The following is a 56,617-nucleotide window of genomic DNA, read 5'->3' on the forward strand; positions in this document are numbered from 1 at the left end:
TGCTGACGCTGGACCTCGCCGTTTCTCTCGGCGGAGTGGTCGCGGACTCCGCCATCAGCTTCGTCGTTGGCGGCTCACAGCGCGCGGACAGCGTTGCGATGATCAGCGCCACCGAACGCGCGCTCGGGGCCGGGATCGCTGCCGCCGGCCCCGGTGCACGCATCGGCGACATCTCGCACGCCATCGGTTCGGTGCTCAGCGGGGCGGGCTATCCGATCAACACCGAATTCGGCGGCCACGGCGTCGGGTCGACGATGCACCAGGACCCGCACATTCCGAACACCGGGCGCCCCGGCCGTGGATATCGGCTGCGATCCGGGCTGCTGCTAGCGCTCGAGCCGTGGGTGATGGCGGACACCGCTGATCTCGTCACCGACGCCGATGGGTGGACGTTGCGCAGCGCGACCGGCTCCCGGACAGCGCACAGTGAACACACCATCGCCGTCACCGACCACGGAGCCGAGATCCTCACCGTCCCGAGGTAGCCCGTCCGTCGCACCGGCAGACGGGCTGATCAGGCGCCGAAGCCCGGATCGGCGACGTCCTCCGCGGCCTGCAGGACGCGGAGGATGTTGCCGCCGGTCAACGCCATCAGGTCGTCGTCGGACCAGCCGCGGTCGGCCAGTTCGGCGAGCAGCGCGGGATAGGTCGACACGTCCTGCAGCCCGGCAGGCAGGCTGTCCGTCCCGTCGAAGTCCCCGCCGAGTCCGATGTGCGCCGCACCCGCCACGTCCCGCGCATGCTCGACGTGGTCGGCGACCTGGCCGAGCGTCGCGGTCGGGGCGGGATTGCGACGCCGCCAGTCGGCCAGTGCCGCGGCGGCCTCCGGCTCGTGATCTTCGCCGGAGCTCTCGGTGTAGTTGGTGACCTTGTCCAGGCCCAGGGCGTGCCGCTCAGCATCGTCCGCGGCCGAATGATCGGCGCAGGCCTGCGAGACGAAATCGGCAACGAAGGTGATCATCACGACGCCGCCGTTGCCGGCGAGCCGCTCCAGCACGGCGTCCGGCGCGTTCCGCACGTGCTCCGTGACGGCCCGGCAGGAGGAGTGCGAGAAGATCACCGGTGCGCGCGAGACATCCAGGGCCGCATGCATTGTCGTCGGTGCGACGTGCGAGAGATCGACGAGCATGCCGATCCGGTTCATCTCCCGCACGACCTCGGTGCCGAAGTCGGTGAGGCCGCCGACGGCCGGTGTATCGGTGGCCGCGTCCGCCCACGGCACGTTTTGGTTGTGGGTCAGTGTCATGTAGGCGACGCCGAGCCGACGCAGCACCCGGAGCGCCCCCAACGAGCAGTCGATGCTGTGCCCGCCCTCGGCGCCGAGGAGCGCGGCGATCCCGCCGTCGGAGGTGATCCGGCGGACGTCCCCCGCGGTCCTGGCGGCCTCGAAGGTGTCCGGGTAGGCGGCGAGAATCCTTTGCACGCAATCGATCTGCTCGAGCGTCGCGGTCACCGCCCGGCCGGCTTCCAGTGTGCCGGGCACGTAGACCGAGAAGAACTGCGCGCCCACCCCGCCGGCTCGGAGTCGGGGGATATCGGTCTGCAAAGTCGGCTGGTGCACAGCGATGTCGCGCTGGGAGAGGTCATACATGACCTGCTGCCGCAGCGCCCAGGCCAGGTCGTTGTGACCGTCGATGACGGGGGAGCGGTCCAGCACGTGGGCCACTCGGTCGGTGGTCGACTCAGTGATTTCTGCGTCGGTCATCGCAGGGCCGCCAGTCGGCGCACGGCGTCGTCGATGACCTCGTCGCGCTTGCAGAAGGCGAACCTGACGAACGGTTTGCCGTCCGCCGGGTCGTCGTGGAACACCTCGTCCGGAACGGCGACCACCCCGGCACTGGCCGGCAGGTCAAGGCAGAACTGCATACCGTCCGAGGCGCCGAGCGGCCGGATGTCGGTCATCACGAAGTACGTGCCCTGCGGCCGGAGGACGCCGAAACCTGCCGTCTCGAGGCCTGCGCAGAGCCGATCGCGCTTGTCCTGCAGGCTGTCCCGCAGACCCGCGACCCAGCCCATCTCGGTGCGCAGCGCCCCGGCGATCGCCGGCTGGAACGGTGCGCCACCGACGTAGGTCAGGAACTGCTTGGCCGCCCGGACGGCAGCGATCAGTGGCGCGGGACCGCAGGCCCAGCCGATCTTCCAGCCGGTGGTGTTGAACGTCTTGCCGGCGCTGGAGATGGTGACGGTGCGCTCCGCCATCCCGTCGAAGGTGCCCAATGGCAGGTGCCGGACGCCGTCGTACACCAGGTACTCGTAGACCTCGTCGGTGACGACGATCAGATCCCGGGCCACAGCCACGGCCGCGATGCCCGCCAGTTCCACGCTGCTGAGCACCGTCCCGGTCGGGTTGTGCGGGCTGTTCAGGATGAGCATCCGGGTCCGCGGGCCGACCGCATCGGCGAGCTCTTGCACATCCAGCGCGAACCTGCCGGACGCGTCCGGCCGCAGCGGGACCGACCGGTGCGTGCCGCCGGCCATCGCGACGATCGGCGGATAGGAGTCGTAGTGCGGCTCCAGCATCAGCACCTCGTCACCTGGCTCACACAGCCCGATGACGGCGGCGGCCAGCGCCTCGGTCGCTCCGACGGTGACCAGCACTTCACTGTCCGGATCGAAGCGCTGCTGGTGATCGGCGAGTCGGCGCTCGGCGATCGCGCGCCGGAGCTCCGGGATGCCCGGTCCTGGCGGGTACTGGTTGACGCCGTCGGAGATGGCCTGCCTGGCCGCCTCGAGCAGCGACGCGGGCCCATCGGTGTCCGGGAATCCCTGACCCAGGTTGATCGAGCCGGTGGCGGTCGCGAGCGCGGACATCTCGGCGAAGATCGTCGTCGTATACGGCCGTAACCGGCGCACCAGCGGGTTCGCCGACCGGGCCGTCGGGTGATCCGAAGCCAGCGTCATGGGCTATTCCTACCGTGCCCCGCCGCCCGACGTTCACCCCGGATGCGGCCACTGCGCTGTTCGGAGCGGCACGCTGCACCCGTCGGGGTGGGGGTGGGCCGCCGTGACCGGGGGAACAATGACGCCATGAGCACCACAGAATCCGAATCCGCCGCCTCGCCGCCAGAGCAGCCGCAACTGCTGGGCGGCCGCGCGCCACAGACGAAGGGCGCCCCCATCGGCGGCCCGACCCCGGCACCGTCGCGGGAACGGCAGTCCTTCGGCGCCGGGCTCGCGGCCGGTGAGGTGCTCACCCCGGCCGATCAGGAACGCAAGCGCCGGCTGAACCGGATGAAGGCTGTCGCGACCGGCGCCCTGGTGCTGATGGCGATCATCTTCGTCATCGCGTTCTCGCTCGAAGACGAGTACCCGTGGCTGGGCTACGTCCGGGCGATGGCAGAGGCAGGCATGGTCGGCGCAATCGCCGACTGGTTCGCCGTCACGGCGCTGTTCAAGCGGCCGCTGGGGCTGCCGATCCCGCACACCGCGATCATCCCGAACCGCAAGGACGCCATCGGATCGTCGCTGTCGGAGTTCGTCGCCACCAACTTCCTGTCCGAGGACGTCGTGCGGGAGAAGCTGGCCGGATTCTCGGTGGCGCGGCGGATCGGGGAGTTCCTTTCCAAGCCGGAATCGGCGGAGCGGGTGACTGCGGAGCTGGCGACGGCGGTCCGCGGCATCAGCACGGTGCTCAGCGACGATCAGGTCGCCGACCTGCTCGAATCGATGGCCAGGCGCAAGATCGCAGAGACCAAACTGGGGCCGCCGCTGGGCCGGATCGCCGCCGAGGTGTTCGACCGCGGCGACCACCGACCGCTGGTCGATTTCGTCGTCGAACGCTGCTACGAGTGGATCAGGGACAACTACACGGCCGTGTCCAGGGTGGTGTCGCAGCGCGCGCCGTCCTGGTCGCCGCGTTTCCTCGACGGGATCGTCGCGGACCGCATCTACAACGAGGTGCTCGCCTTCGCCCGCGCCGTCAAGACCGATCCCGACCATCAACTGCGCGGCGCCCTGGACCGCTTCCTCAAGGAGTTCGCCCGCGATCTGCAGACCGACCCGGCAACCATCGAGCGGGTCGAGGTGATCAAGGACCAGATCGTCGGCAACACCGAGGTCCGGGCCCTCGCGGCCAGCGCCTGGACATCGATGAAGGACGCGCTGCTGCAGGCGGCCGAGGACCCGTCGTCCCCGCTACGCCGGTCGGTGACGAATGCGCTGGTCGATTTCGGTCGCAAGCTGACCGAGGACGGGCCGATGGCCACCAAGGTCGACGGCTGGGTCGCCGATGCGGCCGGTTACCTGGCCCGTCATCACGCCCGGAGCATCACCGGGATCATTGACGAGACCATCGCCCGCTGGGACGGCGAGGCGACAAGCCGCAAGATCGAACTGCAGGTCGGGCGCGATCTCCAGTTCATCAGGATCAACGGCACCGTCGTCGGCGCGTTGGCCGGCCTGGTGATCTACACCGTCGCCCAACTGTTGCTGCGCTGACCCGCTTCCCGGCTCGGGAAAGCGGCTGGAGGGCTGTCGTACCCGGATGCTGAGATGGTCGCCATGACGACACCCACCCCTGCCCCAGCCTCCGCCGCATCGTCCCAGCAGGACGTCGAGGCTCCGATCGCGACCTTCGGAGTGGTCGTGCTGGACACCCCGGAGCTTAGGGCGCTCGCCGAGTTCTACCTCGCCATTCTCGGCGGGCAGATCCTCCGGGATGACGCCGACTGGGTGTCGATCCGGGGCGACTCGGGCCCGGAGATCGCCTTCCAGCTCGCGCCGGACCATGTTCCGCCGACCTGGCCGGACAACTCCATCCCGCAGCAGTTCCATCTCGATGTGGACGTGCCTGACCTCGACGCCGCCGAGGCACGGGTGCTGGCCATCGGCGCCCGGCCCACCGGTGAGCCACAGCCGCCCAGCACCTTCCGCGCCTACCTGGACCCGTCGGGTCATCCGTTCTGCCTGTGCCTGGCCGGCGCCTGACCCCAGGAGCGCACCCGCTGGCACTGTGGTGCGGTGCGTTTCATCCCGCTGACCCCTGAGCGCCTGCAGGCCGATCTGGCCGACTGGATCTCCGGCCTCCCACAGGACCATCCGAGGATCGGCATCGACGGGGCCACCGAAACCGGCAGCGGTGAGCTCGCCGATGCCGTTGCCGAGCGGGTGCGGGCGTCCGGCCGACCGGTCATCCGGGTCACCACCGACTGGTGGTGGCGACCGGCCTCGTTGAGACTCGAGTTGGGCCGCACCGATGTCGACATGCTGCTCGGCGGTTGGCTGGACACAGATGCGCTGCAGCGGGAGCTGCTGGACCCTCTGTCTCCCGGCGGCAGCGGGACCGTTCTGCGTCGATTTCGCGATCCGGCGACCGATCGCTCGGTTCGTGACCGTCCCGGGCCCGCCGGCGAGCGGGCCGTCGCGATCATCGACGGGCCTTTCCTCGACGCCGCCCGGCTGCCGCTCGAGGCCACCGTCCATCTGCAGGTCTCACCGGGTGCCCTCGCTCGTGCGCTGCCGGCCGATCGGCAATGGTGGCTCGACGCCTTCGCCCGGTACCGCAAGGAGTACCACCCGGAGCTGTCCGCATCAGCCGTGGTGTCCTACGACCACCCCTCGGCCCCGGCCGTCGCCTGGCTCGCCGACCGCTGAAGATCACGGCCCAATCCCTGCTAGCATCGTGCTTGCAATAGCAAGCAACGGGGGTATGATGGGAAGTGTCCGGTTCGCGGAGATGTGTTCGGCTGCGGCGGAGGGGGTGCGTCCATGGTGGATCTCGACCCCGTCATCACGCCCGTCCGCGATCTCGGAGAGTTCATCCGCGAGCAGCGGACCGCAGCCCAGATCTCGCTGCGGGCCCTTGCCGCGAAGGCGGGAGTGTCCAACCCGTACCTGTCACAGGTCGAGCGCGGCCTGCGGCGGCCGAGCGCAGACATCCTCGCGCAGATCGCGCACGGGCTGTCGATCTCGGTCGAATCGCTGCTGGTCATGGCAGGAATTCTGGAGACCGCCGACGCGCCCGAGGTCGTTGTCGCGATCCGCGGCGACGACGTCCTGACCGAGCGACACAAGGCCGCTCTGATCGACATCTATTCCGCCTTCCGCAAGGAGGCGCTCGCGGCCGGGGTGACGGCACCAGATGAGTCGCCCGAGGCCGCCGGCGCTGCCGAACCGGTCGGCAAGCCCTAGGAGAAATGGCATCGAAGTGATGCCGAAAGGAGCAGTCATGTCCGCCGTCACCGACATCCGTGCAGCCTCGGAGAGCGCCCTCGAGCAGCTCGCCGATCGTTTCAACGAACTTCCGCGGCCTGTCCTCGCCGCCATCGGCGCCGGGGACCTGGCCGTGGAGCAACTGGCCGCGCTGCGAGCTGCGGTCATGGAGATGCTCGCCGCCAACGCCGAAGCGGCCCGATCGGCCGATGTCCGGACGCTCACCACCGAGCTCCCGACGAAGGCCCAGCACCTCGCCACCGACTACGCGTCGAAGGTCCAGCACGTGGCGACCGACTACACGGCCAAGGTCCAACACGTGGCCACCGACTACGTCAGCAAGGCGCAGGACCGGGCGACCGGCTACGCCAGCAGGGTTCAGGAGAACGCAACCGGGTACGCCGGCAAGGCCCAAGAGGCCGCTCAGGAGTACGTCGGCAAGGCCCAGGAAGCGGTGACCGACTTCCCTGACCGCGCGCAGAAGATCGTCGGAGAACTGCGGAAGACACCGATCACCCCGTCGGACCTGCCGGCCCGGGCACAGCATCTTGCTGCTGAGCTCGCGGACTCCGTCAAAGCATTCGCGGGCGAGCTCCCGGAGCGGACCCAGGAGCTGTTGACCGAACTGCCGGAGAAGGCAGCGGAGTTGGCCGGAGACGTCACGCGCGACAGCGTTCGCGACACCGTCGACGCCTACACCGAACTGGTGGGCCACATCTACGACAACCTTGCCGAACGTGGCGAACGCAGTTGGTCGAAGGTCCGCTCGGCGTCGCTGCGCCCGGGCGCCGTTGTCGACGCCGCAACGGAACCCCCGGTCCGTCCGGCCCAGCCGACGAAGCGGGCCGCGACGAAGGGTGCTGCGAAGTCCACAGCACCGAAGGCCACGGCAAAGACCGCGGCATCGAAGGCCACGGCAAAGAGCGCAGCATCGAAGACGGCGGCACCGAAGACCGCAGTACCGAAGAGCGCGGCACCGAAGAGCGCTGCCACCAGGCGGGCAGCCTCCAAGGCTTCGGCTTCCAGAGCCTCAGCCCCGAAGACATCAACCGCGAGGGCCGCATCCACGAGAACCGCGGCGCGGAAGAGTGCTGCGAAGGACACTGCGCCGAAGACAGCCGCCCACACCCCGGCAGCCGCGAAGGCCGCGGCGCACAATCCGACCGCACCCGGCACGGACGCCGGCTGAGATCTGAAAGGCCGGTGAATCGCCCGCAGCCGGGTGGCTCACCGGCCCACGCCGTGCACTCCCGGGCGTCCGGTCGGCGGAATGTCAGCGGAAGGGGAGGACCAAGCCGTCAGCGGCACGTACCCTGAGCGAGTGGCATTCGCTTTCGTGGACCCGATCATCTTCGTCGTGACCTGGGTGCTGGCTGCCGGAGGAGCGATCCTCGGGATTTTCGCCGCCGTCGATGCGGCCAGTCGCCGCTCGGACGCGTTCGCCGCCGCGGACAAGCAAACCAAGGGCACCTGGGCCGGTATCACCATCGCCTGCGCCGTGGTGTTGGGACTGTCCGTCTTCGGTGGCGCGTTCGCCCCGCAGAGCCTGCTGTGGCTGGCGGGACTGACGGGCAGCCTGGTCTACCTGCTGGATGTCCGGCCGCGGCTCCGCGAGGTGCAGCGCGGCGGTCGCTGGTAGTCGGTCACGCCGCTGCTCACCACCGGCCACCCGCGAGCTTGCTCGAACACCGCTGCGCGAACACTTTTGCTCGAACACAGCTGCTCGAACGACGTTGTCCGGACAATCCTTTTTCGGTTCCTGACCGTGTGAACGAGGTCAGGCTCTGGCACAGCTCAGACCGCTGAAGAGTGCGGCGGGACTCCGGATGCCCTCGTGCGACATCCGGTTCAAGCCGGTCAAAGGACCCGCTGACGTCAGCTGTGCGAGGTCTCCCGGCCGGGGCTCGGGGCCTCGACCGCGCCATCGTCGTGGCTCGGGTGGGTGTGGCCGTCGCCGCCGGCCATTGCGGCCTCGGCTGCGAGCCGCTTCTTCTCACGGTCGTAGGAGATGGCGATCTCGGTTTCGGCCGCGTCCCGGCCCACCCAGTTCGCGCCCTCGACGCTCTTGCCCGGCTCCAGGTCCTTGTAGACCTCGAAGAAGTGCTGGATCTCGAGTTTTTCGAAGACGTTCAAGTCGTCGATGTCCTGCAGGTGCGCCTGACGGGGATCGTTGGCGGACACGCACAGCACCTTGTCGTCGGGGCCGGCCTCGTCCGTCATCCGGAACATCCCGATCGCCCGTGCCTTCACCAGGCAGCCGGGGAAGGTGGATTCGGCGAGCAGGACCAGCGCGTCCAACGGGTCGCCGTCCTGGCCGAGGGTGTCGTCGATGAAGCCGTAGTCCGCCGGATACTGGGTGGCGGTGAACAGTGTCCGGTCGAGTCGGATCCGGCCGGAGTGATGATCGACCTCGTACTTGTTGCGACTCCCCTTGGGAATTTCGATGGTCACGTCGAAGTCCACGAGTGTCACCTTTCGTGTCGGCGATGCATTGGTCGACCACAACCGGAAGGCGCCCGCCGACCGGGACGAGGCATGATTCGCCGGATCCCCCCGGATCGGTGCGCCCTGCTCCAGGCTGCTCAGACTCTAGTCTGAAGCTGGTGGTCGGGTGCACCTACGTACCGTTCGAGGGGCGAAAGCGCTGTGGTAAAGGGGATCCTGGAACGGCCGTGGGTCCCGTGCGTCCGTTGACAGGCGGACGGCTGTCCGGCCGCTCGGCCGGCGTGTGGTGCGAGCAGGAGGAGATTTCGTGGCGGCGTTGAAGCGATCCCAGCGGGTGGGGATCATCATCACGACGATCGTCGTGGTTGCCATCGTCGCCATCGGTGCGGTGTTCCTGCTCCGGCCCGGAGACTCGACCAGCGCGTCGACCAGCACCGCGGCCGCACCCGCCGAGGTGGTCGACCCCCCTGTCGTCGAACCGCCGCCGAAGATCGTTCCGCTGGCCGCGTCCAAGAAGGTTCCCACCACCGCGGGCATCGAGAAGCAGCTCGCAGGGCAACTGGCGGACCCCGCCCTCGCCCAGTTCTCCGGGATCGTCATCGACCCGGCCACCGGCGACGTGGTCTGGAACAAGGACTCCAACTCGCCGCAGATCCCCGCGTCGACGGCCAAGCTGCTCACCGGGACCGCACTGCTCACCTCGGTCGACCCGACCAGCCGCTTCGTCACCAAGGTGGTCGCCGGCGACCAGGAGGGCGACATCGTGCTGGTCGGCGGCGGTGACGTCACACTGTCCGCACGCAATCAGGGAGTCGGCACCGTCTACGACGGCGCCCCGCTGATGGCCGATCTGGCCGCCCAGGTGAAGGCCAGCGGCATCGACGTCAAACGGATCGTGCTGGACACCGACTACTGGAGTGGGCCCGAACTCGCCGACGGCTGGCTGACCAGGGACATCCGTGGCACCGACTCCAGCGCCCAGGGCTACATCACCCGGATGTCGCCGTTGATGGTGGACGGCGACCGCGAGGATCCCGCCAACGAGAACTCGCGGCGGACCGGCGAACCCGCCAAGACAGCGGGCGCGGCCCTCGCCCGGTTGCTCGGCAACGCCGACATCCCGCTGATCGAGGGTCCGGCCCCGGAAAACGCCGAGGTGATCGGGCAGGTCTCCTCGCAGCCGATGTCGGTGCTGCTCGCCCAGGCGCTCGAGAAGTCCGACAACGTGCTCGCCGAGGCGCTCGCCCGCCAAGTGGCCATCGCCCGCGGCGCCCCGCCGAGCTTCGACGGTGCATCGGCGGCGATTCTCGAGTCGCTGGAGTCCCTCAAGATCGACACCATCGGTCTGGAGCTCTACGACGGCTCCGGTATCTCGACCAAGGACCGGGTACCGCCCGCCGTGCTCGCACAGGTGGTCGCACTTGCGGTGAAGGGGGACACCCCGGCGCTGCGAAATCTGCTGACCGGACTGCCGATCGCAGGTGTGTCCGGCAGCCTTGCCGACCGATTCCAGGACGCCGGATCCAAGGCCGGTGCGGGGTGGGTCAGGGCCAAGACGGGGTCACTCGAGGTGACGTACGCGCTCGCCGGTTACGTGCCCGACGTCGACGGCCGGATCCTGGTCTTCGCCTTCGTCTCCAACGGCGTCAGCGGCGGCACCCGGCCGGCCCTCGATGCGCTGGCGGCGGGGCTGCGCGGCTGCGGCTGTGCCTGAGCTGGGGGCCCGACCCGCGGGCCTGACCTGCGGCCTGATCCCTGGGCCTGATCCTGGGCATGAGGTGGGGGCCTGAGCAGCGGGCTCGACCTGGGGGGCTGACCGGTCGGCGGGTCGGCGTCGGCTCGGCCCGATTGGCCTTGCTCTACCGTTGCTGTCGTGGCGACAGACGGGGGCACCGCCCCAATCGACTGGGCGGCGGCCATCCGTGCCGGGCAGCGGCTTGCGCCGACCGGGCCGAGCATCAGCGCGGCCGATGCGGCGGGTGTCGTGGCCGACCTGCGGACGTTCTCGGCGCGGGCCGAACTCGCCGTGCGGGAAACCACCGGTCTCGGCCACGGGCTGCCGGTCGACGACGCCGACGTCGTCGACCGACCCGGCTGGGTGAAGGCGACCGCGGAGGGCATGGAACTGCTCGCCGCCCCTCTGGTGGCGAAACTTGCCGGATCGGGCGGCAAACAGGCAGGCGCCTGGACCCGGAACGTCGCCGGATCGCAGGTCGGGGTCATCCTCGGCTTCCTGTCCGGCAAAGTGCTCGGGCAGTTCGATCCGCTCGGTGGTGACCCGGCCCGACCCGGTCGGTTGCTGCTCGTCGCGCCCAACATCGTCAAGGTCGAACGCGAGCTGCACGCGAACCCCACCGACTTCAGGCTGTGGGTCTGCCTGCACGAGAGCACTCACCGGCTCCAGTTCACCGCCGTGCCGTGGTTGCGCGACTACTTCCGCGGGATGGTCGGCGAGTTCGCCGACAAGGCCGACACCGACCCGGCGCAGATGCTGCGCCGCGCGGTCGAGGCCATCAAGGGGGGCTCCGGCAAGGCCGCTTCGAAGGCGTTCGCGGCGCAGCGCTCCACCGACGAACCCGCCGGGAAGACCCGGGAGACGTCGTGGATCGAGGGCATGCAATCGCCCGAGCAGCGCGCCGTCTTCGACAAGTTGATGGCCCTGATGACCTTGCTGGAAGGGCACGCCGACCACGTCATGGACGCCGTCGGCCCCTCCGTCGTGCCGTCGGTTGCCGCCATCCGGACGTCCTTCACCCAGCGCCGGCAGCGGACGAAGGGCCCCATCGACCGGTTGCTGCGGGCGCTGCTCGGGATGGACATGAAGCTCGCCCAGTACGTGAAGGGAGGCGCCTTCGTTGGTGCGGTCGTCGAGCAGGTCGGGATGGACGGCTTCAACGCTGTCTGGACGTCGGCGGAGACGCTGCCCACCCGTGCGGAGATCACCGATCCGCAGGCCTGGGTGCGCCGGGTGCACGGCTGAGCGGCCCGGCGCGCTGCCTGTTGATGTGACCCCGTGACGTCGATCGCCGCCGATCCGGTCAGCAGGGCAGTTCGAGCCTGGCTGGACGAATTCGCCGGCGCAGCGACGCCGATCGTCGTCGCCTGTTCCGGCGGTGCCGACTCGCTCGCGTTGGCTGTTGCCGTGCAGCGCCACGCAGGTTCCCGCCGGCTCGTCGCCGCCACCGTCGACCACGGCCTGCAGCCGGGTTCCGCCGAGCGGGCCGCAGAAACCGCCGGGGTGCTGCTGAGCCTGGGATACCGGGACGCCCGGGTCCTCACGGTGACCGTCGGCGGGTCGGGAGGACCGGAGGCGGCCGCGCGGCGGGCCAGGTACACCGCCCTCCAGGCCTGTGCGGATTCCCTGCTGCCGTCCGCGGAGCCGCCCGCCGTGCTCCTCGCGCACACCGCGGACGACCAGGCCGAGACGGTGCTGCTCGGGCTCGCCCGCGGCTCCGGTCCCCGGTCGATCGCCGGCATGCGACCCTGGCGCCCGCCCTGGGGTCGGCCGTTGCTCGGGGTCCGCCGTGCCGACACCGAGAACGTCTGTCGCACAGCTCAGCTCGTGCCGTGGCAGGACCCGCACAACAGCGACCCGGCCTACACCAGGGTGCGGCTCCGCCGGGAGGTGCTGCCGTTGCTGGAGGACGTCCTCGGCGGCGGCGTCGCCGAGGCGCTCGCCCGGACGGCACGGCTGATGAGTCAGGATCTCGAGGCGTTGGACCAGATCGCCACCGTCGTCGGGGCAGCGGCGGGCCGGTCGGACGGGACGCTCGACATCTCCACGCTGGCCGCCCATCCGGAAGCTGTCATCGGGCGGGTGCTCCGGACCTGGGCCGCGAGCGATGGCGCGGGTCCGCTCACGTTCGACCAGCTCAACCGGATGGTCGCGCAGGTGACCGGCGGCGGCCCCGAGCAGGTGCGGTTGCCCGGAGGGAGAGACGTCATCCGGACCGGCGGTGTCCTGCGGCTGGTTGCGCACGGCGGGAAGACCCACTGACCAACGCGCCCATTCGGCCCGGCCCGCCCCGGCGTGACCGAAACGTGCCGGCAGTGGCAAGCTCAGTGCTGCGTGGGATCGGCATCGTTCACTCGATGGATACCCCGCCTGCGAGTTCAAGCCGTGACGTCAGCTCAGTCGGGAGAAACGGTGACCGGGAAATCCTCTTCGACGGACGGTGTGGCGCAGGCGCAGACCCGGGGTCCGGCCACCGCCACCACCCGGGTGACCAGCGCGGACGCCGTGACGACCACGGCGGATTGGGATCCCGGCGCGGGCCACGGCTACCACGGCGAGCTCTCCGCGGTGCTGATCCCGAGCGAGACGCTGCAGGCGAAGATCACCGAACTCGCGCAGGCGGTGGCCAACGACCACGACCATGTGCACGGACCGCCGCTGTTGATCTGCGTGCTCAAGGGCGCCGTCATGTTCCTCACCGACTTCGCCCGGGCGCTGCCCATCCCGTCCGAGCTGGAGTTCATGGCGGTCACCTCCTACGGGTCCGCGACCTCGTCATCGGGGGTGGTCCGCATCCTCAAGGATCTCGACCGCGACATCACCGGCCGCCGGGTGATCATCGTCGAGGACATCATCGACTCCGGGCTCACCCTGTCCTGGCTGCTGAAGAACCTGGCCACCAGGGGCCCCGCGGCGATCGAGGTCGTCGCGCTGCTGCGCAAACCGGAGGCGATCAAGGTGGAGGTCGACGTCCGGTACATCGGGTTCGACATTCCCACGGACTTCGTCGTCGGATACGGCCTCGACTACAACGAGCGCTACCGCGACCTGCCGTTCGTCGGTCTGCTCGGGGAGCACATGTACCGCTGACCCCCGTTGCTCGGCCGGCCGTCGCATGAGCCGCGTCTCGGACGGGCCCGGCGGGAACCAGCGGACGACGGTGGGCGTTGTGCTGTGTGCTGTCGCATTCGCAACCGGCCTTGCCGTCGGGGGTGCGCGGTAGTCTGAACCCACTGGTCGCGCCCCGCGCTGCCCGGATTCCGCGTGGCGTCCACTTCGGCCGCCCACCGGTTCCGGACTACGGGTCACCACACTCGAGAACGTCAGGGAGGGTCGAGGCCGCGAGCGGCCGAAAGCCACATGGATAAGAAACGCCTGCTCCGCTCACCGTTGGTGTGGATCGCGGTGGTGCTGGTGCTCTACCTGACCTACTCGTTCTTCGCCGACGAGACGCGCGGCTACGTCGCTCAGCCGACTTCGGTCGCGCTCGCCCAGCTCAAGGACGGCAACGTCAAGCAGGCGACCATCGACGACAAGGAACAGCGCCTCCGGCTGGACCTGAACAACCCGGTCGACGGCGCGTCGCAGATCTACACGTCCTACCCGGCACAGGCCGCGGACCAGATCTTCGACGACGTGCAGGCCGCGAACATCTCCGGCGGTTACAACACCACCGTCACCAGCGAGTCGACGCTGTTCTCGCTGCTCATCTACCTGATCCCGGTCGGCCTGATCATCCTGTTCCTGCTCTGGATGATGAACAACGCGCAGGGCGGCGGCAACAAGGTCCTCTCGTTCGGCAAGTCCAAGGCGAAGTTGCTGACCAAAGACATGCCGGTCACCAAGTTCTCCGATGTTGCCGGCGCCGACGAGGCGGTGCAGGAACTCGACGAGATTCGCGACTTCCTCGCCAATCCGACCCGGTACCAGGCCTTGGGCGCCAAGATCCCCAAGGGCGTTCTGCTCTACGGCCCGCCCGGCACCGGCAAGACCCTGCTCGCGCGCGCTGTCGCCGGTGAGGCCGGCGTGCCGTTCTACTCGATCTCCGGTTCTGACTTCGTCGAGATGTTCGTCGGTGTCGGCGCGAGCCGGGTGCGGGACCTGTTCGAGCAGGCCAAGGCGAATGCGCCGGCGATCATCTTCGTCGACGAGATCGACGCCGTCGGCCGACACCGTGGGGCCGGCATGGGCGGCGGTCATGACGAACGCGAGCAGACCCTGAACCAGTTGCTCGTCGAGATGGACGGGTTCGAGGCCAAGGGCGGCATCATCCTGATCGCCGCCACCAACCGGCCCGACATCCTGGATCCGGCGTTGCTGCGGCCCGGCCGCTTCGACCGGCAGATCCCCGTCGGACAGCCCGACCTGAAGGGTCGCCAGGCGATCCTCGCCGTCCACGCCAAGGGCAAGCCGTTCGCTCCGGACGTCGACTTCCTGCCGCTGGCCAAGCGCACCGTCGGCATGTCCGGCGCGGACCTGGCCAACGTCATCAACGAGGCGGCGCTGCTCACGGCCCGCGAGTACGGCACCGTCATCACCAACGTGGCGCTCGAGGAGTCGGTCGACCGGGTGGTCGGCGGGCCGGCCCGCCGCGGCAAGATCATCTCCGAGCGCGAGAAGAAGATCACCGCCTACCACGAGGGTGGCCACGCACTCGCCGCCTGGGCGATGCCCGGACTCGAGCCGGTGTACAAGGTCACGATCATGCCGAGAGGCCGGACCGGAGGCCACGCGCTCGTCGTTCCCGAGGACGACAAGTCCTTGATGACCAGGTCCGAGATGATCGCTCGCCTCGTCATGGCGATGGGCGGTAGGGCCGCCGAGGAACTGGTCTTCGCCGAGCCGACGACAGGTGCGTCCTCGGACATCGCGCAGGCCACCAAGATCGCCAGGGCGATGGTGACCGAGTACGGCATGTCCGCCAAGCTCGGCGCGGTCAAGTACGGGCACGGCGATGACGAACCGTTCCTCGGCCGCACCTACGGCAGCGGGCCGGAGTACTCGATAGAGGTCGGTAGCGAGATCGACGGCGAGGTGCGGGCACTCATCGAGGCCGCGCACACCGAGGCCTGGGCCGTGCTGAACACCTACCGCGACATCCTGGACAGCCTGGCTTCCGCCCTGCTGGAGAAGGAGACGCTGAACCGCAAGGACCTCGAGGTCATCTTCGCCGAGGTGGAGAAGCGTCCGCGGATCACCACGTTCGACGAGTTCGGTCCCCGGCTGCCGTCCGACCGGCCGCCGATCAAGACCCCCGGTGAACTCGCCATCGAGCGGGGCGAGCCCTGGCCGCCGCCGGAGCAGCTGACCGACGCCCGCAAGGAGGCGCCCGTTCCGATCGGCGCCTACCCGGCCGGCCAGAGTGGCTACAATACCGGTCCCGGATATCCCGACGGCAGTGGACCCCAGGAGATCTCCCACGGACCCGGACCCGGACCGGTCACCGCGCCTGGACCGGGAACGGGCGGTGCCCCGCAGAACTGGACCGGCGGGGTGCTGCCGGGGCCGCTCGGGCCGATGCCGGGCTGGCCGCAGGACGGTCAGGGCGCCGGCAGCACGCCGGCCCCGCAGGGCTCGGCCGGTCACCCGTCGGGTCTGACCAAGTCGTTCTCCGGCGGTCGCTCGAACGGTAACGGGACCAACGGAAGCAACGGCAATGGCCCGAGCAGCGCTGGCCCCAACGGAACTGCCCCCAACGGAACTGCCCCCGGTGGAGGTGGTCACGGCGGGAACGTAAACGGTGCGAACGGTGCCCCGTGGGGTCCGGTGAACGGCCACCCGGCCAACGGCCAGAACCCGGGTCAGCAGGGTTATCACCCGCAGGCATACGACTCCCAGGGCCATGGCCAGCAGGGCTATGACCAGCAGGGTTACGGCCAGCAGGGCTATGGCCAGCAGGGATACCGCTCGCCCGGCCCGGGCCAGTACGGGCAGCCCGGTCAGGGTGCGGACGGCCCGCGTCACCGTCAGGACGGTGATGAGCAGGGTCCGATCGACCCCTGGGCGCCGCCGAAGGACAACCGGTCGTGACGGAAGGGCTCGGGCTCGTCGACGGGGCGGCTGCCGCCGTCTCCGGAGTCAGGGCCGACGCGGTCGCCGGTGCGAGTGGTGGCTCTCGTGGCGATGCTCGCGGAGCCGGAGCCGGAGCCGGAGCCGGAGCCGGAGCCGGAGCCGGAGCCGGAGACAGGGCACGCCCGCTGGACGACGTCGAGGACGATGCCGTCGGTGTGCTGCCCGTGCCGAGCTTCGACTCGGCGCGCGCCGAAGCCGCGATCCGGGAGTTGTTGCTCGCAGTCGGTGAGAACCCGGACCGCGATGGTCTGGTCAACACACCGGCCCGGGTCGCCCGGGCGTTCGCCGAGCAGTTCGCGGGCCTGCACATCGACCCGAGCACGGTTCTCGCCACGTCGTTCGACGAGAACCACAACGAGATGATCCTGGTCCGCGACATCGACATGTACTCGACCTGCGAGCATCATCTCGTGCCGTTCTTCGGCAAGGCTCACGTCGGTTACATCCCCGGGCCCAACGGCCGCGTCACCGGCCTGTCGAAACTCGCCCGGCTGGTCGAGGGGTACTCGAAACGGCCCCAGGTTCAGGAGCGGTTGACCACCCAGATCGCCGATGCGCTCGTTCGCCGGTTGCAGCCGGCGGGGGCGATCGTGGTGATCGAGGCCGAGCACCTCTGCATGGCGATGCGGGGAATCCGCAAGCCCGGCGCGGTGACGACGACCTCGGCGGTACGCGGGATCTTCCAATCGCAGGACCGGACGCGCGCCGAGGCGATGAGCCTGATCACGGGTCGTTGAGCCGATGGCACCGACCCCCGCCGCAGCCGAGGCGGCCGCGATCCCGTTTGGAACGCACCGGGCCGTCGTGCTCGGCGTCCTCAACGTCACCGCGGATTCCTTCTCCGACGGCGGCCGGTATCTCGATCCCGGCGAAGCAATCGCCCGGGGGCGTCAGCTGGTCGCCGACGGGGCCGACATCATCGACATCGGGGGCGAGTCGACAAGGCCTGGTGCGCACCGGGTTTCCGTTGCCGCCGAGTCCGAACGGGTGCTGCCGGTGATCGAGGCACTGGCCTCGGAGGGGGTCATGTGCAGCGTCGACACCACCAGGGCCGAGGTGGCGGCCGCGGCCCTTCGGGCCGGTGCCCGCATCGTTAACGACGTGTCGGGCGGGCTCGCCGACCCGGAGATGGCGGCAGTCGTCGCGCAGACCGGCGTGCCATGGATCCTGATGCACTGGCGCGGCCACAGCGCCGACATGGATGCGCTCGCGCGGTACGACGACGTGGTCGCCGATGTCCGCGGCGAGCTGCTGGAACGGGTGTCCGCGGCGGTTGCGGCAGGCGTCGACGAATCCCGGATCGTGCTGGACCCGGGCCTCGGTTTCGCGAAGACAGCGGATCACAACTGGTCTCTGCTCCGCGCGCTGCCTGACATGACCGGCGCGCGGGGGACCGGGTGGGGGTTCCCGATTCTGATCGGCGCCTCGCGCAAGCGATTCCTCGGTGCCCTGCTCGCCGGTCCCGCCGGCCCCCGACCGCCGGACGGCAGGGAGGACGCGACGACCGCCATCTCCGCGCTGGCTGCTGCCGCCGGTGCGTGGGGTGTGCGCGTGCACGAGGCGTCGGCGTCGCTGGACGCCGTGCTGGTCGCTGCCGCTGCGACCGGTCGCGGACCCGTCCGGCAGCTGTCGATGCCCCGCCCCGTGGGAGCCAGCGGTGGCTGACCGCATCACGCTCACCGGACTCAGCGTCTTCGGCCGTCATGGGGTCTTCGAGCACGAAAGACGCGACGGTCAGGACTTTGTCGTCGACATCACCGTCTGGCTGAACCTGTCCGCGGCTGCCGCCACCGACGACCTGACGCGGACGGTGCACTACGGCGAACTCGCCGAACTCGCCGCGGAAATCATCGGCGGACCGCCGAGGGACCTCATCGAGGCGGTCGCGGGCGACATCGCGGATGCGGTACTCGCCCGGTTCCCGGTGCGGGACGTCGAGGTCACGATCCACAAGCCCGGGGCGCCGATCCCGCTGATGTTCCAGGACGTCAGCGTGACGATCCGCCGGTCGAAGGTGACGGGATGAGCAGCGCAGTGTTGTCACTCGGGTCCAACGTCGGCGACCGGAAGGGCCGGCTTCAAGCGGCTGTCACCGCGCTCGGCGGCGCGGTGCGCGCGGTGTCCTCGATCTACCGGACCCCGCCGTGGGGAGGCGTCGAGCAGGACGACTTCTACAACATCGTGGTGCTCGTCGAGGACCGGGCGATGGACGCCGCCGGCTGGCTGGGACGGTGCATGGCGCTGGAAGAGTCGGCCGGGCGGGAGAGGCTGATCCGCTGGGGACCCCGCACCCTGGACGCCGACGTCATCACGGTCGAGGTACACGGGCATCCGGTGATCAGTGACGACCCGAACTTGACTCTGCCGCACCCGCGGGCGGCCGAGCGGGCGTTCGTCCTGATGCCGTGGATGGAACTCGACCCGACCGCGGAGTTACCCGGTGCCGGACGGATCACCCACCTGCTCGACGCGGTGGACACGGCGGGCATCACGAAGGTCGGGCATGTGCACTGATGCTCGCGAACGGCCGGCGGATGGCTGAATCGGGACGAATGGGCTTCACCAGGGCACGCGATCTGCTCGTCGTCGCGGCTGTCGCGGCAATTCTCGGGTACCTGGTGGTCCGGCTGAGCTATCAGCGGCTTCCACCCCTACCGCGATTCGCCGGGGTGCCGGCCGCGTTGCTCGGTATGGGCGAGGCAGTCGCGGGCTACAACCTGCGCAAGCGGATCCGCCGGCGCGGAGGCAACGCCCAGGATGCGGTCACCGTGCGACCGGTGGAACCCCTCACCGCCGCGCGGGCGGTCATGACGGCGAAGGCGACCTCGCTCGCCGGTGCAGCGCTCGCCGGTTTGTGGATCGGGCTGCTGGTCTACGTCGTGCCGTCGTGGTCGACCTTGGTCGCGGCACGCGCCGACGGCATCACCGGCATCATCGGGCTGGTGGGCGCGGCGATCATGATCGGCGGGGCGCTGTTCCTCGAACACTGTCTCCGCGCGCCGGACGCCGATCGCACTCCCTGATTGGGGTGCGGCAGTTCTTGGGGTGCGACAGTGGCATCGCGGGTCGAGGCGCGACAAATGGTGTTCAGCCTGTCGGGATGGTCTCCGCGTCGACCGCCGTGATCACCCGCAGCAGGCGGCCGCGTAGCACCTGTGCGGCGTGGGCGAACTCCCGTTGCGCGGCAACGTATTCGGCCTTGCCGGCGGCCGTCTCGATGGCGACGGGCGGGTATCCGAGATCGGTGAGGTCGTACGGCGACGCACGCATGTCCATCTCCCTGATCGTCCGGGCCAGCCGGAAGCAGTCGAGCAGCAGCGTGCTCGGGACGATCGGCATCAGCTTGTAGGCCCACTTGTAGAGGTCCATGGACGCGTGCAGGCAACCGGGCTGTTCCAGCTGGACCCGGGATCCGAGGTCCGGCTGAAGTGGGTTCCGCGGCCGGGCCGCCGGGGTGAAGAAGCGGAAGGCGTCGTAGTGGGTGCACCTGATCTGGTGCTTCCGGACGACCTCGTCGGTGCCGGCCTGTCCCAGCCGGAGCGGCCACGCCTGGTGCCGCCGCTCATCGTCCTGCTCGAACACCATCGCCCACTCGTGCAGCCCGAAGCAGCCGTACTGAGCCGGCGCGGCGGCGGTGGCCGACAGGAGTCGGCGGGTGAAATCCAGCTGCGTGCGGCGGGTCCGGGCGAAGCCCGCGACATCGACGGTCACGGTGGGCCCGGCACCGTCGTGCGGTCGGCCGTCGATCTCGCGGCTGTTGATCCCGCGGCTGTTGATCCCGCGGCTGTCGATCGACGGGCTGGCGATCGAGGAGCCCTCGACCACCACGTGGAAGGGCCAGTCGGCCCGATCCCCGGCGTCGGCCAACGCGATACCGGCGCCCGGATACCAACGGCGCAGCTGTGCCGGGCGCAACGAGTAGTACGTGAAGAGGAAGTCCTCCACCGGATGCGGCACTCCGCGGCCGGCTCGTTCCTGCCGGTCCCTGGTCAGGGTTTCCACCTCGGACGCGTGCTCGGCCTCGGCCTTCCGCCACACCTGCGCCGGCAGTACCTCGAGGGACGCGAGCTTCTGTCCTGTCATCGACGTGCGGACCGCCACACCTGGCAAATCACGGGCACCGTGACCGTTGCGGCCGGGCCGACGTGCTGGCGGACAATCAGCGGAAGTTCGCTGTCGAGTTGCGCCTGCAGTGCGGCTGAGGCGCGGATCACGTAGGAGTAGGTGTGCTGCAGGGCGATGAAGTCCTCGACGCTCATCCGGCGCCCCCACCTGATGACACGGACCTCCGGGTCGGCGAACCAGCGATGGCCGCGGAACGGCGGCTCCGGCGGGATCGCAGCCGCGGGATCGATCTCCTGACCGCCAGCCCGGTCACCCAGCCCAGTACTCCCGCCGGCCGGCCGGCCGACCCGGTCGAGGGCTGCCTCGACATCGCGGACCAGCGGATCGGCCTCGTCGTCGTGGTTCCAGAGCAGGGCGATCGTGCCGCTGGGTCGAAGGACCCTGGCGACGCCGTCGAGCGCTCTGTCCTTGTCGAACCAATGGAACGCCTGACCTACAACGACCGCATCGACCGTGCCATCGGCCAGCGGCAGTTCTTCGGCCGTGCCTGCGACCGCATGCGCACCGGGATGCGTCCGGCGTAACTCGGCCAGCATGGACGGCAGCGGCTCGACGGCGATGACGTCGTACCCGCGGTCGATCAGCGGTGCGGTGAGCTTGCCCGTTCCCGCGGCGAGGTCGAGCACTGTTCCGGCAGCCTCGGGAACGGCCGCGTCGAGAGCGGCATCCGGGTAGTCGGGTCGGAGGCGGGCGTACTCCGCCGCACGCAGCTCGAAGGAGGTGGCAAGATCATCCACGGAACCCTGGCCGCCGCCGGCCGGCGTCCGCCGGATGGTCCATCCCCCCGCTGTCACGCGTCCATTGTGACCCGGCGCACGGGTGCTCCCCGACACGTCCGGGCGGTCTGTCCACGCTCGCCCGGCAAGTAGGCTTTCGGTCCGTGACCGAACCGAAGAATCCTGCCGTGGGTGATGGCGACGAACTGCCGGAGCAGATGCGGGTACGGCGGGAGAAACGGCAACGTCTTCTCGACGACGGCGTCGAGCCGTATCCCGTCGGCGTGCCGAGGACGACGACATTAGCGGCGCTAAGGCAGAAATATCTGGACCTCCCGCCGGACGTGGACACGGGTGAGGTCGTCGGAATCACCGGCCGCGTGTTGTTCCTGCGAAACTCCGGGAAATTGTGTTTCGCGTCGTTGCGCGAGGGTGGTGCCGGCGAGACCGGGACCGAATTGCAGGTGATGGTGTCACTGGCCAGTGTCGGTGCCGACTCGCTGGCGAAGTTCAAGTCGAGCGTCGACCTCGGCGATCACCTCTTCGTACACGGAACCGTGATCACTTCGCGGCGCGGTGAGCTTTCCGTCCTCGCAGATTCCTGGTCGATCACGTCCAAGGCGCTCCGGCCATTGCCGGTCACCTACAAACCACTCTCTGAGGAGAGCAGGGTACGGCAGCGCTACGTCGATTTGATCGTCCGACCGCAGGCGATGCGAACGGTGGAGATGCGCAGCGTGGTCAATCGCTCGCTGAGGGCCACCCTGCATGGGCGCGGATATATGGAAGTGGAAACGCCGATGCTCCAGGTGCTGCACGGCGGCGCGTCTGCGCGACCGTTCGTCACGCACATGAATGCGATGGACATCGACCTGTACCTCCGCATCGCCCCTGAGCTCTACCTCAAACGAGCAGTTGTCGGAGGAATCGAGAAGGTATTCGAGATCAACCGCAGCTTCCGTAACGAGGGAGTCGATTCATCCCATTCGCCGGAATTTGCGACGCTGGAGGCGTACGAGGCGTACAGCGACTACAACGGAATGGCGGAGCTGACGCAGACCCTCGTCCAGGAAGCGACCGTCGCCATCCACGGTTCGACCGTTGCGGTGCACGCGGACGGCACGGAGTTCGATCTCGGCGGAACGTGGCCCGCCATCACGTTGTACGGGGCCCTGTCCGAGGCGCTCGGCGAGGAGGTCACCGTCCAGACGCCGATGGAGACCCTGATCGGGTACGCGGACCGACTCGGCGTGCCCGTCGCACCGCACTACGGCCCCGGCAAGCTGGCCGAAGAATTGTTCGAGGAACTGGTCGTACCGTCATTGCGCGCGCCGACGTTCGTCCGCGATTTCCCGGCCGAAACGGCGCCCCTGACCCGGGGGCACCGGGAGATCCCCGGTCTCACCGAGAAATGGGATCTCTACATCCGCGGCATTGAAACGGCGACGGCCTACTCCGAACTCATCGATCCGGTCGTCCAACGGGCGCGTTTTCTCGACCAGGCTCGTTTTGCCGGGCTCGGCGACGCCGATGCGATGGTTCTCGACGAGGACTTCCTGCGGGCGATGGAGTACGGAATGCCACCCGCCGGAGGTATGGGTATGGGCGTCGACCGATTGCTGATGGCGTTGACCGGCCTCGGTATCAGGGAGACCATCCTGTTTCCGTTCGTCCGCCCCGGGGAATAGTCTCGCGGCTCTGCCCCAGCCATTGACCAGGATTTGACCCGGTGTTTGGCGACCCGCGGGGACCGGGGTCGGCGGGGCGCCGCGAATGAACCCTGGACAAGCCGGCAAAAGTCGGCGCGTGATCCGCGTGTGCGCCATCGAAAACGCAGTGCCCGACATCACGATTGGTCGGGGAACCCATTGATCGGACCGCCGTTCCGGACACGGTCGCGCCGCACCGCGGTTATGGTGGAATCGTCCAGGAATACGCACTACCATGGCGCCCAGACAAAACCAGGTGTTTCTAGGAGGAACAAGCATGGCAACCGAGACCACGACCAGACTCGTTGACGATCTTGATGGGTCGGACGCGGCGGAGTCCGTTTCCTTCGCCCTTGACGGGGCGTCGTACGAGATCGATCTCAGCGAGGACAACGCGGAGAAGTTGCGTGACGCGCTGGCTTCCTATGTCGCAAGTGCGCGGCGTGCCGACGGGTCTCGGCGCAGTGTCGGACGTCCCAAGGCGCCGCGTGCGGCCAAGTCGTCCCGGGGTGCCCGGACCGCTCCCGACCGTGAGCAGACCGCCGCCGTTCGCGAGTGGGCACGGGCCAACGGCTACGAGGTCTCCGAGCGCGGACGGTTGTCGGCCAACGTGCTCGCTGCCTTCGAGGCAGCGCACTGACCTCAGTTACTGACTCCACGGCGCCGTCATCGGTCTGACCACAGTTCTGACCGCCAGCACGGCGACATCACCACAGCTCCATCACCAGCGGCATCCGGCCCCTGTCCCCGAGCGGGACAGGGGCCGAGCCGTTCCCGGTGCTGTTTCCCGGTGCTGTTCCTGGCGCTGTTTCTGAGACCGCCCAAGGGCCGTTTCGAGGGTCGCAAAGCCCGTCCGGAGGCGGTAAGCCTGGGCTGTTCGCCCACGGCGTAGCCGTCGATATGGCGGAACGAGAACCGCTGGGGCAGCGTTGGAGAGCAGTGACGGCACAGTGCGCGGTGTCGTCCCGGTTCGGCTTCCGCACTGCTCACCCTGCGGGTCCGACTAGAGTTGTCCACAGTCAGCGAGTTGGTCGGCCCCTCAGTGATGAGGTCGCAGATCCGGCTCGATGATCGCAGGAAGTGGCAACAGCCGACCGCATAGCAGCGCACGCCCGTAAGGAGTGCAAATGTTCGAACGGTTTACCGACAGAGCGCGGCGCGTGGTTGTCCTGGCCCAGGAAGAGGCCAGGATGCTGAACCACAATTACATCGGCACGGAGCACATCCTGCTCGGCCTCATCCACGAGGGTGAGGGCGTTGCCGCCAAGGCCCTCGAGTCGTTGGGCATTGCGCTGGAGGGTGTGCGCGCTCAGGTCGAGGAGATCATCGGCCAGGGGCAGCAGTCCCCGTCCGGCCACATCCCCTTCACCCCGCGTGCCAAGAAGGTCCTCGAGCTCAGCCTTCGCGAGGCGCTGCAGCTCGGTCACAACTACATCGGCACCGAGCACATCCTGCTCGGCCTCATCCGCGAGGGTGAGGGCGTGGCCGCTCAGGTGCTGGTCAAGCTCGGCGCCGACCTCAACCGGGTCCGCCAGCAGGTCCTGCAGCTGCTCTCCGGCTACCAGGGCAAGGAGACCGCCGCCGCCGAAGGCGGGCGCTCCGAGGGGACCCCGTCCACCTCGCTGGTCCTCGATCAGTTCGGTCGCAATCTCACCCAGTCGGCCCGCGAAGGCAAGCTGGATCCGGTCATCGGCCGGGAGAAGGAGATCGAGCGGGTGATGCAGGTGCTGTCCCGCCGCACCAAGAACAACCCCGTGCTGATCGGCGAGCCTGGCGTCGGCAAGACCGCGGTCGTCGAGGGCCTTGCCCAGGCGATCATCCGCGGCGACGTGCCGCAGACCCTCAAGGACAAGCACCTCTACACGCTCGACCTCGGTTCCCTCGTTGCCGGTTCCCGGTACCGCGGCGACTTCGAGGAACGGCTGAAGAAGGTCCTCAAGGAGATCCGCACGCGCGGCGACATCATCATGTTCATCGACGAGATCCACACCCTGGTGGGTGCGGGTGCCGCCGAGGGCGCGATCGACGCCGCCTCGATCCTCAAGCCGATGCTGGCCCGCGGCGAGCTGCAGACCATCGGTGCGACCACCCTCGACGAGTACCGCAAGTACGTCGAGAAGGACGCCGCGCTTGAGCGCCGCTTCCAGCCGATCCAGGTGGGTGAGCCGACCGTGGCGCACACCATCGAGATCCTCAAGGGACTGCGCGACCGGTACGAGGCGCATCACCGGATCACCATCACCGACGACGCGCTGGTGTCCGCGGCCACCCTGGCCGACCGGTACATCAGCGACCGGTACCTGCCGGACAAGGCGATCGACCTGATCGACGAGGCCGGCGCCCGGATGCGTATCCGCCGGATGACGGCGCCGCCGGACCTGCGCGACTTCGACGAGAAGCTCGCCGCGGTCCGCCGGGACAAGGAGTCGGCCATCGACTCGCAGGACTTCGAGAAGGCCGCCGCCCTCCGCGATTCGGAGAAGCAGCTGCTCGCCCGCAAGTCCGAGCGCGAGAAGGCTTGGAAAGATGGGGATTTGGACGTCGTCAGTGAGGTCGACGACGAGCAGATCGCAGAAGTGCTGGCGAACTGGACGGGCATCCCGGTCTTCAAGCTGACCGAGGAGGAGACCACCCGGCTGCTCAAGATGGAAGACGAACTGCACAAGCGGATCATCGGCCAGGACCAGGCGGTCAAGGCGGTCTCGCAGGCCATCCGGCGTACCCGGGCCGGCCTGAAGGACCCAAAGCGTCCGTCGGGCTCGTTCATCTTCGCCGGCCCGTCCGGTGTCGGTAAGACCGAGCTGACCAAGGCGCTCGCCGAGTTCCTGTTCGGTGACGAGGACGCGCTGATCCAGGTCGACATGGGCGAGTTCCACGACCGGTACACCGCTTCCCGGCTGTTCGGTGCCCCTCCCGGGTACGTCGGCTACGAAGAGGGTGGGCAGCTCACCGAGAAAGTGCGCCGCAAGCCGTTCTCCGTGGTGCTGTTCGACGAGATCGAGAAGGCCCACCAGGACATCTACAACACGCTGCTGCAGGTGCTGGAAGATGGCCGACTGACCGACGGTCAGGGCCGGACGGTCGACTTCAAGAACACCGTCATCGTCTTCACCTCCAACCTGGGTACGCAGGACATCTCCAAGGCAGTGGGGATGGGCTTCAACCAGGGCAACGAGGAGTCGACCTACGAACGGATGAAGCAGAAGGTCAACGACGAGCTCAAGCGTCACTTCCGTCCTGAGTTCCTCAATCGGATCGACGACGTGGTGGTCTTCCACCAGCTGACCCCGGTGGAGATCAACAAGATGGTCGACCTGATGCTCAAGCGGGTCGAGGGCGCGCTCCGCAACAAGGACATGTCCCTCGAGGTCACCGAGGCCGCGAAGACGCTGCTCGGCGAGCGCGGGTTCGACCCGGTGCTCGGCGCGCGGCCGCTGCGTCGGACGATCCAGCGGGAGATCGAGGACAAGCTCTCGGAGAAGATCCTCTTCGACGAGATCCGGCCCGGTCAGATCATCCTCGTGGACGTCCAGGGTGAGGGTAAGGACCAGGAGTTCACCTTCCGCGGTGAGCCCAGGCCCTCCGCCGTCCCCGAGGTCGTCCCCGCGGGACTCGCCATCGACGCCGGCGAGGCATCTGCCTGACCTGCGCCTGACGTACGCCTACCGGCCCACTCTCCTTCGGGAGGTGGGCCGGTTCGCGTTTGCGGATGAGGCGGCAGCTCGTCAGTCGGGCAGGCCGATCAGGTCGTCGCCGGCTCGGGCGACGAGCCCGTCCGTCACGAGCGACGCCAGGCAGCGCTCGCCCTGAACCTCGTCATCAGCGAGCCGGACCAGGGCGGCCCCGGGAACGGGGCCGACACTGTCTCGCAGGGCCGCGACGATCCGGCCGCGCACCTGCCGGTCGGTGCCGTGCCAGGTCTGCACCGGTCGCCGAGCGATACCGGCCGGGGATCCAGCGAGCCGCCACCGGCAACCGTCGGCCAGTAAACACGAGCCGCAGGCCGGCGTCCGTGCCGTGCAGACGAGGGCTCCCAGTTCCATCACGGCGGCCGAGAAACGTGCCGCCACCGCCGGTTCGGCCGGCAGCAGCGCGGCGAGCTGTTCCCGGTCGGCTCTCGTCGCGGGCTCGCGGGGCTCGTCGACGCCGCGGATCACTCTGGACAGCACCCGGCGGACGTTGGTGTCCACGACCGGCGTTCGCGCCCCGAACGCGAAGGCGGCGACCGCTCGTGCGGTGTACTCGCCGATGCCAGGCAGCGTCAGGAGCGCATCCACCGAGTCCGGCACGTTCCCGCCGTGGTGGGTGGTGATCGCCGTCGCCGCCGCATGCAGCCGGAGCGCCCGCCGCGGATAGCCGAGCCTTCCCCACGCCCGGATGGCGTCGGCGGGGGAGTCGGCGGCCAGACCTGCCGGAGCCGGCCAGCGACGGAGCCACTCGTCGAAGACCGGAAGCACCCTGACGACCGGTGTCTGCTGCAGCATCACCTCGCTGACCAGCACCGCCCAGGGCGTCGCCGATGGCCTTCGCCAGGGGAGATCACGGCCGGCGGTGTCGAAGAACGCGAGCAGCCGGTCGGCGTCCAGGGCAGAACCGAGGGCAGTGCCGGGTGGATCCGACGTCAGTGCCGGTCACCGTCGGACGCAACGGTGGCGGCGGCGCCGGCGTCTCCGGAACCCGGCGGCTGCGCAGTGCCGGCCGCAGTCAAATGGCGGGTCGGCTCCTCGCCGTCGGTGAAGACCTCTTCGAGCAACCCGGTGTTGACGTCGAAGATGAAGCCGCGGACGGCGTCGTGGTGCAGCAGGAACGGTGAATCGCGGATCCTGCGCAGTGATTCCCGCACGGAATCGTGCGGATCCTTGAACGCCTGGACCGACCAGGTCGGCCGGTAGCCGGCGAAGGTCGCGAGGTGCGCCCGGAAGACGTCCTCCTCGAGACGTGCGAGGCCGCAATCGGTGTGGTGAATGATCATGATCTCGCGGGTGCCGAGGGCGTGCTGCGAGATGGACAGCGAGCGGATGACGTCGTCGGTCACCACCCCGCCGGCATTGCGCAGCAGATGCACCTCGCCCGGGCTCAACCGGAATGCGGCGTGCCCGTCGATCCGGGCGTCCATGCACATCAGCAGGGCGATCTGCAGCGTCGGCATCGGGCCCATACCCACCGGGTGGTACTCGGCGGCAGCAAGGTTACGGGCCAGCAGGTCGTCGATAGCGGTCACAGTTCCCCCGTCGGCGTTGCATCCTCGAATGGCGGTCATCCGAGACTACCGTCGGCCCGGTGATGCACCCCGTTGGCCCTCTGAATCCGAAGGTGTACTGGATCCGTCGCGTCTCGATCGTGGTGCTCGCCGTCGCGCTGCTGATCGGCGTGGTGTGGTTCCTGGCAAGCCGGACATCCCGGTCGTCGTCGGCTCAGCCGCAGGCCCCGGTCGCTGCCACGGCGTCGGCCGCGCCGACGCTCACCGGGGTGCTGGCGGCGTCCACCGCCCCGACCGCGGGTTCCTCTGGCGCCCCCGGCGCCAGCGCCATTGGTGGTACCGCGACCCCGCCGGCGTCCGGTTCTGCTGCCGCGTCTGCTCAGGCCGGGTCCTCTGGTCCGGCCGCGTCGTCTGCTCCGGCTGCGTCCTCCGCTGCCGCGTCGGCGGCCACGGCACCCGCGCCCGCCGCCGCCGCAGCCGCCACCCCGAAGGCTGCACCGACTGCCAAGTCGACCGCCAAACCCACCCCCACGCCGGCCGCGAAGCCGGCCCCCACACCGGCACCGACACCGGCACCGAAGCCCGCCGCCACGACGGCCGCATCGAAACCGCCTGCGGCTCCTGCCCCGTCGTTCGCCGAGGACGGCATGTTGCTGTGCCCGGACAGTGCCGTGAGCATCACCGCCATCAGCACCGCCCCGTCCTTCGCGTCGGGCGCCCAGCCCACGCTCGGCATGGTGGTGACCAACACCGGCACCGTCGAATGCCGACGTGACGTCTCGGGCACCCTCCAGACCTACACGGTGCTGGGTGCGGGCGGCAGCAGGATCTGGTCGACCGCCGACTGCTTCCCGGGCGAGGGCACCGAGCTCAGGGACCTCGCGCCCGGCCAGACGCTGAAGTACACGATCAAGTGGTCGGGGACCACCTCGGCGCCGGGTTGCACCGGCGAGCGGGCCGCGGTACCGGCCGGCAAGTACACGGTCGTCGCGCAGCTGGGCAAACTGTCGAGCAAGCCGGCGGCCTTCTCCATCGGCTGACAGCGGCGCAAGTGCGGGCGGCTGATCGCTCGCTGCATCCGGTCGCTCCGCCTGCCCGACCGCCAGCAATACCGCCCGCAGCGAGGCTGCATGGCCGCGCGGCTGCGCCAGCCCATCGCCGTGAGCGGCTTCCGGTTCGGCCATCGCGGGTGGCAAGTTCGCGTGCGGGGCGCGGCCCCACGAGCCTGGTGTCAGCCCGGCTACAGAGCTGAGCCGTAGCGGTCCACGATGGACGACTCGGCCAGCCGGGAGAGCCCTTCCCGTACCACCCGGGCCCGGGCCTCGCCGACACCTTCGACGGCCTGCAGGTCGGCGGCCGTGGCGGCGAGCAGGCCCTGCAGGTTGCCGAAATGCTGGATGAGCCGATCCAGCACGGCGGGCGGCACCCGCGGAATGCCGGCCAGCAGCCGGTAGCCGCGCGGGCTGACGCCGGTGTCCAGCGCGTCCCCGTAGGTGGACAGCCCGAGCACCCTGGCGACCACGGTCAGGTCGAGGAGTGCGACCTCGTCGAGATCGTCGAGCGCGGCGACGATCTCGTCGACCTTGTCCGGACCCTCGTCGGCGGGCAGGTAGTCGCGGATCAGCAGTTCCTGGAGACCCTGGGTGCCGCTGAGCATCTCGTCGAGCTGCAGACCGAGCAGGCGACCGTCGGTGCCGAGCTCGACCACGTTGCTGGTCAACTCATCGGCGATGCGGCGCACCATGAGAAGCCGCTGCAGCACCGTCATCGCGTCCCGCAGGGTGGCGAAGTCCTCGATCTCCAATGCGGACAGCGCCCGGGCGACCTCGTCGAGCCGGAACTTGTACCGCTGCAGCGTCGCCAGAGCCTGGTTCGCCCTGCCCAGGATCGTCGGCGGGTCAGCGACGACATGCCGGCGGCCGCCGAAGTACAGGTTGATGATCGACATGGAGTGGCTCACCGCGATCACCGGGTGGCCCGTTTGCAGTCCGGTGCGCTCCGCGGTGCGGTGCCGGGTCCCGGACTCGACCGTGGGGATCGTGGAGTCGGGGGTCAGCTGGACGTTGGCCCGCAGGATCCGGGTGGCATCGTCGTTCAGCACGACCGCGCCGTCCATCTTGCACAGCTCACGCAGCCTGGTCGACGAGAACTCGACATCGAGCCGGAAGCCGCCGTCGCACAGGTCGTCGACCGCCTGGTCGAAGCCCAGCACGATCAGCGCCCCGGTGCGGCCGCGCAGGATCCGCTCGAGACCGTCACGCAGAGGGGTGCCAGGTGCGACCCGTGCGAGCACAGCGCGATGCGCTGCGACCGTCAGGCGATCCTCCACCCCTCCCCCTTCCGTGGCCCTACGTCGCCAGTTTAGGGCCCAGCCGAGGGTTCGTACGCGCGCCGTCACCACCGGTGAGCAGCGGCATCACCCCCGTCGCCGGCGTAGCCACTGAACGACACCATCATCGTTGCCCATGCACCGGAAGGCCTCGCCCAGGTCGGATGCCTCGTCGACGCGCATGCCGGGCGGTCGTTCGATCGCCCCGCCCGCGGGCACAACGGCGTGATCAAAACCGAGCCGTGCAGCCTCCGAAAGACGTCGCGCGATCCCGCCGACCGGGCGTATTTCCGCGGCCAGCCCGAGTTCGCCGATGACGACAAGACGTGGTGCGAGCGGGATGTCCCTGACCGACGACCAGATGGCCATCGCGAGCGGCAGGTCGGCGGCCGGCTCGAGCATCTTCACCCCGCCGACGGTGGCGGCGAGCACGTCCTGGTTGCCCACACTCACTCCTCCCCATCGCTGCAGGACCGCGATCACCATTGCCGTCCGGGAGGCATCCAGTCCAGAGACCGTGCGGCGGCTGGTCTCGCCGGAGGCCGGCGTGATGAGTGTCTGCAGCTCGGCCGGAATCGCCCGCCGGCCCTGCATGCTCACGGTCGCGCAGGTGCCCGGCACCGGCGTGCGGTGCTGGGTCAGGAACAGACCGGATGGGTCGGCGAGCCCGACGATGCCGTCCGCGACCATCTGGAAACAGCCGACCTCGTCGGAGGGGCCGTAACGGTTCTTCACCCCGCGGATGGTGCGCAGGGTGGAGTGCCGGTCGCCTTCGAACTGGAGGACGACGTCGACCAGGTGCTCGAGCACCCGTGGACCAGCGATTCCGCCGTCCTTCGTCACGTGCCCGACGAGAACGCAGGCCATGTTGCGTTCCTTGGCGACGGCGGACAGCGCGGCGGCGACCGCGCGCACCTGGCTGACCCCGCCTGGGCTGCCGTCCACCTCGGCGGTGGCGAAGGTCTGGACGGAGTCGACGATCAGCAGGCGCGGCCGTACCTGGTCGATGTGACCGAGAACCGCTGCGAGGTCGTTTTCGGCAGCGAGGTAGATGTCGGCGTGCAGCGCACCCATCCGGTCCGCCCGGAGCCGCACCTGTGCCGCGGACTCCTCACCGCTGACGATCAGCACGGGCCCCTGGTCCCGGCTGGCCCAGGCTTGGGCGGCGGATAACAGCAAAGTCGATTTGCCAACTCCGGGCTCGCCCGCGAGCAGCACCACCGCTCCGGGTGTGAGACCGCCGCCCAGCACCCGGTCGAGCTCACCGAGACCGCTCGGCTGCGGGCTCACCAGGTCCGCGGAGACCTGGTCGATCCGCTGTGCCGGGGTGCTGACCGGGCCTGGGACGGTCCGCGGCAGCAGCACCTTGGCGCTGCCGACCTCGTCAAGAGAGCCCCATGCCTGGCATTCGGGACACCGACCATGCCACTTGGCCGCGTCGAGGCCGCATTCGGTGCAGCGGTAGGCAGGCCTGATGACCGCTTTCGCCGACTTGGAGGTGCGGTCCATCGGGCTTGATCTCATGGGGCGAACCCTAGACGGAGGGTCCGACAGTTGTACGAAACGCGCCCTACCGCGTGCGGTAGAGCCCCTGGAGGGCCAGAGAATGCGGCTGCGCCCGAATGCGGCTGCGCCCGAAGCCTGCTGCGCCCGAAGGCAGCTGCCTGGGGAGGCGGTGGGATCAGCCGGTGGTGGTGGCCGCGCTGGAGACCGCTGGAGCGGCTGAACTGGAGACTGCGGGACTGGAGACCGCGGGGCTGGAGACCGCTGGAGCGCTGGATGCGGCCGGGCTCTCGGCGGACTCGGGCGCACTGCCCTCGGTCGAGGGGTCGACGCCCTCGATGTTGCCGCCCAGGTTGGCGTCCTTCTCTGCCGTGCTGCTGCTGCCCGATTCGTGTTGCCCGGCTTCGCCACCGGCCGCCTCCTCGTGCCCCTCTTCCCAGATGGGGGTCGGATGCGGCGGAAGGATCTCGAGGGTCTCCCGGTCGCGGGATCGTTCGGTCGGGTTGGCAATCGGGACGTTGAGGGTCAGCGAGCCGGCGTTCGCGAACGAGAACGTCATCGGGATCGAAACGCCGTCATACAGGTCGGCGGTGAAACCGTTGATCGTCATCTGCGCCCCGGTGTCGCCGCTGAGGTCGATCAGGGTCTGGCCGGGGATCACGCCGTCGCCGGTGAACTGCACGGACTCGGCCGCGGTCGTGCTCGCCCCGGTGAGGGTGTCCGGGTTGATACCGTCGTTCGAGAGCCAGAGGAGAACCCGCGCGTCGGATCCCGCCGGGAACTTCTCGCCCGTCGGACGCTCCAGTCGAACGTTCAGGGCGGAGAGGTCGCCGACTTCACCGTTGGCGCCCAGCATGGCGGCCTGCTCGTTGACGGACTGCGCATACTGGCCTGCCCCACAGCCCGTCAGGACCAGGGACGCCGCAGCGAACAGTCCAACGGTCGTCCGGACGAGCACGCGGCGCTGGGGGCGGGCGATGCGGAACACGGTGGTCCCCTCTTCTCGGCAGGTGCCGCAACTGCTCCCGGTGGCCACCGGCGTGAGCGCCGTCGGCCGCCGCTGACAGATTGCGACTGTCGTTGGTGTGCACTGTTCTCGTCCGCAGCCATGTCTCGCACGGGTGTGCCTCGCACGGGTGAGTGACGTCGCTGCGGTTGTCGATCAGGTGGTTCGGTCAGCTATTCGATTGTCGTCATCCGATTGTCACGGCTGATCCGGACTGTCGCCAGTACGGGTCCGTTCCCGGGTGCCCAGGTCTGTTGTCGATCATGGTGCTGTACACGGTCGACCGCCGCCGGCCTCGCGGAGACGGTGGGATGAGGTTAGCCGCCGCCCCCTGTGACCTGCGCGCCGGGCGTGGCGCAGCGCTCCCGGGAACGCGCTGACCGATTGGTTTCGCGCTGACGCGAGGCCCTGGATGCACGGATGTAAGGGATTTGTCAAGTAGAGCTATAGCCCCTGACCTGCGACAACACGAGATGGCCGGGCGTAGATCGTGCTAAACTGGTGTGAGCGAAAGGGGTCTTGAACGCTCATGGTTTTCAATGTTGGCGAAACCGTTGTCTACCCCCACCACGGGGCGGCACTCATCCAGGCCACCGAGACTCGAACCGTCAAGGGTGTCGAGAAGTTGTACCTGGTCCTCAAGGTCGCCCAGGGCGATCTCACTGTGAAGGTCCCCGCTGATAACGCCGAGATCGTCGGCGTTCGCGATGTCGTCGACCGGACCGGTCTCGATCACGTCTTCGAGGTGCTGCGCGCGCCGCACACCGAGGAGCCGACGAACTGGTCGCGCCGGTACAAGGCGAACCTCGAGAAGCTCGCATCGGGCGACGTCAACAAGGTTGCCGAGGTCGTCCGTGACCTGTGGCGCCGCGATCGCGAGCGCGGGTTGTCCGCCGGCGAGAAGCGGATGCTGGCAAAGGCCCGGCAGATCCTCGTTTCCGAGTTGGCGCTGGCTGAAGGCACCAATGAGCTGAAGGCCGAAGGCATCCTCGACGAGGTCCTGGCTTCCTGATCGCGTCGCCAAAGGCTCGCGACGTCTGATCGGTGAGTGCGTGTCGGTAGTTGCGTTGGTTCCGGCTGCCGGCAGCGGTCAGCGCCTGGGTGCTGAGGTACCCAAGGCGTTCGTGACCGTTGCCGGCATCCCCCTCCTCGTGCACGTGGTCGACCGGCTGTTATCGGCCGGTGTCGATCGCGTCATCGTCGCGGTTTCGGCCGATCAGCTGCCCGATGCCGGTAGCTTGCTCGGCGACCGGGCTGACGTCGTCGTCGGCGGCGCCGACCGCTCCGCATCCGTCGCAGCTGCGCTGTCAGCAGCCGATCAGCTGTCCCCGGACGCTGATGTCGACGTCGTCCTTGTGCATGACGCCGCCCGCGCATTCGCGCCGCCCTCGTTGATCAGGTCCGTCATCGCTGCTGTCCGCGAGGGGCATCCCGCCGTGGTGCCGGTGCTGCCCGTCGTCGACACGATTCGCGCCGCCGCCGATGACGGGACGCTCGCCGGCCCGGTCGACCGCAACTCGCTCCGGGTGGTCCAGACCCCGCAGGGATTCGACCCGGACGTCCTGCGTCGCGCGCATCGTGCGGTAGCCGGCACCGAGCCCGCAGGCGTCACCGACGACGCCGGTCTCGTCGAAGCACTCGGTATCGGCGTGACCGGAGTACCGGGCGACCGCGCGGCTTTCAAGATCACCACACCGTCCGACCTGCAGGAAGCCGAGCGACTGATGGCCGCAGACACCGCACCGCCCGTCGGTGCCCCGCCGGCGTTGCGGATCGGAACCGGCATCGACGTGCACCCGATAGAGGCCGGACGGGAGTGCTGGGTTGCCGGGTTGCTGTTCGCCGGAGTTGACGGCTGCTCCGGGCACTCCGACGGCGACGTCGCGGCCCACGCGTTGTGCGATGCCCTCCTCGGCGCCGCCGGGCTGGGCGATCTCGGTGCCGTCTTCGGTACCTCGGACCCGCGGTGGGCGGCCGCATCCGGAGCCAGGCTGCTCACCGAGGTGCTGCACCTGCTGCGTGCCGCCGGCTACACGGTCGTGAACGCATCGGTACAGGTGGTCGCCAACTCCCCGCGGCTCGCTCCCCGCCGCGCGGAAGCGGAAGCTGCGCTGTCCGCTGTGCTCGGAGCGCCGGTATCGGTGGCCGGAACGACCACCGACGGCCTCGGCCTCACCGGTCGGGGCGAGGGCCGCGCAGCTCTGGCCACGGCCTTGCTCAGCCGACCCTGATCCGCCGACCCGATCCGCCCGCCCTGACCCGCCGGCCGTGACCCGCCCGCCCCGACCCGCTGGCCCTGAGCCGCGCAGACTCTGATCCGCCGACCCTGATCAGTTGTCAGGAACGTGCCGGCAGCTCGTCCTCGACGTACCGCGGCCGGACCGCGAAGACGCCGGCGCCGGCTTGGACCAGCACCACACCGCACAGCACCAGCAACGGAACCGTCCAGCTGCCGCTGACGTCGAACAGGATTCCGAAACCCACCGGGCCGACGGACGCGATGAGGTAGCCGGTGCACTGCGTGAACGCCGACAACGACGTGGTGGCAAGCGATGTCCGCGATCGCAGCGCGATGAGCGTCAGCGCGAGCGGGAACGCCCCGGTGCCGATGCCGATCAGCACGGAGAACACCACCACTCCCGGACCGCTCGGGGCGAGGATCAGCCCGACGAAGGCCGCCAGGTAGCACGCGGACAGGGTGACGACCAGGATCGCGGGCCGGCGCAGTCGACCCAGCAGCGGCGGCACCAGCGCGGCCAGCGGGATGCCGACGGTGATGGCGATGGAAACCTGGAACGCGGCGGCGGTGTCGGTTCGGCCGGCGTCGGTCAGGATCTGCGCCAGCCAGCCGAACACCACGTACGCGACCATCGACTGGGTGCCGAAGTAGATCGTCAGCGCCCATGCCACCCGCGTTCGGGCGAGTTCCCGCAGCGGCAGGCGGCGCCCCGCCGTCGGGGCAGGTCTCCCTGCGCTGCCGCGGATCATCAGCAGCCACGGGACCAGCGCGATGACGGCGAGCAACGACCACATGCCCAGGCCCGTTCGCCAGTCCGCGCGGAGGCCCCGTTCGATCGGCAGCGTCACACCGGCCGCGGCGGCACCGCCGATCGTCAGCAGCGTCGTATAGGCGGCCGTCATCGCCGGGATGCGGTCCGGGAAATGCAGCCGCACCAGTCCGGGCAGCAGGACGTTGCCGACGGCGATGCCGGCCAAGGCCAGCACCGACCCGGCGAACAATGCCGCCGTGCCCGGGATGACCACCCGGCTGACCTGGCCGACGATCAGCGCCAACAGGCACAGCACCACCGTGCGATGCGAGCCGATCCGGGCGGCGAGGGCCGGCGCCGCCAGGCCGAGCACCGCGAACGACAGGGTCGGCAGGGAGAGCAGCAACCCGGTCGTGGAGGCAGGTAGTCCGGTGGACTCGCGCAGTTCGGGGATGACGGCGCCCACCGCGTTGACCACCGGTCGCAGGTTGATCGCGAGCAGCAGCACCGCGGTGGTCACCAACAGCCTTGACGGGGGAGCAGTCGGGCCGGTCACCCGGCGACAGTAGGCGCCGCCCTGGCCCTTTCAGTCGCCGGTGCCGATGCCGTCCATGATCGTGGCGACCGCGACATCGATCGGTCGGCCGTCGACGGTGTGCGCGTCACCGGCGGGCATCATCGCGATCCCGAACAGCACCACGAGCAGCAGCACCGCGACGTCGTCCGGATCCATCGTCGACCGGAGGCGTCCGATCGCCTGTTCCGCGGCGAGGTAGCCGGCGATGAACTGCGGGGGACCGGGCAGGGCTGACGGCGGTCGGTCGGTGGCGACGTCCTGCCCGGCGGACGCGGTCAGACCGGCGAAGGCAGCGCTCAGACCGTCGGCCAGTTCGGGGTCGGACCGCAACCACAACTCCAGCGGCAGCAGGTCGGCGCGGAGCTGGCCGAGCTTCATCAGCGCATCCCGCAGGTTTCCCCGGACGGTGCCGGTCCCGGCCCGCGCCGGCAGTCCGCTGACCCATTCGAGGACGGCGGCGTTGCGGTCGAAAACCGCCGCGAAGAACAGGTGTCGCTTGTCCGGATAGTGCCGGTAGATGGTTCCCTCGGCGACGCCCGCGGCATCGGCGATGGCTCTCGTGGTGGCCCGGGCGTACCCCACGTCGGCGACCACCTCCACCGTCGCCCGGATCAGTGCGGTACGGGTGCGTTCGCCGCGAGCGTTCACTTCAGGTCTCCGGTCAAGGTCTGCCGCTGCTGACGTGACCGGGACGCATCCCGGCCCCAAGGGTCAGTCGGTGACATCCCGCCGACGGACCACCAACCCTGCCACGACGAGCCCGGCGACCGCATACGCCAGGCCGAGACCGAGGGCGGTCCCGTACGGGATGGCCGCCGAGCCTCCACCGGCGATGGCGGTCAACGTCGCCCCCGGGAGCCAGTCGGCCGCGTCCGGGGCGACCAGTCGCAGCAGGCCCTCGATGACGAGCACATACCCCAGCCCGACACCGATGGCGACGGCGGAGCTCTTGGTCAGCACAGCGATGACCAGTCCCACCACTCCCCAGACGAGCAGCGCCAGGAACGTGTTCAGCCAGGCGCCCGCCACCTGTGACGCGATCGCCGACGCGCCGGACTCCCAGTTCGCGGTGGACAGCCCGGCGCCCGACGCCATCACCGGACTCGCAGCGACCACGATCAGGGTGGCGATGGCTGTCGACAGTGCGGTCCAGCCGGCGAGCGCGAGGATCTTGCCCGCCAGCAACCGGATCCGGTGCGGTTGGGCCTGCACCATCAGCCTGATCAGTCCGGTCGAGTAGTCGGTGGACGTCGCGACCGCCCAGAAGGACAGCGTGACGACACCGAGGATCGTCGAGACGGCACTGAGCCCGAGGACTCGGCCGTCCGGCCCCGCGAGGTCCGCGGCGGACGGGAACGATCCGCCCGGTGCGGCGGACGGGACCTCGGTGTCATCGCCCGCTGCCACGAAGATGAAAGTGGTGATCATGAATCCGAGCAGCACGGTGATGCCGAGCCAGCCGATGACGAAGCCGCGCCGGTTCAGCCTGGTCAGTTCGGATCGGGTTTCCGCGACGATCATGACGCCCTCCCGACCTGCTCGGCCCTCGCCTCGCGGAGCTCCCCGTCGGTGCCGCCGGTCAGGCGCAGGAAGATGTCCTCGAGGCTCTCCTGACGCGGGATCAGGCTCGCCAGGGTGACCCCAGCAGCCGTGGCCGCCCGGTTGACAGCCGCCGTCTGGGACACCGGCGCCTGCACCCGAATTGCCCCCGATGCGTTGCCTCCGGTCGCCACCCGCCAGCCCGCGACGGTGAGGACCTCGGTCAGCCGAGCGGTGTCGGCACCGTTCTCGGCGGCAACCTCGATGTACTCGTCGGTCCTGGCCAGCAGTTCGGCCATCGGCCCGGCGAAGATCAGCTCGCCGAAGCGGACCACCACGACGTGGTCGCAGATCGCCTGGATCTCGCTGAGCAGGTGCGACGAGACCACCACGGTGCGACCGTTGTCGGTGAGATCCCGCAGCAGCTGGCGGATCTCGACGATGCCCGCCGGGTCGAGCCCGTTCGTCGGCTCGTCGAGGAGCAGCAGTTCCGGGTCCGGCAGCAGGGCCGCGGCGATACCCAGACGCTGCTTCATCCCGAGCGAGTACCGCCGGACCGGCTCCCGGTCCCGGCCGGTCAGCCCCACAACCGCCAGGACGTCATCGACCCGGCCGATGGGTAATCGGCGTAACTGGGCGAGCGAGCGGAGGTTCGCGCGCGCCGACAGTCCCGGGATGAAGGCCGGATTCTCGATCAGCGCGCCCACCCGTCCGGCGAACGTCGCCGGCCGGTCAATGGAGTGCTCGAGGACGGCACCAGATCCTGCCGTCGGGCGGATCAGGCCGAGCAGCATCCGGATCAGCGTGCTCTTGCCGGAGCCGTTGGGGCCGACGAGGCCGATGACGCCGCCCTTGGGGAGGTCGACGGTGAGCCGGTCGACGGCCGTCAGTTCGCCGAACCTACGGGTCAGGTCGGTGGTGCTCAGCACGGTCATCGGAAGCCCTTCAGCCGAATGTGAGTGTGTACTCACATCTTGCGGACGCAGGATCGACGATGTCAAGGACGGGGCCGAGATCGGTGGTTCCTGGGTGGGTGAGGTGCCGGTGCGGCCTCGCCGGGCCGCGTTGGGGGTGCCGGGCCGCTCTGGGGGTGCGGCGGGCCGCATTCGGGGTGCGGCGCGGATGTGGCGGGCGGCGTTCGGGGTGCGGCGGGCGTCGTGAACCGGGTCGGTTCAGCTGCCCGGCCGGTGGTCCGGCGGTCCGACGTCGCCCAGCGAGTCGGCGAACCGCCCCAACAGCCCCGCCAGGGCCGCCAGGTCCTGGACCGGCCAGTCCTTCACGACCGTGCCGAGCCAACCCATCCTGGCGTCGAGCGACCGGGCCCTGAGCTGCCGGCCCGCGTCGGTCAACTGCAGCGTGATGCGACGTGCATCGCCGCCGGTCGCGGTGCGCCGCACCAGTTGGGCGCGCACGGCGCGATCCACCAGGCGACTGGCGGTGGACGGCGCCACATCCGCGAACTGGGCCACATCCCCTACGCCGACCGGCTCGCCCTGCTCGGCGCCGCGGGCACAGGCCTCCACCACGAGCACGCTGGACATCTCGACGTTCCGGCCGTCCTCGTCGGTGATCACCTGGCGCGGGCTCGACCACAGCCGGCGCAGCCGGACCAGCGCGTCATCCAGGCTCGCCAGAACTGCGGGTTGCACCGACTCCGACAACGCACCAGCCCTTCTCGTGGACCCCCGCCGACACACCTGCTGTTGATCATGCGGCCCAGCACACTTCTCGCGCGCGTCGACGGCTCGATGGGAGGGGTCACGCCAACACCTCGTCATGTGGAGGGTGCCGTAGCTGGTCGCTACCCGCGGTATGTCGGGTGCTCGGCCGCATGATCACCAGAGGACCCAACATGATCACCAGGGGTGACGGGGGACACACCAGCAGGACAGGCGGTCACGGACGATAGCTGTACGGTACATACATGTCCACCGTGCTGGTGACTGGCGCAACCGGCAATGTCGGTCGCCCAGTGGCCGTCGGACTGCTGGCGGCGGGCGTCCCGGTGCGAGCCGCTGTCCGGGATCCACGCACCGTCACCGACGACCCGCACCTCGCCGGGGCGACCGCGGTGGCGTTCGACTTCACAGCGCCGCAAACCTGGGCGGCAGCGTTCGCCGGTGTCGAAGTGATGTTCCTCGTCCGTCCGCCGCAGTTGTCGCGGGTGAAGCGGGACCTGCTGCCGGCGCTGCGTGCAGCGGAAAACGCCGGGGTCCGTCACGTGGTGTTCCTGTCCCTGCAGGGAGCGGAGCGGAATCAGGTGGTCCCGCACGCCGCCGTGGAGAAGTGGCTGCGGTCGTCGTCGGTGGCGTGGACCTTTCTTCGGCCCTCGTTCTTCTTCCAGAATCTGTCGACCACGCACCGCACCGACATCCGGGACAGGGACGAGATCTTCGTCCCGGCCGGTCGCGGCAGAACGGCGTTCGTCGACACCGATGACGTCGCCGCAGTCGCCGTCGAGGCACTCCTGCATCCCGCTGAGCATGCCGGGAAAGCCTGGACGCCTACGGGATCCGCGGCGTTGACCTATGACGAGGTTGCCCAGGCGCTGACCGCAACGCTGGACCGGCCGATTCGCTACGCGAGGCCGGGCGCCGTCCGCTACGCCTGGCATGCCCGCCGCACGCTCGGCATGCCGCTCGCCATGGTGCTGGTGACGACGGCGATCTATACCTCGGCCCGGTTGGGGCTGGCCGCGGGGCTGACGGACGACGTCCAGACCGTGCTGGGGAGGGAACCGCACGGCATAGACGAGTTCGCGAGTCGGGACCGGTCGGCGTGGACGGTCGCGGCGTCCACGCCGCCGGGGGCCTGAGTCCCCGGAGAGTGTGTCGCCCCGGGGCCTGCGTCGCCAGATCGGGTCGGCACATATCGGGTCGGCAGGTATCGGGTCGGCAGGTATCACGGTGCCAGGTATCGGGTCGGTGGGTATCGGGTCGGCAGGAATCGGGTCGGTGGGATACCCGGACGCGCAACCGGGAGGAGCGAGGAACCAGGAGGAGCGAGGAACGACGATGATCGTGGCAATTCTCGGAGCAACGGGCAGGACTGGCCAGCTTGTGGTGCAGGACCTGCTGGCGCGCGGACACCAGGCGCGGGTGCTCGTCCGGCGCGCCGTGTCTGCACCTGCCGACACCTGCGCCGTCGTCGGCGACGCCCGTGATCCCGCGGCGCTTCGCTCGCTCGTCGACGGGTGCGACGTGGTGATCAGTGCGCTCGGCCCGATCGGCGGCGATCGACGGCTTCATCGCGAGGTCGCTCCGCTGTTGATCGCGGCGATGACGGAGATGGGGGTCTCGCGGTTCATCGGCATCAGCGCGGCGGGCATCGATGTGCCCGGCGACTGCAAGTCACGCCGCGACCGGATCGTCTCGGCGATGATCAGGGCCTTCGGTGGGGACGCCGCCGCCGACAAGGTCATCGAATACTGGGCGTGGCGGGACAGCGGGCTCGACTGGACGCTCGTTCGCCCACCGAGATTGCAGGACGGTCCGGCGACGGGATGGATCGATCACGACGCACACATCTCGACGAGGTCGACGAAGATCACCCGGGCCGATCTCGCGGCGTTCATCGCCGGACTCGTCGACGGAAGCGCCTACCAGCGGCAGGCGCCGTTCGTCGCAACCTCGCGGCAGATGGTGCGCTGACGATCGCAGCTGCTGCGGTTTCTCAGCGTGACAGCTGGCCCAGCGGGAACGTCACCCCGGTGAGCTCCTCCGACAGCGTCCAGAGTCGCTGCGCCGCAACGGGATCGCTCGCCGCAGCGGTGCGTCCGACAAGGGTCGGGTAGCCGCGCATCTCTCCGCGGCCGTCCGGGCCGACGTAGCTGGCATCGGGCAGATCCTGGCTCGCCGCGAACAGCGTTGGCAGCGCGCCCTGCTCGTCGCTCTGGGCGACCAGCACATTCAGCACCTTCATCCCGGCGTTCATCAGCCCGCTGGAATGCGATTGCAGGTTGGTCGCCGAATACCCCGGATGCACGGCGTAGGCGCGGACGTCGGAGTCGGCGCCGGCCAGACGTCGCTGCAGCTCGAGGGTGAACAGCAGGTTCGCCAGCTTCGACTGGCTGTACGCCGCCCAGGAGCTGTACTTGCCGGTGTTCCAGTTGGGGTCGTCGAACCTGATCTTGCCGCCGCGGTGGGCGCCCGAGGCCACTGTCACGACCCTGTCGGTGACGTGCGGCAGCAGCAGGTTCGTCAGTGCGAAGTGACCGAGATGATTGGTGCCGAACTGCATCTCGAATCCTTCGGCGGTCCGGGAGAGGGGGATTGCCATCACCCCGGCGTTGTTCACGAGCACGTCGATGTCACCGTCCCACCCGTCGGCGAAGGCGCGGACCGACGACAGATCGGCCAGGTCCAGCTGCCGGACCTCGCGCTGCCCGGTCACCGTCGAGGCCGCCTGCTCGCCCTTGGTGGTGTTCCGCGCGGCCATCACCACCCGGGCACCGGCGCGGGCGAGTTCGCGGGATGCGACGAGACCGATGCCGCTGTTGGCGCCGGTCACCACCACGGTGCGACCGGAGAAGGAGGGAAGATCTGCGGCAGTCCAGCGAGAAGAGGTCATGGACGCCAAAGTAGGCATCGTCTACATTGTTGTCAACGCCAACATCGGTTGGTTCCGCGCAAGGGGGAGTGATGGTCACCGGGACGCTGCGGTATCACCACGGCGATCTCCGTGCTGCCCTCGTGGAACGGGCGACGGACGTCGTCGCGGCGGACGGGATCGACGCCCTGTCCATGCGTGAACTGGCCAGGGACCTCGGGGTGAGCCACGCTGCGCCGAGCCGGCACTTCGCCGATCGGCAGGCGCTGCTCGACGCGGTCGCCGTCAACGGATTCGACCGGCTGCGGGCGGCGCTCGATCTCACGCCGCCACCCACGGGCGCATCATTCGAAGCCCGGCTGGGTCCCCACGCGGCCTGTTACGTGCGGTTCGCCCTGCGGAACGCGCCGCTGCTGACCGTCATGTTCGCGGCGAAGCACCGGCGCGAGGCGCCTGCCGAGATCCGGAACTCCGCCGAGCGCGCGTTCGACGCGCCGCTGCGCCTCCTGCAGGAAGCGCAGCAGCGCGGCGAGGTGGTCGGCGGATCCGTCGACGAGATCAGCACCGCCATCCTCGCGACCATGCACGGCTTCGCGACGCTCGTCGCCGGCGGACTCCTCGAGGAACAAGGCTGGGAGCAGTCGCTTGCCGAGACGATGACGCTGCTCGTGCGGGGACTCCGACCGCGCTGAGTGCTGCGGGTCGCGCGGTCACGAACCGCAGGTGGTTCGCAACGCGGTGAACAGGTTCGAGGCCGCTGACCCGACGGATCCGATAGCGGTCCCGATCCCGACCAGACCCGTTGCGGCGTTGCCGTTTCCGACCTCACCCACGGCGGTCTGCACCTGATCGAGCGCGGTCTGCAGGGCATCGAGCTGGGGGCCGTAGTCGTCCTTGCCGGCCGCGACGAGTGCGGTCAGGCTGGTCTGTACCTCGCCGACCGCAGCCTGGATACCCGCGGCACCCCCCGTCAGCAGAGCCGAATCGGTGAGTGCGTTGATCGACGCCGAGAGCTGGTCCCGGGCCTGGCAGACGTCTTCCTTGCCGGCCGGGTACGTGCTCGCCCCGGACTCCGGCGCCGATGACGACGGTTGCGTGTCCGCCGAGTTGGAGGTCACGGTCGGCGAGTTGGAGCTGCTGCATGCTGTCAGAACCAGCGTGAGCACGATCATCGCCCCCGTGGCCACCGCCCGGATAGAGCGCTTGCGTGCCGGTGCGCGGCGCATCGCCTGCACTGGAGGTGTCGGATCCGATGATGTCGTCGCGGTCATGTGTCCACCTTCTGCTCTTGTGGGCCGTTCCCGAAGACTCTGACGTCCGACGGCTTCCCCTGGTTCCTCCACCCTGCCGATCGGTGACGCACAGCGGATCATCCCGCACGGGTGAACGGCGGCCGTGCGCGCGGAGCGCGTCCGGCCGCCGAACCTGCACCGTCGGGTCAGCCGCCGAGCCTGCGGTGCGCCCTGATGGCCAGCGGCGCGAAGACCGCGGTGATCACCACCGGCCAGCAGACGGCCAGCGCCAGCGCGTACTCCGCCATCCAGCTGCCGGCGTTCCAGCCGGGGTTGCCGAACAGCTCGCGGCTCGCGGAGGCAGTCGCCGACAGGGGATTCCAGGAGGCGATGGCTCCCAGCCAGCCGGGCATCGTCGCCGGATCGACGAACGCGTTGCTGAGCATGCTCACCGGCCACACCAGGATCTGGACTGCCGCGACGGACTCCGGTCCCTTGGCCTTGAGCCCCAGGAAGATGCCGACCCAGAGCAACGAGAAGCGCAGCAGCAACAGCAGGGCGAAGGCAGTGAGCGCGGCAGCGAGGCCGTTCGTCCACGACCAACCGAGCAGCAAGCCGGTTGCCACGAGCACGGCCAGACCCAGCACGCTGTTGATCATGTCGGCGATGCACCGGCCGAGCACCACGGCTGCCGGATTGATCGGCAGCGACCTGAACCTGTCGGTGACCCCCTTCGCGGCGTCGGCGTTCACCGCCGTCATCGTCGACTCGAGGCCGAAAAGCATCGCGACGGCGAAGATCCCCGGCATCAGGAAGTCGTAGTAGCTGCCCGCGTACTCGGTCGACGGACCGGCGATGGCCCCGCCGAACAGTGCGCCGAACATCAGGGTGACGAGCACCGGGAACAGCAGCCCGACGGCGAAGGCGCCCGGCTGGGCCCGCCAGTGCCAGAACTGCCTGCGGGTGATCGTCCATGCGTCGCCCAGTGCTGTGCCGTCCGGCCGTCCGGCGATCGCAATTGCGCTCGTCACGCCGTCACCTCTGGTGTGGTGTGGGGGAACTGCCGACCGTCGGCCATCATGTGCAGGAAGACCTCGTCGAGACTCGGCCGGCGGATGGTGATGTCGGTGGGCTCGACGGCGCCCTCGGCGAGTGCGGTGGACAGCCCGACGAGGGCACGGGTCCGATCGGTGACAGGGATGGTGACAGTCAGCGCACCGGCATCGAGGTGCACGTCGCCGGCGGCGAACGGTGCGGCGAGGTCGCGCAGCCGGTCGAAGTCGGACGGCTGCGCGACGGTGATCTCTAGCCGGTCCCCGCCGATCGACGCCTTCAGCTCGGCCGGGGTTCCGGTGCTCACCACCACGCCGTCCCGCAGCATGGATATCCGGTCGGCCAGTTGATCCGCCTCCTCGAGGTACTGCGTGGTGAGCAGGACCGTGGTCCCGTTGCTCACGAGATCCCTGACAGCGGCCCACACCTCGCGTCTGCCCTGCGGGTCAAGACCGGTGGTCGGCTCGTCGACGAACAACACCGCCGGTGTGACGACGAGGGCCGCCGCGAGGTCGAGCCGGCGGCGCATGCCGCCGGAGTAGGTGGCGACCTTTCGACGTGCGGCATCGGTCAGCCCGAAATGCTCGAGGAGTTCGTCGGCGCGATGCAGCGCGGCGGCGGCGGGCAGGTGGTTGAGCCTGCCCGCGAGGAGAAGGTTCTGCCGCCCGGTGAGCACCTCGTCGACGGCTGCGGATTGACCGACCAGGCCGATCTGCCTGCGGACCGCACGTCCGCTGGTCGTCACGTCGTGGCCGGCGACCGTTGCAGCGCCCGAGTCGAGTCGCAGCAGCGTGGTGAGGATCCGGATGGCTGTTGTCTTCCCGGCTCCGTTGGGGCCGAGCAGTCCGTGCACCGTGCCGGGATCGACCGCCAGATCGAGGCCGTTGAGGCCGGGGCCGCCCTGCGGGCCGCCGTAGTTCTTCCGCACATCGCGGGCATCGATCGCGAGTCCGTCTCCTGTCCTCGGTGGATGGTGGGTGCTGGTGCTTCCGGGGGTGCGCACGGGCTGCCTCCTCGAATCGGTACGCTGTACGGTACGGCGTACGGAAGCAGTTAACGAGAGTGGACGGGAGAATGTTCCCGTGCCCGCCACCGAATCCCCCCGAGAAGACGTCCAGGCGGAGGCAGCACCCGCCAGGGGCTCCTCTCGCAACGGCGCACCTCGAACCAGTGGCGACGTCGACCCGGGCCGGATGCTCGCGCTGCTCTGGGGTCCGCGTGACCGTCCGGGTCGGTCGGGGCTGACCGTCGCCTCCATCGTCGAATCCGCGATCCGGCTTGCCGACGCCGACGGGCTGGACGCGCTGTCCATGCGCGGCATCGCCGGTGACCTCGGCGTCGGCACCATGTCGCTGTACACGCATGTGCCCGGGAAGCCGGCGCTCATCGAGCTGATGGTCGACACCGTTGCCGGCCAGGTCTATGCCGGTTCCGATGAGCCGTCCGGCCGGCCGGGGGAGTGGCGCTCCGCGCTGGCCTTCATCGCCCGGCACAACTGGGACGGGTACCTCCGGCATCCGTGGTTGCTCGCCGTGCCGGCCGGTCGGCCCGTGCTGGGGCCGAACATCAGCCGGAAGTACGAGGTGGAGCTCCGCCCGCTCGATGGCATCGGGCTTTCCGACATCGAGATGGACAGCGTCCTGACGCTGCTCCTGGTGCATGCCGAGGGAATGGCGCGCTGGCAGGTGTCGCTCGACCAGGCCCGCCGGCAGAGCGGCGAATCGGACCTCGACTGGTGGACGACCATCTCGCCGACGCTGGCCACCCTGATGGACTCGTCGGCTTTCCCGCTCGGATCCCGGGTGGGCACGGCGGCCGGTGAGTATCACCAGAGCTCGGGCGATCCGGCGCACATCATGGAGTTCGGGCTCGAACGGATCCTGGACGGTGTGCAGAACTTGATCGCCCGGCATACCGGCGGTCCCGCGGCCATGGCACCCTGAGCGCCATGACGACGATTGCGATCCTGGGTGCGGGCAAGATCGGCGAGGCGCTGCTGTCCGGGCTGCTGTCGGCCGGCCGATCGCCGGAATCGCTGATGTTCACCGAGCGGTACCCGACGCGGGTGCAGGAACTCACCGACCGGTACGGCGTCCGCGGGGTGGACACGGACCAGGCGGCGAAGACCGCCGACGTGCTGGTGGTCGCGGTCAAGCCGCAGGACATCGATCCGTTGCTGCGTGCGCTGTCCTGGTCGATCAAGCCCGGGACCCTGGTGGTGTCGCTGTGTGCGGGGCTGCCGACGGCGCTGTACGAGCGTCACCTGCCCGACGGAACCCCCGTCGTGCGCGTCATGCCCAACACCCCGATGCTCGTCGGCGAGGCGATGAGCGCGATCTCGGCCGGTTCGCACGCCGGCCCCGAACACCTGCAACTCGTCGAGGATCTGCTGTCCACCGTCGGCAAGGTAGTACGGGTTCCGGAGGATCAGCAGGATGCGGTGACGGCGCTGTCCGGCTCGGGTCCGGCGTACTTCTTCTTCCTCGTCGAGGCGATGATCGACGCCGGCATCCTGCTCGGCCTGCCGCGGGCGGTGTCCACCGACCTGATCATCCAGTCGGCGATCGGCGCGGCCACGATGCTGCGGGACTCGGGGGAGCACCCCGTCTCGCTGCGGGAAGCGGTGACCTCACCCGGCGGGACCACCATCGCCGCGATCCGCGAGCTGGAGAATCACGGTGTGCGGGCCGCCCTGCTGTCGGCGATCGAAGCCGCGGCACTCCGCTCCGCCGAACTCGGCAAGGCGCACACGAGCTGAGGCGGGTTTCGGATCGGGCGGCACCGTCAGGCCGGTTGGCCGACCTTCTTCCTGCCCGCCTTCTTCTGGGCGCCCTGTGACCTCGCCCGCTGCTCCGCCATGTTCTCGTCGAATTCGGCCCGCCACTCCGGGCTGAGCGGAATGCCGGCTCTGGTGGCTTCCTCGGTGCTGAGCTCGACCGGGAACCCGAACGTGTCGTACAGCGTAAACAATTCATTTCCCGACACGCCCCGCGAGTAGCTGCTGAGCTGCTTGATGCCCTTTCGGAGCGTCTTCCGGAATGCCTTTTCCTCCTTGACCAGAACTGCGATCACCTGCTCGCCGCGCTCCTGTACCTCGGGGTAGTTGGCGTCATACATGCCCGCGATCGTCGGGATGATCTGCGGGAAGAAATTCTGCTCGAGCCCGAGATCGAACGCGTAGCGGATCGCCCGCCGAATCAGCCGCCGCATGACGTAGCCCTGCGCCTTGTTGCTCGGCCGCACCCCGTCCACGGCAAGGAATGTCGCGCCGCGGAGGTGATCGGCGATCACCCGCATCGCGACCGTGTCGGTGTCGTACGACCGCCCCGACAGCGTCTCCAGTTCCTGCACGATCGGCCAGAGCAGGCTGATCCGGTAGACGTCCGGACTGTCGATCGACGCCGCTGCGATCCGGGCCAGCCCGCCACCGTAATCCACATTGCGACGGGGGAGTTGGGCGAACCCGGTCGCCGTCCTGCGGTATTCCATGAACACCGAGTTGCCGAGCTCGATGAATCGTCCGCAATCGCAATTCTGGTGGCAGTGCGCACCGAAAGCGGGATCGTGCTTGATCTGTGGATAGAGGTAGAACATCTCAGAATCGGGTCCGCCCGGCTCTCCGACCGGCATGTCCTCGGCCTTTCCGCCGCGGCACCACCAGTTCTTCTTGCCGTAGAACGCGATACGCGCCCCTTGTGAACCGACTTCGGCACCGTGCTCCTCGCTGCCAAGCTCGACCTGGTCGGCGCTGATCCCGGCCGCGGTGAAGAGTTCGGTCCAGATCGCGGCGCTCTCGGTGTCCTTCGGGATCCCGTTGGCCTCGTCGCCGATGAAGCAGCTGACGTAGATCCGGTTGGGGTCCAGCCCGACCCGGCCGGTGAGGAACTCCCACACCTGGCTCAGCTGATCGCGCTTGAAATAGTCGCCCAGGCTCCAGTTCCCGAGCATCTCGAAGAACGTGGTGTGCCGGTTGTCGCCGACGTCCTCGATGTCCTGGGCGCGCAGGCAGGTCTGGCTGTCGGTCAACCGGTGGCCGGCGGGGTGGTCCTGGCCGAGCAGGTACGGCAGCAGCGGCTGCATCCCACTGCCGGTGAACAACGTCGTCGGGTCGTCGTGCGGGATCAGCGGGGCCCGCGGGATGACGACATGCCCCCGCTCGACCATGAAGTCCAGGTAGACCTTGCGCACCTCGTCGGCATCCATCGACGGATGATCACATATCGGTCATCGCTGTGCAGGGCTTTGTTCGTCAGGTCCGCCCGAAAGGCCGGGTCAACCCCAGCTCCGGCCCGTCCCAGCGCCGGCGAAGCCACCGGTCGTGGCTCGCGAGGATGACGGTGCCGGCCGATGTGCCCAGCGCCTCCTCGAGTTCGGTGGCCAGCGCGGGCGAGATGTGGTTGGTGGGCTCGTCGAGCAGCAGCAGGTCGGGCGAGACGGCGACCAGGATCGCGAGCGCCAACCGGCGTCGCTGGCCGACGCTCAGCGAACCGATCGGCGCGTCGATCGCCGCCGGAGGCAGTAGGCCGAACCCGGTGAGCGCCTCTCCGGCGCCGCTGCCCGCCCGCCGCTCCATGGTGGCTCGGGCGGTTTCGGCCGGATCCTTGAAGACGACGTCCTGCGCCAGCAAGCCGACCCGGCGGGCGGCGATCTGCACGGTCCCGCTCGACGGCCGCAGCCGGCCGGCGAGGACGGCCAGCAGGCTGGACTTCCCGGACCCGTTGGCACCGGTGAGCAGCAATCGTTCGCCGGCGGTGACGTCGAGCCGGTCCAGTGACACCCGGCCGGGCACCTCGAGATCTCCGACGTGCACTGCTGTGTCGCCACTACCGGCGGACCCCAGTGCGGCGCGGAACTGCAGGACGGCGGGCGGCCGTCTCAGCTGGTTCCGCTCGGCGATCGCAAGCCTGCGCTGCGCGTCGTGCACCCGGCGGGCCAGCGTCCGTTCCACCCGGGCGCCCTTGAACGCGAAGATGAACTTGTCGTTGTCCCGCGGACCACGGCCGTGCGCGATGCGGCTGGTGCCGATCGACGCGGTGGCCCGGAGTTCGGCGATCTCCCGCTGTTCTTCGGTGTACGTGCGTTCCCAACGGCGGCGGGCGTCCGCGCGGCGGGCAAGGTAGTCGGTGAAGCCCGCCCCGCCCAGCGAATGCCGCACGGAGCCGTCGCCGTCGGTGCCGAACCCGGTGGGGTCCAGATCGATGATCTGCGTGCACACCCGGTCGAGGAAGACCCGGTCGTGGCTCGCTGCGACGACAACGCCGGGCAGGCCGACCAGGAAGGACTCCAGCAGGTCGAGTGCCTCGTCGTCGAGATGGTTCGTCGGCTCGTCGAGCAGCACGCACAGCGGTCTGGTTGTGATCAACGCGGCCAGTGCGAGCCGGGTGCGCTGACCACCGGAGAGGGTGGCGACAGTGCGGCCCGGATCCAGGTCGGCCAGCCCGAGCCGGTGGGCGGCGAGCTTGGCCCTCCGGTCGGCGTCCCAGGCGTCGTGCTGTTCGGCCCACTCGAGAACTCTGGCGTACCGATCTGCGAGAGCGTGCCCTGCGGCGGGCGCCTGCTCCTCCGCGAGCCTCTCGCTGAGCTCTTCGATCGCCTCGACCGCCGAATGCAGGGGCGCCAGTGCGTCAGTGAGAACCGTTGCAACGGTGGCGTTGTCGTCGAACGGCGGCTCCTGCGCGAGGTAACCGAAGTCCGCGGGCCGGCGGACGGTACCCGAGTCGGGCTCCTCGACACCGGCCAGCAGGCGCAGCAGCGTGGACTTCCCGGCGCCGTTCTCCCCGATCAGTCCGATCCGCCGGCCCGGACCGGCATGCAGGTCGATGCCGCGCAGCACCGTCCACCCGGCGTAGGACTTGGTCAGGTCCTCGGCGCGCAGTTCGGGGCCCGTCGATGCTGTGCTCTGCGCAGCTCTGCCGGGCGCGGCGTGCGGGAACACGGCGTGGGCAGGTAGAGGCTGAATAGACATCGCAATCCCGGGGTTTCGGGCTGGTTTTCCAGCACGGGGGTGCCCACCGGGTCGGCCGCCGGCATGTGGCGGGTGCCTCGGGCGTGGGCGCGAGCGATGTCAGCGATCCATGATGACGACGACGATAGGTCGGTGCCGCGGGCCAGTTCAACTCCTTTTCCCGCAGTTCCCCGGGTGGCGGCGCTGACGGCGCGGACCCGCGGCTCCGACGGTGTCTCATGCCATCTCAGGAACCCGCAGGTGGGCGACCATCAGGTCGAACTCGGCAACGTCGAGCACGTCGGAGCCCGTTTCCATGACGATCCTGCGGCGCAGCTTCATCGCCTCCTCCCGGCTCGCGTCCATCGCCGCGCGGCTGTCGTAGGTCACGGACGTCACCGCACGACCTGCGGAACGCTCGATGAACATGCTCGCGCTGCAGAAACCGTCGAGCGCTTCCATCGCGGGCAGTGTCGTCATGCGGAACATGGCCACGCCGTCATCCATCCGCGACGGGTCGCCGTGCGTCCAGGTCGCCCGCACGCAGGCACCGTCATGCGAATGATGGTTGCGATGCAGGAGTGCGATCTCCCACTCCTCGACGAAGGGTGCGCCGCCGAGCACCTGAGCGCCCCGTTCGCGCATGGGCGCAATGGCCGCGTCGCTGTCATGCATCTGCTCGCGCCTGTCCCAGGCTGTGGTGACGATGCACCGTCCGGACATCCGGTCGGCCATCATCGACAGCCCGAAGCAGCCCGGCATGTGCTCCACGGCAGGCATCACTTCGTCGCGGATGAATCCGATGCCGGCATCGACGGAAGCCCGGCGGGCCTGGAACGTGGTGGACCGTGCGTACATGGACGCACCCCCTCTGTTCGAGCGGGCAGCGCCCCGGCGGCGCTGCCGGTGATCCACACGATCCTCCCGTCGCGGTTCCGTGGCAATGGCTCCATCCGGGCGGCGTTGACGGGCGACGCGCAGAGATTTTCGAACGATGACCCATGACAGCGGCGCAGATGTCGAAATGCCGATCGGTATGCGTCTGCAGGGTGTCGCCAACCTCGGCGACTCCACGCCGGCACCGCGGGCCCACTCTGAGGGAGCAAACATGAGCACTCCGACCGCGCCTTACGCCGAAGCCGGTGTATCCGCCGATCCGACCACGGTCCAATGTCGGGGATCATCTCCGTTGACCCGTTTCGGCTTTGCCCCGCACCGGGCATCGCGCCGACGCAGCGCTCAGTTCACCCGATGTGATGACACACCATCGCTGCAGGTGGCCCCGGCAAATCCGTCATCGCCTTCTTCCCTCCTGTAACGCTAGAGTTCACAAAGCACGTACGTATGGTGTCCGCCGGAGGGGAAGCCTGGCGGCGCGAGACGTGCCGGAAGACGGTGCCCTGATGCCCGCTCGAGACGATCGACCCCCGAGGGAGCCAACCCCCCGGGATCCGACGCTGGCCGAAATGCGATTCCTGACCGTCGCGGAGGTCGCGCTCCTGATGCGGGTCTCCCGGATGACGGTCTATCGGCTGGTGCACTCGGGGGAGTTGCCGGCCGTCCGGGTCGGACGCTCGTTCCGCGTGCCGGAGCGCGCCGTCCACGACTACCTACGGACCGCATTCAACGACGTCGGCTGATCGAGCGACGGCCGGTAGGATGACCGGGCCCGGTAACCGCCGGGCTGACGGGCCGGTCTCGGCCCGTGGCGTTCACTCAGGCGTCGAGGCGGCGAATCTCACCGCGCGGCGGCACCCACACACTTGGAGAGATCACCCTCATGGGTTCTGTCATCAAGAAGCGTCGCAAGCGGATGGCCAAGAAGAAGCATCGCAAGTTGCTCCGCAAGACCAGGGTCGCGCGTCGCAAGGCCGGCAAGTAGCCCTGACGGGGGGCCGGTGGAACACCGGCCCGGAACGTCACAGGGCGTGCGGTCGTCGACCGACCGGTCGGTCACGCGGTCGATCTTCGAGGGGTAGAAAGCCATGGCGGGTCTGATCATCCTGGTGACGGGTGTCACCAGGTTCATCGGATCGTCCCTTGCCGGACGCCTCGCCGAGCACCCGGATGTCCAGCGGGTCATCGGAGTCGACGCAGCGTTGCCCGAACCCGCCGCGCGATATCGGATGGGCGGCGCGGATTTCGCCAGGGTCGACATCCGGAACCCGTTGGTGGCCCGGGTGATCGACGCTGCGGGCGTCGACACCGTCGTGCATGCGTCGGCCTCGTCCACCCCTGCGTCGTCGGCTGCGCGGAGCATGGCCAAGGAGATGAACGTCCTCGGGACGATGCAGCTCCTCGCCGCCTGCCAGCGCTCCGAGAGCGTGCGGAACCTCATCGTCAGGTCGACCGGCGCGATCTACGGTGCCTCGTCACGCGACCCGGCGATCTTCACCGAGGAGATGTCCGCGCGGTCGGTGCCGTCATCCGGTCCCGGCCGCGACGCGATCGACATCGAGGCCTACGTCAGGGGTTTCGGCCGGCGGCGACCCGATGTGCGGATTGCGGTGCCGCGGCTTGCCGACGTCATCGGCCCGACCGTGGTGACCCCGCTGACCCGGTACTTCGGGCTGTCCCCGTTCGTTCCGATGGTCCTCGGCAGGGATGCCCGACTGCAGTTCGTGCATGAGCTCGACGCCGTCGGTTTGCTCGAGCATCTCGCCCTCGGCGATTTCGCCGGCACCGTGAACGTCGCCGGTCCCGGCGTCATCACCCTCGCCCAGGCAATTCACCGGGCCGGCCGGGTGCCGCTCGCCGTCCCGTCGTTGGGTCTGGACCCGCTGTCCCGGACCATGCGCACCCTGCACATCGGCGCGTTCTCACCCGGACAGGTCAAGCTGCTCGCCGCCGGTCGGGTCCTGGACACCTCCAGGCTCGTCGAGCGCGTCGGCTACACCCCCCGGTTCAGCACACTCGAGGCATTCGACGACTTCGCCCGCACGCTGCGGCCCGCCGTCACGCCCGACACCGTGCGCGGGCTCGAGGTGCGGCTCGCCGGTGCGCTCGGCGTGCGTGCCGAACCGGCACGTGCCGAACTGTCCGGGTCGGAGTACGACACCGGCCTTGCGTTCGGTGCGGCGACGATCCGCGAAATGGTCGAGGCGGCCGGACCCACGGCCGGCGCCGCACCGGCCGGCACCACCGCACCGGCTGGCACCGCCGCACCGACCGGCACCGGGGTAGCGGCGGGCTCCTCGTCCCGGGGAGCCGGGCGCGCGCCCGGGCGCCCGCGGCTCGTCGGGATCCCCGGTGATGGAGCAGGAGCACCGCGGCGGAGGCGGAGCCGATCATGATCACCACAGCCGGCCGCCCGAGCACAGCGGGCCGCCCACCATCGCAGTCGACACCGGCCGAGCCGCCGGCAGGAAGAAGGAACGGCCGTGGCCGGCACTGACGTCCCCCGAGACCGCTCGGCGGCATCCGCACCACGTCGGCGAAAGGCATCTGGCGGTACCCGCGCACGTGTGGCCGGCTCGGCCGCCCCGCTCGGTGCACCCGCGGAGCCGGATGCAGCCGACCCGGTAGACACGGCGAACCCGTTGGACACAGCAGGTTTTGTCGACGCGGCCACGCTCTCGGACGCGGCCACGCTCTCGGACGCGGCCACGCTCTCGGACGCAACCGGGTCGCACGACACAGGCGCCTCCGCGGACCCGGGCCGCACCGGCCCGCCTCGGACGGTGCCCGCAGATCACCTGCCGGCCGAAACGGGCTGGAAGCGCGGCCTCGCCGGATCGCTCGCGTTCCTGCGCCGCAGGATGACCGGCGACTACACCGTCGACGACTTCGGGTACGACCCCGACTTCACCGACACAGTGCTTGTCCCGCCGCTGAAGTTGTTGTACGAGAAGTGGTTTCGCATCGAGACCCTCGGCATGGAGAACATCCCGGACACCGGTGGCGCGCTGCTCGTGGCCAACCACTCCGGCACCGTCGCCATCGACGCGGTGATGACGGCGGTCGCGGTCCGCGAGTTCCATCCACTCCGGCGGCCCCTGCGGATGCTCGGCGCCGACCTGGTCTTCGACACCCCGTTCCTGGGCCCGATCAGCCGGAAGGCCGGCAATACCCTCGCGTGCAACCCGGACGCGGAACGCCTGCTGTCATCCGGCCAGCTCGTAGCGGTCTACCCGGAGGGCTTCAAGGGTGTCGGGAAGCCGTACTCCCAGCGCTACAAACTGCAGCGCTTCGGCCGGGGCGGGTTCGTCACCGCGGCCCTGAAGACCGGTGTCCCGATCATCCCTGTCTCCATCGTCGGCGCCGAGGAGATCTACCCGCTGATCGGCAATCTCAAGCCGCTCGCGCGCGCCCTCGGCCTGCCCTACTTCCCGGTGACGCCGACCTTCCCGCTGCTCGGGCCGCTCGGCGCGATCCCGCTGCCGAGCAAGTGGATCATCGAATTCGGTGAGCCCATTCCGACGGACATCTATCCGGACAACGCCGCCGACGACCCGATGGTCGTGTTCAACCTGACCGACCGGGTTCGGGAGACGATCCAGCAGACCCTGTACCGGCTGTTGCTCCGCCGTGGGCACCCGTTCCTGGGTTGACCGGCACACAGAAACACGTCAGCGTCGCCGCCAGACCGCCCGTCCCACCAGCACACCGGCGCCGATCAGGCCCGTCCCGGCGACGGCCGGTACCCAGATCAGGGCCGCCCGCCGCCCCGAGCGGAAGTCCTTGATCTGCCAGCCGCGTTCCCTCGCCACGTCCCGGAGCGCGCCGTCCGGATTGATCGCGACCGCCGTGCCGACCACCGCGAGCATCGGCACGTCGTTCACCGAATCGGAGTAGGCGGTGCACCGGCGGAGGTCGAGCCCCTCACGTGCGGCCAGCGAGCGGACCGCCGCGGCCTTCGCCTGGCCGTGCAACAGCTCACCGAACAGCCGGCCCGTGTACACCCCGTCCACCTGCTCCGCGACGGTGCCGAGCGCGCCGGTCAGGTGCAACCGGCGGGCGATGATCTGCGCCAGCTCCACCGGGGTCGCCGTCACCAGCCAGACCCGTTGCCCCGCGTCGAGGTGACGTTGGGCGAGTTCCCTCGTCCGCGGGTAGATCTTGTGCGCCATCAGGTCGTCGTAGATCTCCTCGCCGAGCTCGACGATCTGTGAGACCTGGCGTCCGGCGACGAAGGCGAGCGCACCCTCCCGGGACCTGGACATGTCGTCGAGGTCCTCGCCGGAGATGCGGAACTTGATCTGCAGCAGCGCAAATCGGAGCAGGTCACCGGTGGTGAAGAAGTCCCTGGCGACCAGGCCGCGGGCGAAATGGAAAATCGATGCGCCCTGCATCATCGTGTTGTCGACGTCGAAGAACGCGGCCGCGGTGAGATCCGCACCCGGCGCGAGTGGGGGTTCCTCCTCCTGGACCGCGAGGTGTGCGACCTCGGCAGACGCCGCGCCCGCGATCTCGGCCGATTCGACCGCGTCCTGGGGGTCGTGCGCCCTGCGGAATCTCACTGTCGCCTTTCCCTGCCTGATCCGGCGAGAACCTTCGGTGCCCGTTCTTTCACGCTGCGCTGTGCGGGGTCAGCGTATCCGCCGGTCCCCGCCGAACGCCCGTGACGCCGCGCGGCGACCCGCCTCGCCGGGTGTTCGGTCGGCGGGTGCACGAGAATGGACGGGTGAGCAGCCCGGAACAGGACACCCAGCCGATCAACGTGGCCGACCTGCTGCGATCCGCAGCCCGCCGGTATCCGGATCGGCCCGCCGTCATCTCGACGACCGGCACCCACACCTGGGCAC

The 56,617-nt window shown here is 69.3% G+C and carries 56 protein-coding genes (1 of these 56 cut by a window edge); 33 read left to right on the plus strand and 23 right to left on the minus strand.

Annotated features, from left to right (window positions below; translation table 11 throughout):
* A partial coding sequence (locus ACVBEQ_RS20895) for a M24 family metallopeptidase (RefSeq protein ID WP_447155330.1) occupies positions 1-485 on the plus strand: 485 nt, incomplete at its 5' end.
* 29 nt (positions 486-514) lie between these two features.
* Here ACVBEQ_RS20895 and ACVBEQ_RS20900 read toward each other — a convergent pair.
* Together ACVBEQ_RS20900 and ACVBEQ_RS20905 are read right to left on the minus strand one after the other, a co-directional pair.
* Positions 515-1,705, minus strand: a complete 1,191-nt coding sequence (locus ACVBEQ_RS20900; protein ID WP_447155331.1) for a dipeptidase — start codon at positions 1,703-1,705, stop codon at positions 515-517.
* Positions 1,702-2,901: a pyridoxal phosphate-dependent aminotransferase gene (locus ACVBEQ_RS20905; RefSeq protein ID WP_447155332.1), complete on the minus strand. Its 1,200-nt coding sequence runs from the start codon at positions 2,899-2,901 to the stop codon at positions 1,702-1,704. The genes ACVBEQ_RS20900 and ACVBEQ_RS20905 overlap by 4 nt, the downstream gene beginning before the upstream one ends.
* Before the next feature lie 126 nt (positions 2,902-3,027).
* On the opposite strand from ACVBEQ_RS20905, the gene ACVBEQ_RS20910 reads away from it, so the two are divergent.
* From ACVBEQ_RS20910 to ACVBEQ_RS20935, 6 genes are all read left to right on the plus strand, one after another.
* Complete coding sequence (locus ACVBEQ_RS20910) at positions 3,028-4,437, plus strand: DUF445 domain-containing protein (RefSeq protein WP_447155333.1); 1,410 nt, start codon at positions 3,028-3,030, stop codon at positions 4,435-4,437.
* A gap of 63 nt (positions 4,438-4,500) precedes the next feature.
* Entirely contained in the window at positions 4,501-4,926 is a 426-nt protein-coding gene (locus ACVBEQ_RS20915) for a VOC family protein (protein WP_447155334.1), read from the plus strand.
* A 33-nt stretch (positions 4,927-4,959) separates the two neighbouring features.
* Positions 4,960-5,592 (plus strand): nucleoside/nucleotide kinase family protein, encoded by a 633-nt coding sequence (locus ACVBEQ_RS20920; RefSeq protein WP_447155335.1) that lies wholly within the window; start codon positions 4,960-4,962, stop codon positions 5,590-5,592.
* Between the two features lie 114 nt (positions 5,593-5,706).
* Entirely contained in the window at positions 5,707-6,129 is a 423-nt protein-coding gene (locus ACVBEQ_RS20925) for a helix-turn-helix domain-containing protein (RefSeq protein ID WP_447155336.1), read from the plus strand.
* Positions 6,130-6,166: 37 nt separating this feature from the next.
* Positions 6,167-7,339, plus strand: a complete 1,173-nt coding sequence (locus ACVBEQ_RS20930; RefSeq protein ID WP_447155337.1) for a hypothetical protein — start codon at positions 6,167-6,169, stop codon at positions 7,337-7,339.
* A gap of 132 nt (positions 7,340-7,471) precedes the next feature.
* Positions 7,472-7,789, plus strand: a complete 318-nt coding sequence (locus tag ACVBEQ_RS20935) for a DUF2516 family protein (protein ID WP_447155338.1) — start codon at positions 7,472-7,474, stop codon at positions 7,787-7,789.
* Positions 7,790-8,025: 236 nt separating this feature from the next.
* Here ACVBEQ_RS20935 and ACVBEQ_RS20940 read toward each other — a convergent pair whose 3' ends face one another.
* Entirely contained in the window at positions 8,026-8,613 is a 588-nt protein-coding gene (locus ACVBEQ_RS20940) for an inorganic diphosphatase (protein ID WP_447155339.1), read from the minus strand.
* Positions 8,614-8,902: 289 nt separating this feature from the next.
* Here ACVBEQ_RS20940 and dacB point away from each other — a divergent pair, with 289 nt between their 5' ends.
* From dacB to ACVBEQ_RS20990, 10 genes are all read left to right on the plus strand, one after another.
* Positions 8,903-10,309: a D-alanyl-D-alanine carboxypeptidase/D-alanyl-D-alanine endopeptidase gene (gene dacB / locus ACVBEQ_RS20945; protein ID WP_447155340.1), complete on the plus strand. Its 1,407-nt coding sequence runs from the start codon at positions 8,903-8,905 to the stop codon at positions 10,307-10,309.
* Positions 10,310-10,468: 159 nt separating this feature from the next.
* Positions 10,469-11,575, plus strand: coding sequence for a zinc-dependent metalloprotease (locus tag ACVBEQ_RS20950; RefSeq protein ID WP_447155341.1), 1,107 nt, complete (start codon positions 10,469-10,471; stop codon positions 11,573-11,575).
* 33 nt (positions 11,576-11,608) lie between these two features.
* On the plus strand, positions 11,609-12,592 hold the full coding sequence (tilS, locus tag ACVBEQ_RS20955; protein ID WP_447155342.1) for a tRNA lysidine(34) synthetase TilS: 984 nt from the start codon (positions 11,609-11,611) through the stop codon (positions 12,590-12,592).
* A 243-nt stretch (positions 12,593-12,835) separates the two neighbouring features.
* Entirely contained in the window at positions 12,836-13,420 is a 585-nt protein-coding gene (gene hpt / locus ACVBEQ_RS20960; RefSeq protein ID WP_447155420.1) for a hypoxanthine phosphoribosyltransferase, read from the plus strand.
* 270 nt (positions 13,421-13,690) lie between these two features.
* On the plus strand, positions 13,691-16,360 hold the full coding sequence (gene ftsH / locus ACVBEQ_RS20965; RefSeq protein WP_447155343.1) for an ATP-dependent zinc metalloprotease FtsH: 2,670 nt from the start codon (positions 13,691-13,693) through the stop codon (positions 16,358-16,360).
* Between the two features lie 167 nt (positions 16,361-16,527).
* Positions 16,528-17,139, plus strand: coding sequence for a GTP cyclohydrolase I FolE (gene folE, locus ACVBEQ_RS20970; RefSeq protein ID WP_447155421.1), 612 nt, complete (start codon positions 16,528-16,530; stop codon positions 17,137-17,139).
* 4 nt (positions 17,140-17,143) lie between these two features.
* Positions 17,144-18,067, plus strand: a complete 924-nt coding sequence (gene folP / locus ACVBEQ_RS20975; protein WP_447155344.1) for a dihydropteroate synthase — start codon at positions 17,144-17,146, stop codon at positions 18,065-18,067.
* The gene (folB, locus tag ACVBEQ_RS20980) at positions 18,060-18,428 is read left to right on the plus strand and encodes a dihydroneopterin aldolase (protein ID WP_447155345.1); all 369 of its coding nucleotides are present in this window, start codon (positions 18,060-18,062) and stop codon (positions 18,426-18,428) included. Before folP ends, folB begins: the two co-directional genes overlap by 8 nt.
* Positions 18,425-18,916, plus strand: a complete 492-nt coding sequence (folK, locus tag ACVBEQ_RS20985; protein ID WP_447155346.1) for a 2-amino-4-hydroxy-6-hydroxymethyldihydropteridine diphosphokinase — start codon at positions 18,425-18,427, stop codon at positions 18,914-18,916. Before folB ends, folK begins: the two co-directional genes overlap by 4 nt.
* Positions 18,916-19,425, plus strand: coding sequence for a DUF3180 domain-containing protein (locus ACVBEQ_RS20990; protein ID WP_473163196.1), 510 nt, complete (start codon positions 18,916-18,918; stop codon positions 19,423-19,425). The genes folK and ACVBEQ_RS20990 overlap by 1 nt, the downstream gene beginning before the upstream one ends.
* Positions 19,426-19,489: 64 nt before the next feature.
* Here ACVBEQ_RS20990 and ACVBEQ_RS20995 read toward each other — a convergent pair whose 3' ends face one another.
* A complete protein-coding gene (locus ACVBEQ_RS20995; RefSeq protein ID WP_447155348.1) occupies positions 19,490-20,485 on the minus strand; it encodes a 3-methyladenine DNA glycosylase in 996 nt (331 codons plus the stop codon).
* A complete protein-coding gene (locus ACVBEQ_RS21000) occupies positions 20,482-21,321 on the minus strand; it encodes a class I SAM-dependent methyltransferase (RefSeq protein WP_447155349.1) in 840 nt (279 codons plus the stop codon). The genes ACVBEQ_RS20995 and ACVBEQ_RS21000 overlap by 4 nt, the downstream gene beginning before the upstream one ends.
* 86 nt (positions 21,322-21,407) lie before the next feature.
* Between ACVBEQ_RS21000 and lysS the strand changes: the two genes are divergently transcribed.
* The 3 genes from lysS (at position 21,408) to ACVBEQ_RS21015 (ending at position 26,596) form a co-directional block, all read left to right on the plus strand.
* The gene (lysS, locus tag ACVBEQ_RS21005; protein WP_447155350.1) at positions 21,408-22,931 is read left to right on the plus strand and encodes a lysine--tRNA ligase; all 1,524 of its coding nucleotides are present in this window, start codon (positions 21,408-21,410) and stop codon (positions 22,929-22,931) included.
* 298 nt (positions 22,932-23,229) lie between these two features.
* Entirely contained in the window at positions 23,230-23,592 is a 363-nt protein-coding gene (locus ACVBEQ_RS21010) for a histone-like nucleoid-structuring protein Lsr2 (protein WP_447155351.1), read from the plus strand.
* 487 nt (positions 23,593-24,079) lie between these two features.
* Complete coding sequence (locus ACVBEQ_RS21015) at positions 24,080-26,596, plus strand: ATP-dependent Clp protease ATP-binding subunit (protein WP_447155352.1); 2,517 nt, start codon at positions 24,080-24,082, stop codon at positions 26,594-26,596.
* Positions 26,597-26,677: 81 nt separating this feature from the next.
* Here the strand turns inward: ACVBEQ_RS21015 and ACVBEQ_RS21020 are convergent, their stop codons facing one another.
* Both ACVBEQ_RS21020 and ACVBEQ_RS21025 read right to left on the minus strand, forming a co-directional pair.
* Entirely contained in the window at positions 26,678-27,454 is a 777-nt protein-coding gene (locus ACVBEQ_RS21020; protein ID WP_447155353.1) for an HhH-GPD family protein, read from the minus strand.
* Positions 27,455-27,573: 119 nt separating this feature from the next.
* On the minus strand, positions 27,574-28,212 hold the full coding sequence (locus tag ACVBEQ_RS21025; RefSeq protein WP_447155354.1) for a beta-class carbonic anhydrase: 639 nt from the start codon (positions 28,210-28,212) through the stop codon (positions 27,574-27,576).
* A gap of 20 nt (positions 28,213-28,232) precedes the next feature.
* On the opposite strand from ACVBEQ_RS21025, the gene ACVBEQ_RS21030 reads away from it, so the two are divergent.
* Positions 28,233-29,192 (plus strand): hypothetical protein, encoded by a 960-nt coding sequence (locus tag ACVBEQ_RS21030; RefSeq protein ID WP_447155355.1) that lies wholly within the window; start codon positions 28,233-28,235, stop codon positions 29,190-29,192.
* A gap of 200 nt (positions 29,193-29,392) precedes the next feature.
* Here ACVBEQ_RS21030 and disA read toward each other — a convergent pair whose 3' ends face one another.
* The 3 genes from disA to ACVBEQ_RS21045 all read right to left on the minus strand — a co-directional run bounded on the left by disA (position 29,393) and on the right by ACVBEQ_RS21045 (position 32,972).
* Positions 29,393-30,481, minus strand: coding sequence for a DNA integrity scanning diadenylate cyclase DisA (gene disA / locus ACVBEQ_RS21035; protein WP_447155356.1), 1,089 nt, complete (start codon positions 30,479-30,481; stop codon positions 29,393-29,395).
* 87 nt (positions 30,482-30,568) lie between these two features.
* Entirely contained in the window at positions 30,569-32,005 is a 1,437-nt protein-coding gene (gene radA / locus ACVBEQ_RS21040; RefSeq protein ID WP_447155357.1) for a DNA repair protein RadA, read from the minus strand.
* A 157-nt stretch (positions 32,006-32,162) separates the two neighbouring features.
* Complete coding sequence (locus ACVBEQ_RS21045) at positions 32,163-32,972, minus strand: copper chaperone PCu(A)C domain-containing protein (RefSeq protein ID WP_447155358.1); 810 nt, start codon at positions 32,970-32,972, stop codon at positions 32,163-32,165.
* Between the two features lie 547 nt (positions 32,973-33,519).
* Between ACVBEQ_RS21045 and ACVBEQ_RS21050 the strand changes: the two genes are divergently transcribed.
* Both ACVBEQ_RS21050 and ispD read left to right on the plus strand, forming a co-directional pair.
* Complete coding sequence (locus tag ACVBEQ_RS21050) at positions 33,520-34,002, plus strand: CarD family transcriptional regulator (RefSeq protein WP_447155359.1); 483 nt, start codon at positions 33,520-33,522, stop codon at positions 34,000-34,002.
* 40 nt (positions 34,003-34,042) lie between these two features.
* Positions 34,043-35,221: a 2-C-methyl-D-erythritol 4-phosphate cytidylyltransferase gene (gene ispD, locus ACVBEQ_RS21055; RefSeq protein ID WP_447155360.1), complete on the plus strand. Its 1,179-nt coding sequence runs from the start codon at positions 34,043-34,045 to the stop codon at positions 35,219-35,221.
* Positions 35,222-35,327: 106 nt separating this feature from the next.
* On the opposite strand, the gene ACVBEQ_RS21060 is transcribed toward ispD, so the two are convergent.
* The 5 genes from ACVBEQ_RS21060 to ACVBEQ_RS21080 form a co-directional block, all read right to left on the minus strand.
* The gene (locus ACVBEQ_RS21060) at positions 35,328-36,536 is read right to left on the minus strand and encodes an MFS transporter (RefSeq protein ID WP_447155361.1); all 1,209 of its coding nucleotides are present in this window, start codon (positions 36,534-36,536) and stop codon (positions 35,328-35,330) included.
* 30 nt (positions 36,537-36,566) lie between these two features.
* A complete protein-coding gene (locus tag ACVBEQ_RS21065; protein WP_447155362.1) occupies positions 36,567-37,205 on the minus strand; it encodes a TetR/AcrR family transcriptional regulator in 639 nt (212 codons plus the stop codon).
* A gap of 63 nt (positions 37,206-37,268) precedes the next feature.
* Entirely contained in the window at positions 37,269-38,078 is an 810-nt protein-coding gene (locus tag ACVBEQ_RS21070; RefSeq protein ID WP_447155363.1) for a hypothetical protein, read from the minus strand.
* Positions 38,075-39,031 carry an ATP-binding cassette domain-containing protein gene (locus ACVBEQ_RS21075; RefSeq protein WP_447155364.1) on the minus strand — a complete coding sequence of 319 codons (957 nt, stop codon included), beginning with the start codon at positions 39,029-39,031 and terminating at the stop codon, positions 38,075-38,077. The genes ACVBEQ_RS21070 and ACVBEQ_RS21075 overlap by 4 nt, the downstream gene beginning before the upstream one ends.
* Before the next feature lie 237 nt (positions 39,032-39,268).
* The gene (locus ACVBEQ_RS21080) at positions 39,269-39,745 is read right to left on the minus strand and encodes a MarR family winged helix-turn-helix transcriptional regulator (protein ID WP_447155365.1); all 477 of its coding nucleotides are present in this window, start codon (positions 39,743-39,745) and stop codon (positions 39,269-39,271) included.
* 275 nt (positions 39,746-40,020) lie between these two features.
* Between ACVBEQ_RS21080 and ACVBEQ_RS21085 the strand changes: the two genes are divergently transcribed.
* Both ACVBEQ_RS21085 and ACVBEQ_RS21090 read left to right on the plus strand, forming a co-directional pair.
* Positions 40,021-40,911: an SDR family oxidoreductase gene (locus tag ACVBEQ_RS21085; protein WP_447155366.1), complete on the plus strand. Its 891-nt coding sequence runs from the start codon at positions 40,021-40,023 to the stop codon at positions 40,909-40,911.
* 199 nt (positions 40,912-41,110) lie between these two features.
* Positions 41,111-41,746: an NAD(P)-dependent oxidoreductase gene (locus tag ACVBEQ_RS21090; protein WP_447155367.1), complete on the plus strand. Its 636-nt coding sequence runs from the start codon at positions 41,111-41,113 to the stop codon at positions 41,744-41,746.
* A 22-nt stretch (positions 41,747-41,768) separates the two neighbouring features.
* Here ACVBEQ_RS21090 and ACVBEQ_RS21095 read toward each other — a convergent pair whose 3' ends face one another.
* Positions 41,769-42,665 carry an oxidoreductase gene (locus ACVBEQ_RS21095; RefSeq protein ID WP_447155368.1) on the minus strand — a complete coding sequence of 299 codons (897 nt, stop codon included), beginning with the start codon at positions 42,663-42,665 and terminating at the stop codon, positions 41,769-41,771.
* A 71-nt stretch (positions 42,666-42,736) separates the two neighbouring features.
* On the opposite strand from ACVBEQ_RS21095, the gene ACVBEQ_RS21100 reads away from it, so the two are divergent.
* Positions 42,737-43,336 carry a TetR/AcrR family transcriptional regulator gene (locus ACVBEQ_RS21100; protein ID WP_447155369.1) on the plus strand — a complete coding sequence of 200 codons (600 nt, stop codon included), beginning with the start codon at positions 42,737-42,739 and terminating at the stop codon, positions 43,334-43,336.
* An 18-nt stretch (positions 43,337-43,354) separates the two neighbouring features.
* Here ACVBEQ_RS21100 and ACVBEQ_RS21105 read toward each other — a convergent pair whose 3' ends face one another.
* The 3 genes from ACVBEQ_RS21105 to ACVBEQ_RS21115 all read right to left on the minus strand — a co-directional run bounded on the left by ACVBEQ_RS21105 (position 43,355) and on the right by ACVBEQ_RS21115 (position 45,932).
* Positions 43,355-43,915, minus strand: a complete 561-nt coding sequence (locus ACVBEQ_RS21105; RefSeq protein ID WP_447155370.1) for a hypothetical protein — start codon at positions 43,913-43,915, stop codon at positions 43,355-43,357.
* A gap of 167 nt (positions 43,916-44,082) precedes the next feature.
* Entirely contained in the window at positions 44,083-44,907 is an 825-nt protein-coding gene (locus tag ACVBEQ_RS21110) for an ABC transporter permease (RefSeq protein WP_447155371.1), read from the minus strand.
* Positions 44,904-45,932, minus strand: coding sequence for an ATP-binding cassette domain-containing protein (locus tag ACVBEQ_RS21115; protein ID WP_447155372.1), 1,029 nt, complete (start codon positions 45,930-45,932; stop codon positions 44,904-44,906). The genes ACVBEQ_RS21110 and ACVBEQ_RS21115 overlap by 4 nt, the downstream gene beginning before the upstream one ends.
* Before the next feature lie 79 nt (positions 45,933-46,011).
* On the opposite strand from ACVBEQ_RS21115, the gene ACVBEQ_RS21120 reads away from it, so the two are divergent.
* Together ACVBEQ_RS21120 and proC are read left to right on the plus strand one after the other, a co-directional pair.
* A complete protein-coding gene (locus tag ACVBEQ_RS21120) occupies positions 46,012-46,872 on the plus strand; it encodes a TetR/AcrR family transcriptional regulator (RefSeq protein WP_447155373.1) in 861 nt (286 codons plus the stop codon).
* A gap of 5 nt (positions 46,873-46,877) precedes the next feature.
* Positions 46,878-47,687 carry a pyrroline-5-carboxylate reductase gene (gene proC, locus ACVBEQ_RS21125; protein WP_447155374.1) on the plus strand — a complete coding sequence of 270 codons (810 nt, stop codon included), beginning with the start codon at positions 46,878-46,880 and terminating at the stop codon, positions 47,685-47,687.
* Between the two features lie 26 nt (positions 47,688-47,713).
* Here proC and ACVBEQ_RS21130 read toward each other — a convergent pair whose 3' ends face one another.
* From ACVBEQ_RS21130 to ACVBEQ_RS21140, 3 genes are all read right to left on the minus strand, one after another.
* On the minus strand, positions 47,714-49,132 hold the full coding sequence (locus tag ACVBEQ_RS21130; protein WP_447155375.1) for an alanine--tRNA ligase-related protein: 1,419 nt from the start codon (positions 49,130-49,132) through the stop codon (positions 47,714-47,716).
* A 46-nt stretch (positions 49,133-49,178) separates the two neighbouring features.
* Entirely contained in the window at positions 49,179-50,894 is a 1,716-nt protein-coding gene (locus ACVBEQ_RS21135) for an ABC-F family ATP-binding cassette domain-containing protein (protein WP_447155376.1), read from the minus strand.
* A 216-nt stretch (positions 50,895-51,110) separates the two neighbouring features.
* Positions 51,111-51,731 (minus strand): hypothetical protein, encoded by a 621-nt coding sequence (locus tag ACVBEQ_RS21140; RefSeq protein WP_447155377.1) that lies wholly within the window; start codon positions 51,729-51,731, stop codon positions 51,111-51,113.
* Between the two features lie 608 nt (positions 51,732-52,339).
* On the opposite strand from ACVBEQ_RS21140, the gene ACVBEQ_RS21145 reads away from it, so the two are divergent.
* The 4 genes from ACVBEQ_RS21145 to ACVBEQ_RS21160 all read left to right on the plus strand — a co-directional run bounded on the left by ACVBEQ_RS21145 (position 52,340) and on the right by ACVBEQ_RS21160 (position 55,423).
* Entirely contained in the window at positions 52,340-52,513 is a 174-nt protein-coding gene (locus ACVBEQ_RS21145) for a helix-turn-helix domain-containing protein (protein ID WP_447155378.1), read from the plus strand.
* 140 nt (positions 52,514-52,653) lie between these two features.
* On the plus strand, positions 52,654-52,755 hold the full coding sequence (locus ACVBEQ_RS21150) for a 30S ribosomal protein bS22 (protein ID WP_015746237.1): 102 nt from the start codon (positions 52,654-52,656) through the stop codon (positions 52,753-52,755).
* A 103-nt stretch (positions 52,756-52,858) separates the two neighbouring features.
* Positions 52,859-54,166 (plus strand): NAD-dependent epimerase/dehydratase family protein, encoded by a 1,308-nt coding sequence (locus ACVBEQ_RS21155; RefSeq protein WP_447155379.1) that lies wholly within the window; start codon positions 52,859-52,861, stop codon positions 54,164-54,166.
* 246 nt (positions 54,167-54,412) lie between these two features.
* Positions 54,413-55,423, plus strand: coding sequence for a lysophospholipid acyltransferase family protein (locus ACVBEQ_RS21160; RefSeq protein ID WP_447155380.1), 1,011 nt, complete (start codon positions 54,413-54,415; stop codon positions 55,421-55,423).
* A gap of 18 nt (positions 55,424-55,441) precedes the next feature.
* Here the strand turns inward: ACVBEQ_RS21160 and ACVBEQ_RS21165 are convergent, their stop codons facing one another.
* Positions 55,442-56,332: an HAD family hydrolase gene (locus tag ACVBEQ_RS21165; protein ID WP_447155381.1), complete on the minus strand. Its 891-nt coding sequence runs from the start codon at positions 56,330-56,332 to the stop codon at positions 55,442-55,444.
* 164 nt (positions 56,333-56,496) lie between these two features.
* Here ACVBEQ_RS21165 and ACVBEQ_RS21170 point away from each other — a divergent pair, with 164 nt between their 5' ends.
* Positions 56,497-56,617 carry the 5' end (the start) of a class I adenylate-forming enzyme family protein gene (locus tag ACVBEQ_RS21170; RefSeq protein WP_447155382.1) on the plus strand. It continues 1,718 nt past the right edge of the window, so the window shows 121 of its 1,839 coding nt (coding positions 1-121); it begins with the start codon at positions 56,497-56,499; the stop codon falls past the right edge of the window.

This window comes from Nakamurella sp. GG22 (assembly GCF_052976845.2).

What these genes read in the sequence shown, in the direction of transcription:
- folK (WP_447155346.1), top strand. Translation starts at nt 18,425, where the DNA reads ATGAGCAGCGCAGTGTTGTCACTCGGGTCCAACGTCGGCGACCGGAAG.
- ACVBEQ_RS21050 (WP_447155359.1), top strand. Translation starts at nt 33,520, where the DNA reads ATGGTTTTCAATGTTGGCGAAACCGTTGTCTACCCCCACCACGGGGCG.
- ACVBEQ_RS20990 (WP_473163196.1), top strand. Translation starts at nt 18,916, where the DNA reads ATGCTCGCGAACGGCCGGCGGATGGCTGAATCGGGACGAATGGGCTTC.
- folP (WP_447155344.1), top strand. Translation starts at nt 17,144, where the DNA reads ATGGCACCGACCCCCGCCGCAGCCGAGGCGGCCGCGATCCCGTTTGGA.
- ACVBEQ_RS21085 (WP_447155366.1), top strand. Translation starts at nt 40,021, where the DNA reads ATGTCCACCGTGCTGGTGACTGGCGCAACCGGCAATGTCGGTCGCCCA.
- ACVBEQ_RS20915 (WP_447155334.1), top strand. Translation starts at nt 4,501, where the DNA reads ATGACGACACCCACCCCTGCCCCAGCCTCCGCCGCATCGTCCCAGCAG.
- ACVBEQ_RS21015 (WP_447155352.1), top strand. Translation starts at nt 24,080, where the DNA reads ATGTTCGAACGGTTTACCGACAGAGCGCGGCGCGTGGTTGTCCTGGCC.
- ACVBEQ_RS21150 (WP_015746237.1), top strand. Translation starts at nt 52,654, where the DNA reads ATGGGTTCTGTCATCAAGAAGCGTCGCAAGCGGATGGCCAAGAAGAAG.
- ACVBEQ_RS21155 (WP_447155379.1), top strand. Translation starts at nt 52,859, where the DNA reads ATGGCGGGTCTGATCATCCTGGTGACGGGTGTCACCAGGTTCATCGGA.
- ACVBEQ_RS20900 (WP_447155331.1), bottom strand. Translation starts at nt 1,705, where the DNA reads ATGACCGACGCAGAAATCACTGAGTCGACCACCGACCGAGTGGCCCAC.
- ACVBEQ_RS21095 (WP_447155368.1), bottom strand. Translation starts at nt 42,665, where the DNA reads ATGACCTCTTCTCGCTGGACTGCCGCAGATCTTCCCTCCTTCTCCGGT.
- ACVBEQ_RS21105 (WP_447155370.1), bottom strand. Translation starts at nt 43,915, where the DNA reads ATGACCGCGACGACATCATCGGATCCGACACCTCCAGTGCAGGCGATG.
- ACVBEQ_RS21070 (WP_447155363.1), bottom strand. Translation starts at nt 38,078, where the DNA reads ATGATCGTCGCGGAAACCCGATCCGAACTGACCAGGCTGAACCGGCGC.
- ACVBEQ_RS21010 (WP_447155351.1), top strand. Translation starts at nt 23,230, where the DNA reads ATGGCAACCGAGACCACGACCAGACTCGTTGACGATCTTGATGGGTCG.
- ftsH (WP_447155343.1), top strand. Translation starts at nt 13,691, where the DNA reads ATGGATAAGAAACGCCTGCTCCGCTCACCGTTGGTGTGGATCGCGGTG.
- ACVBEQ_RS21100 (WP_447155369.1), top strand. Translation starts at nt 42,737, where the DNA reads ATGGTCACCGGGACGCTGCGGTATCACCACGGCGATCTCCGTGCTGCC.
- radA (WP_447155357.1), bottom strand. Translation starts at nt 32,005, where the DNA reads ATGAGATCAAGCCCGATGGACCGCACCTCCAAGTCGGCGAAAGCGGTC.
- ACVBEQ_RS21145 (WP_447155378.1), top strand. Translation starts at nt 52,340, where the DNA reads ATGCGATTCCTGACCGTCGCGGAGGTCGCGCTCCTGATGCGGGTCTCC.
- ACVBEQ_RS20925 (WP_447155336.1), top strand. Translation starts at nt 5,707, where the DNA reads ATGGTGGATCTCGACCCCGTCATCACGCCCGTCCGCGATCTCGGAGAG.
- proC (WP_447155374.1), top strand. Translation starts at nt 46,878, where the DNA reads ATGACGACGATTGCGATCCTGGGTGCGGGCAAGATCGGCGAGGCGCTG.
- ACVBEQ_RS21075 (WP_447155364.1), bottom strand. Translation starts at nt 39,031, where the DNA reads ATGACCGTGCTGAGCACCACCGACCTGACCCGTAGGTTCGGCGAACTG.
- ACVBEQ_RS21140 (WP_447155377.1), bottom strand. Translation starts at nt 51,731, where the DNA reads ATGTACGCACGGTCCACCACGTTCCAGGCCCGCCGGGCTTCCGTCGAT.
- ACVBEQ_RS21135 (WP_447155376.1), bottom strand. Translation starts at nt 50,894, where the DNA reads ATGTCTATTCAGCCTCTACCTGCCCACGCCGTGTTCCCGCACGCCGCG.
- ACVBEQ_RS21130 (WP_447155375.1), bottom strand. Translation starts at nt 49,132, where the DNA reads ATGGATGCCGACGAGGTGCGCAAGGTCTACCTGGACTTCATGGTCGAG.
- ACVBEQ_RS20930 (WP_447155337.1), top strand. Translation starts at nt 6,167, where the DNA reads ATGTCCGCCGTCACCGACATCCGTGCAGCCTCGGAGAGCGCCCTCGAG.
- ACVBEQ_RS21090 (WP_447155367.1), top strand. Translation starts at nt 41,111, where the DNA reads ATGATCGTGGCAATTCTCGGAGCAACGGGCAGGACTGGCCAGCTTGTG.
- ACVBEQ_RS20910 (WP_447155333.1), top strand. Translation starts at nt 3,028, where the DNA reads ATGAGCACCACAGAATCCGAATCCGCCGCCTCGCCGCCAGAGCAGCCG.
- ACVBEQ_RS20995 (WP_447155348.1), bottom strand. Translation starts at nt 20,485, where the DNA reads ATGACAGGACAGAAGCTCGCGTCCCTCGAGGTACTGCCGGCGCAGGTG.
- ACVBEQ_RS21025 (WP_447155354.1), bottom strand. Translation starts at nt 28,212, where the DNA reads ATGACCGCCATTCGAGGATGCAACGCCGACGGGGGAACTGTGACCGCT.
- ACVBEQ_RS20905 (WP_447155332.1), bottom strand. Translation starts at nt 2,901, where the DNA reads ATGACGCTGGCTTCGGATCACCCGACGGCCCGGTCGGCGAACCCGCTG.